General features: G+C 41.0%; 48 protein-coding genes (2 of these 48 cut by a window edge). 25 read left to right on the top strand and 23 right to left on the bottom strand.

What is annotated here, in order from left to right; genetic code table 11:
• Positions 1 to 341: the 5' portion of a hypothetical protein gene (locus tag DUT71_RS07490; protein WP_113661914.1), read on the bottom strand. 163 nt of this gene lie to the left of the window's left edge; the window shows 341 of its 504 coding nt (coding positions 1–341); its start codon is at positions 339 to 341; the stop codon falls past the left edge of the window.
• Between the two features lie 331 nt (positions 342 to 672).
• On the opposite strand from DUT71_RS07490, the gene DUT71_RS07485 reads away from it, so the two are divergent.
• On the top strand, positions 673 to 1,071 hold the full coding sequence (locus DUT71_RS07485; protein ID WP_113661913.1) for a hypothetical protein: 399 nt from the start codon (positions 673 to 675) through the stop codon (positions 1,069 to 1,071).
• Here the strand turns inward: DUT71_RS07485 and DUT71_RS07480 are convergent.
• Both DUT71_RS07480 and DUT71_RS07475 read right to left on the bottom strand, forming a co-directional pair.
• Entirely contained in the window at positions 1,068 to 2,876 is a 1,809-nt protein-coding gene (locus tag DUT71_RS07480) for a DNA polymerase III subunit gamma/tau (RefSeq protein WP_113662134.1), read from the bottom strand. The genes DUT71_RS07485 and DUT71_RS07480 overlap by 4 nt on opposite strands.
• Before the next feature lie 260 nt (positions 2,877 to 3,136).
• Entirely contained in the window at positions 3,137 to 4,006 is an 870-nt protein-coding gene (locus tag DUT71_RS07475; RefSeq protein ID WP_113661912.1) for an AraC family transcriptional regulator, read from the bottom strand.
• 174 nt (positions 4,007 to 4,180) lie between these two features.
• Between DUT71_RS07475 and DUT71_RS07470 the strand changes: the two genes are divergently transcribed.
• From DUT71_RS07470 to DUT71_RS07430, 9 genes are all read left to right on the top strand, one after another.
• Complete coding sequence (locus DUT71_RS07470) at positions 4,181 to 4,771, top strand: hypothetical protein (protein WP_113661911.1); 591 nt, start codon at positions 4,181 to 4,183, stop codon at positions 4,769 to 4,771.
• Between the two features lie 295 nt (positions 4,772 to 5,066).
• Positions 5,067 to 6,311 carry a hypothetical protein gene (locus DUT71_RS07465; protein ID WP_162795972.1) on the top strand — a complete coding sequence of 415 codons (1,245 nt, stop codon included), beginning with the start codon at positions 5,067 to 5,069 and terminating at the stop codon, positions 6,309 to 6,311.
• A gap of 185 nt (positions 6,312 to 6,496) precedes the next feature.
• Complete coding sequence (gene rpsF, locus DUT71_RS07460; RefSeq protein ID WP_113661909.1) at positions 6,497 to 6,856, top strand: 30S ribosomal protein S6; 360 nt, start codon at positions 6,497 to 6,499, stop codon at positions 6,854 to 6,856.
• Complete coding sequence (gene rpsR, locus DUT71_RS07455) at positions 6,856 to 7,119, top strand: 30S ribosomal protein S18 (RefSeq protein ID WP_113661908.1); 264 nt, start codon at positions 6,856 to 6,858, stop codon at positions 7,117 to 7,119. The genes rpsF and rpsR overlap by 1 nt, the downstream gene beginning before the upstream one ends.
• Before the next feature lie 10 nt (positions 7,120 to 7,129).
• Positions 7,130 to 7,573 carry a 50S ribosomal protein L9 gene (rplI, locus tag DUT71_RS07450; RefSeq protein ID WP_113661907.1) on the top strand — a complete coding sequence of 148 codons (444 nt, stop codon included), beginning with the start codon at positions 7,130 to 7,132 and terminating at the stop codon, positions 7,571 to 7,573.
• Between the two features lie 143 nt (positions 7,574 to 7,716).
• Positions 7,717 to 8,106, top strand: a complete 390-nt coding sequence (locus DUT71_RS07445; protein WP_113661906.1) for a septal ring lytic transglycosylase RlpA family protein — start codon at positions 7,717 to 7,719, stop codon at positions 8,104 to 8,106.
• Positions 8,107 to 8,481: 375 nt separating this feature from the next.
• Positions 8,482 to 9,453 carry a ribonucleoside-diphosphate reductase small subunit gene (locus DUT71_RS07440; RefSeq protein WP_113662133.1) on the top strand — a complete coding sequence of 324 codons (972 nt, stop codon included), beginning with the start codon at positions 8,482 to 8,484 and terminating at the stop codon, positions 9,451 to 9,453.
• 145 nt (positions 9,454 to 9,598) lie between these two features.
• Positions 9,599 to 11,977, top strand: coding sequence for a ribonucleoside-diphosphate reductase subunit alpha (locus tag DUT71_RS07435; protein ID WP_113661905.1), 2,379 nt, complete (start codon positions 9,599 to 9,601; stop codon positions 11,975 to 11,977).
• A 181-nt stretch (positions 11,978 to 12,158) separates the two neighbouring features.
• Positions 12,159 to 12,377, top strand: coding sequence for a cysteine-rich CWC family protein (locus DUT71_RS07430; RefSeq protein WP_113661904.1), 219 nt, complete (start codon positions 12,159 to 12,161; stop codon positions 12,375 to 12,377).
• An 11-nt stretch (positions 12,378 to 12,388) separates the two neighbouring features.
• Here DUT71_RS07430 and DUT71_RS07425 read toward each other — a convergent pair whose 3' ends face one another.
• The gene (locus tag DUT71_RS07425; RefSeq protein WP_240186875.1) at positions 12,389 to 13,858 is read right to left on the bottom strand and encodes an ABC transporter substrate-binding protein; all 1,470 of its coding nucleotides are present in this window, start codon (positions 13,856 to 13,858) and stop codon (positions 12,389 to 12,391) included.
• Positions 13,859 to 14,164: 306 nt separating this feature from the next.
• Here DUT71_RS07425 and DUT71_RS07420 point away from each other — a divergent pair, with 306 nt between their 5' ends.
• Entirely contained in the window at positions 14,165 to 14,617 is a 453-nt protein-coding gene (locus DUT71_RS07420) for a hypothetical protein (RefSeq protein ID WP_113661902.1), read from the top strand.
• Positions 14,618 to 14,770: 153 nt separating this feature from the next.
• Here DUT71_RS07420 and DUT71_RS07415 read toward each other — a convergent pair whose 3' ends face one another.
• Positions 14,771 to 15,292 (bottom strand): NADPH-dependent FMN reductase, encoded by a 522-nt coding sequence (locus tag DUT71_RS07415; protein ID WP_113661901.1) that lies wholly within the window; start codon positions 15,290 to 15,292, stop codon positions 14,771 to 14,773.
• 177 nt (positions 15,293 to 15,469) lie between these two features.
• Here DUT71_RS07415 and DUT71_RS07410 point away from each other — a divergent pair, with 177 nt between their 5' ends.
• The 6 genes from DUT71_RS07410 (at position 15,470) to DUT71_RS07385 (ending at position 22,264) form a co-directional block, all read left to right on the top strand.
• A complete protein-coding gene (locus DUT71_RS07410; protein ID WP_113661900.1) occupies positions 15,470 to 16,273 on the top strand; it encodes a ParA family protein in 804 nt (267 codons plus the stop codon).
• Positions 16,274 to 16,282: 9 nt separating this feature from the next.
• On the top strand, positions 16,283 to 17,182 hold the full coding sequence (locus tag DUT71_RS07405; protein ID WP_113661899.1) for a ParB/RepB/Spo0J family partition protein: 900 nt from the start codon (positions 16,283 to 16,285) through the stop codon (positions 17,180 to 17,182).
• Positions 17,182 to 17,853 (top strand): DUF5683 domain-containing protein, encoded by a 672-nt coding sequence (locus DUT71_RS07400; protein WP_113661898.1) that lies wholly within the window; start codon positions 17,182 to 17,184, stop codon positions 17,851 to 17,853. Before DUT71_RS07405 ends, DUT71_RS07400 begins: the two co-directional genes overlap by 1 nt.
• The gene (gene dapB / locus DUT71_RS07395; RefSeq protein ID WP_113661897.1) at positions 17,850 to 18,593 is read left to right on the top strand and encodes a 4-hydroxy-tetrahydrodipicolinate reductase; all 744 of its coding nucleotides are present in this window, start codon (positions 17,850 to 17,852) and stop codon (positions 18,591 to 18,593) included. Before DUT71_RS07400 ends, dapB begins: the two co-directional genes overlap by 4 nt.
• A gap of 3 nt (positions 18,594 to 18,596) precedes the next feature.
• A complete protein-coding gene (lepB, locus tag DUT71_RS07390) occupies positions 18,597 to 19,790 on the top strand; it encodes a signal peptidase I (protein ID WP_113661896.1) in 1,194 nt (397 codons plus the stop codon).
• Positions 19,791 to 20,386: 596 nt separating this feature from the next.
• On the top strand, positions 20,387 to 22,264 hold the full coding sequence (locus DUT71_RS07385) for a mucoidy inhibitor MuiA family protein (RefSeq protein ID WP_162795971.1): 1,878 nt from the start codon (positions 20,387 to 20,389) through the stop codon (positions 22,262 to 22,264).
• Positions 22,265 to 22,327: 63 nt separating this feature from the next.
• On the opposite strand, the gene DUT71_RS07380 is transcribed toward DUT71_RS07385, so the two are convergent.
• Positions 22,328 to 22,699 (bottom strand): DoxX family membrane protein, encoded by a 372-nt coding sequence (locus DUT71_RS07380; protein ID WP_113661894.1) that lies wholly within the window; start codon positions 22,697 to 22,699, stop codon positions 22,328 to 22,330.
• Positions 22,700 to 23,419: 720 nt separating this feature from the next.
• Between DUT71_RS07380 and DUT71_RS07375 the strand changes: the two genes are divergently transcribed.
• The 4 genes from DUT71_RS07375 to DUT71_RS07360 all read left to right on the top strand — a co-directional run bounded on the left by DUT71_RS07375 (position 23,420) and on the right by DUT71_RS07360 (position 26,984).
• A complete protein-coding gene (locus tag DUT71_RS07375) occupies positions 23,420 to 23,989 on the top strand; it encodes an RNA polymerase sigma factor (RefSeq protein WP_113661893.1) in 570 nt (189 codons plus the stop codon).
• The gene (locus DUT71_RS07370) at positions 23,964 to 24,731 is read left to right on the top strand and encodes a hypothetical protein (RefSeq protein ID WP_162795970.1); all 768 of its coding nucleotides are present in this window, start codon (positions 23,964 to 23,966) and stop codon (positions 24,729 to 24,731) included. Before DUT71_RS07375 ends, DUT71_RS07370 begins: the two co-directional genes overlap by 26 nt.
• Positions 24,732 to 24,817: 86 nt before the next feature.
• Entirely contained in the window at positions 24,818 to 25,621 is an 804-nt protein-coding gene (locus DUT71_RS07365; RefSeq protein WP_113661891.1) for an outer membrane beta-barrel protein, read from the top strand.
• 328 nt (positions 25,622 to 25,949) lie between these two features.
• On the top strand, positions 25,950 to 26,984 hold the full coding sequence (locus DUT71_RS07360) for an ABC transporter ATP-binding protein (RefSeq protein WP_240186874.1): 1,035 nt from the start codon (positions 25,950 to 25,952) through the stop codon (positions 26,982 to 26,984).
• A 123-nt stretch (positions 26,985 to 27,107) separates the two neighbouring features.
• On the opposite strand, the gene DUT71_RS07355 is transcribed toward DUT71_RS07360, so the two are convergent.
• From DUT71_RS07355 to DUT71_RS07275, 17 genes are all read right to left on the bottom strand, one after another.
• Positions 27,108 to 28,820, bottom strand: coding sequence for a RagB/SusD family nutrient uptake outer membrane protein (locus DUT71_RS07355; RefSeq protein ID WP_113662131.1), 1,713 nt, complete (start codon positions 28,818 to 28,820; stop codon positions 27,108 to 27,110).
• A gap of 10 nt (positions 28,821 to 28,830) precedes the next feature.
• Positions 28,831 to 31,950 carry a SusC/RagA family TonB-linked outer membrane protein gene (locus DUT71_RS07350; RefSeq protein WP_113661890.1) on the bottom strand — a complete coding sequence of 1,040 codons (3,120 nt, stop codon included), beginning with the start codon at positions 31,948 to 31,950 and terminating at the stop codon, positions 28,831 to 28,833.
• 640 nt (positions 31,951 to 32,590) lie between these two features.
• Positions 32,591 to 32,995 (bottom strand): YajG family lipoprotein, encoded by a 405-nt coding sequence (locus DUT71_RS07345; RefSeq protein ID WP_113661889.1) that lies wholly within the window; start codon positions 32,993 to 32,995, stop codon positions 32,591 to 32,593.
• 513 nt (positions 32,996 to 33,508) lie between these two features.
• The gene (ilvA, locus tag DUT71_RS07340) at positions 33,509 to 34,759 is read right to left on the bottom strand and encodes a threonine ammonia-lyase IlvA (RefSeq protein ID WP_113661888.1); all 1,251 of its coding nucleotides are present in this window, start codon (positions 34,757 to 34,759) and stop codon (positions 33,509 to 33,511) included.
• A 493-nt stretch (positions 34,760 to 35,252) separates the two neighbouring features.
• On the bottom strand, positions 35,253 to 36,425 hold the full coding sequence (locus DUT71_RS07335; protein WP_113661887.1) for a 2-isopropylmalate synthase: 1,173 nt from the start codon (positions 36,423 to 36,425) through the stop codon (positions 35,253 to 35,255).
• 17 nt (positions 36,426 to 36,442) lie between these two features.
• Positions 36,443 to 37,519, bottom strand: a complete 1,077-nt coding sequence (gene leuB, locus DUT71_RS07330; protein ID WP_113661886.1) for a 3-isopropylmalate dehydrogenase — start codon at positions 37,517 to 37,519, stop codon at positions 36,443 to 36,445.
• A 138-nt stretch (positions 37,520 to 37,657) separates the two neighbouring features.
• Entirely contained in the window at positions 37,658 to 39,136 is a 1,479-nt protein-coding gene (locus DUT71_RS07325) for an ATP-binding cassette domain-containing protein (RefSeq protein WP_205313878.1), read from the bottom strand.
• A 130-nt stretch (positions 39,137 to 39,266) separates the two neighbouring features.
• Positions 39,267 to 39,866: a 3-isopropylmalate dehydratase small subunit gene (leuD, locus tag DUT71_RS07320; RefSeq protein WP_113661884.1), complete on the bottom strand. Its 600-nt coding sequence runs from the start codon at positions 39,864 to 39,866 to the stop codon at positions 39,267 to 39,269.
• Positions 39,867 to 39,932: 66 nt separating this feature from the next.
• Positions 39,933 to 40,694: a class I SAM-dependent methyltransferase gene (locus DUT71_RS07315; RefSeq protein WP_113661883.1), complete on the bottom strand. Its 762-nt coding sequence runs from the start codon at positions 40,692 to 40,694 to the stop codon at positions 39,933 to 39,935.
• A 144-nt stretch (positions 40,695 to 40,838) separates the two neighbouring features.
• Positions 40,839 to 42,242 carry a 3-isopropylmalate dehydratase large subunit gene (leuC, locus tag DUT71_RS07310; protein WP_113661882.1) on the bottom strand — a complete coding sequence of 468 codons (1,404 nt, stop codon included), beginning with the start codon at positions 42,240 to 42,242 and terminating at the stop codon, positions 40,839 to 40,841.
• Positions 42,243 to 42,353: 111 nt separating this feature from the next.
• Positions 42,354 to 43,835 carry a ketol-acid reductoisomerase gene (ilvC, locus tag DUT71_RS07305; RefSeq protein WP_113661881.1) on the bottom strand — a complete coding sequence of 494 codons (1,482 nt, stop codon included), beginning with the start codon at positions 43,833 to 43,835 and terminating at the stop codon, positions 42,354 to 42,356.
• 444 nt (positions 43,836 to 44,279) lie between these two features.
• Entirely contained in the window at positions 44,280 to 44,915 is a 636-nt protein-coding gene (gene ilvN / locus DUT71_RS07300; RefSeq protein ID WP_113661880.1) for an acetolactate synthase small subunit, read from the bottom strand.
• 93 nt (positions 44,916 to 45,008) lie between these two features.
• Positions 45,009 to 46,751, bottom strand: coding sequence for a biosynthetic-type acetolactate synthase large subunit (gene ilvB, locus DUT71_RS07295; protein ID WP_113661879.1), 1,743 nt, complete (start codon positions 46,749 to 46,751; stop codon positions 45,009 to 45,011).
• Between the two features lie 44 nt (positions 46,752 to 46,795).
• Positions 46,796 to 48,475, bottom strand: coding sequence for a dihydroxy-acid dehydratase (gene ilvD, locus DUT71_RS07290; RefSeq protein ID WP_113661878.1), 1,680 nt, complete (start codon positions 48,473 to 48,475; stop codon positions 46,796 to 46,798).
• A 206-nt stretch (positions 48,476 to 48,681) separates the two neighbouring features.
• Positions 48,682 to 49,572, bottom strand: a complete 891-nt coding sequence (locus DUT71_RS07285; protein ID WP_113661877.1) for a branched-chain amino acid transaminase — start codon at positions 49,570 to 49,572, stop codon at positions 48,682 to 48,684.
• Positions 49,573 to 50,080: 508 nt separating this feature from the next.
• Complete coding sequence (locus DUT71_RS07280) at positions 50,081 to 50,725, bottom strand: hypothetical protein (RefSeq protein WP_162795969.1); 645 nt, start codon at positions 50,723 to 50,725, stop codon at positions 50,081 to 50,083.
• Positions 50,726 to 50,795: 70 nt separating this feature from the next.
• Positions 50,796 to 51,113 carry a GNAT family N-acetyltransferase gene (locus tag DUT71_RS07275; RefSeq protein ID WP_113661875.1) on the bottom strand — a complete coding sequence of 106 codons (318 nt, stop codon included), beginning with the start codon at positions 51,111 to 51,113 and terminating at the stop codon, positions 50,796 to 50,798.
• A 171-nt stretch (positions 51,114 to 51,284) separates the two neighbouring features.
• Between DUT71_RS07275 and DUT71_RS07270 the strand changes: the two genes are divergently transcribed.
• From DUT71_RS07270 to DUT71_RS07255, 4 genes are all read left to right on the top strand, one after another.
• Complete coding sequence (locus tag DUT71_RS07270; RefSeq protein ID WP_162795968.1) at positions 51,285 to 51,896, top strand: RNA polymerase sigma factor; 612 nt, start codon at positions 51,285 to 51,287, stop codon at positions 51,894 to 51,896.
• Between the two features lie 40 nt (positions 51,897 to 51,936).
• The gene (locus DUT71_RS07265) at positions 51,937 to 53,028 is read left to right on the top strand and encodes a FecR family protein (RefSeq protein ID WP_113661873.1); all 1,092 of its coding nucleotides are present in this window, start codon (positions 51,937 to 51,939) and stop codon (positions 53,026 to 53,028) included.
• A gap of 199 nt (positions 53,029 to 53,227) precedes the next feature.
• Complete coding sequence (locus tag DUT71_RS07260; RefSeq protein ID WP_162795967.1) at positions 53,228 to 56,557, top strand: SusC/RagA family TonB-linked outer membrane protein; 3,330 nt, start codon at positions 53,228 to 53,230, stop codon at positions 56,555 to 56,557.
• 15 nt (positions 56,558 to 56,572) lie between these two features.
• Positions 56,573 to 57,671 carry the 5' portion of a RagB/SusD family nutrient uptake outer membrane protein gene (locus tag DUT71_RS07255; RefSeq protein WP_162795966.1) on the top strand. The gene runs 317 nt beyond the window's last position, so only the first 1,099 of its 1,416 coding nucleotides appear in the window; it begins with the start codon at positions 56,573 to 56,575; its stop codon lies beyond the right edge, outside the window.

The following is a 57,671-nucleotide window of genomic DNA, read 5'->3' as shown; positions in this document are numbered from 1 at the left end:
ACAGGACGAACCTTAAGAATATCAGATTTCTTTATTTTAACCTTAATCTGGCCGGCGTATTTTAGTGATTTATGGACTCCCGTGAACAGGTTAAAGCCTTGATATACAGAGTCGACATTTAATTTAAGGATAAAGAACTTATTGCTCCCGTTTAGCATAAAGGTTAAATAGGCATATTCAATTTCTTTGTCATCCTTTTTTTCCTTCTTAGTAAATTGATGTGTTTTATATAATGTGCCTTTTAGTGCTATTAAATTATTTTCAGCAAATAAGATTTGTGTAAATATCACGTAGCTAAATAAACTTAATAATATAAGGATAATATATCTTGATTTGTTCATGATGAACTAAATTATTAGTTAAATATAGTGTGTCTTTTTCAATTAAACAATTGAGGTATTAAAATCTATGAAATTTAATGGCCAGAAAGTATATCGTTTTGTATGGAATGGCGTAATGTAGCGCCTGCCTGCGGTAGGCAGGGAAATACTGTCTGTTTATCCTTTGCTCTGGATTGAAAAAGGGGGGAACAAAAAAATGGAAGCATAAAGCAGGAAAATCGTTGCAGAGAAGTGACTGCTATTGCCCTTCTGTTTAAATAAGTGATTGGCATCATTTCGAAAACAAAATCGAAATGATTTGAGTTTATCTATTACTTAAAATAGATGTATTATGGACAATCAAAAGCCAGCCAAAGACAAGCTACATAATAGCAATTTGGGCGAAACCAAAGATTTCAACGAACTATCTTATAACAAGGATAAAAATAGTTTCGAATTTGATGTAAAAGGCGAAGAAGCCAATTATGACCATCCCCTGCCTTATGACACTTCGGCACCGAACGGAGAGGATAGTATTTCTACTTACGACGAATCAAACCCCTATGTTGGAAATGAATATGATCCACATGGCCAAGTTGATGAACAACTGGAGGATAACGGCATGCGGGTAGATGAAACGGGTGAGAGCGTGCTGCTTGATCCTGCGGATAAAATCCTGGCACAAACAGAAGAAGACTTTAGGGACGATTTGGACGAAGAGGGGTATCCTAAAAATGATTTGCCGAGCTAAGGCAGCAAATCCAGGTTAAAACGCTGGCGAAATTCCTCCAGCTGCGGGTTTTTTTCAACCAAATAAGCATACTTGTCCTTATTGGTATAAATGCGGTCGCTTTGTTTGGCCTCTACTCGTTTCGAGAATAACTGGATGTCAAAATTGCTCAGGTTTCCGCGAAGAAAGTTGAGCAGGTCAATCTTCTCGTCCTGTAGGGTGCTTTCAAGCGCAACGTTTTCTACCAAAACCGTTACATGTATGCCATCTAAAACCGGCTCGTTGCTGGTTAACAAAGTAAACAGGTGTATCTTGTCATCCTCTTTGGCCTTTTGCGCATATTGTTGCCAGCAGGCCATAAATTGTTCAGGGGTAAAAGCCTGTTTATCATTGCCTCGGATATATTGCGGCCCTTTGTCCTCGTTATCCAAATCAGCTCCGCTATTCAAATCCGTAAGCGACGGGATTAGGGAACCCGAAGTACTTTTGGACAGCGGTTTTATTTTAATGGAAGCCGTGGTAGGTGCTGTAGTTGCGGTAACGGCCGGAGCAGTTTCTGCTGGCTTTGCAGTAACCGGCGGTCCGTTTTTTCCTATTGGCGGAGCAGCAGGGGCTTGGGGCGTTGGGGCTGCCGCAAGGCTGTGGGCCGTTGCCGGGGCAGGAACTTCGTTTTTAACTAAAGTTTTTTTTTTATCCTGATCTGGATCAGTTGCTGTATTGGCGAGTTGTATTACCGAAGGAATGTGGCACATTTTAATCAGTGCCAGCTCTACCTGAAGCCGTTGGTTTTTGCTGTTCTTGTAGTTCAGGTCGCACTGGTTGGCCAAATTTAGGGCGGTTAAAATAAACCCCAAATTGGTGCTGTTGCTTTGCGCCAGATATTTCTGTTTGATATTTTCGCTAACCTCAAGCAATTTGATGGTTTGGTTATCCTTGCCTACCAATAAGTTTCTGAAGTGGCCCGCTAAACCATTAATAAAGTTGTTGCCATCAAAGCCATTGTTCAAAATCTCGTTAAATAACAATAAGGTATGGCTTACATCACCACTGGTAATATAATCTGTGAGTTTAAAATAATAATCGTAATCTAAAATATTCAGATTGTCAATGACCGCCTTATAGGTAACGTTCCTATTGGTGTAGCTCACAATTTGGTCAAACATCGAGAGCGCATCACGTAGGCCGCCATCTGCTTTTTGCGCAATAATGTGCAAACCGTCATTGTCAGTGGCAATGTTTTCCCGTTCGGCAATTTTGGCCAAATGGTTGGAAATATCCTCTACCTGAATCCTGTTGAAATCAAAAATTTGGCAACGGGACAAAATGGTAGGCAATATTTTATGTTTCTCCGTAGTTGCTAAAATAAAAATAGCATAGGGAGGGGGTTCTTCCAGGGTTTTCAAAAAGGCGTTGAACGCACTTGTTGACAGCATGTGAACCTCGTCAATGATGTAGATTTTATATTTCCCGGCCTGCGGTGGGATCCTTACCTGCTCAATTAAGCTTCTGATGTCGTCAACAGAGTTGTTAGAGGCCGCATCAAGCTCGTGGAAATTAAAGGAATGCCCCGATTGGAACGATTGACAACTTTCGCAAGTGCCGCAGGCTTCTTGCTCGGGCGTTAAACTGGTGCAATTAATCGTTTTTGCCAAAATACGGGCACAGGTAGTTTTGCCAACGCCCCTTGGCCCGCAAAACAAAAACGCTTGGGCCAATTGGTTGTTTTTAATGGCATTTTTCAAAGTTCCGGTAATATGCTGCTGACCAACCACGGTTTCAAACGTGGCGGGGCGGTACTTACGGGCCGAAACGATAAAATTTTCCATTGCCACGAAAATAGCAAAATTTTGATTGTTGCAGAGTTGAAAAGTTTGAATGTTGAAAAGTTGGTAAGCTAAACTGCTTTTTTGAAAATGAGCGGACAAAACATATCGGCAATTTTGGCCCCGCCTTTTGCTAAACCCAATTCCCTTCGATAAACTCAGGATAATTGGGTACCGCTGTCAGTCGGGTTTATTTAACAAAGCCACCGTATTTTGGCAACTGAAAACTGCCAACCGCCAATTGAAAACTGCCAACTATATACTTATATAATAGACTTCAGCTCCTTTCTATATTGCGAGGCACTCTTTCCTGTAAACTCCTTAAATATTTTATTGAAGTGGCTAAAGTTGTGGAAACCGCTTTCGTAACTGATGTTGGCAATGCTGGTGCGCTTTTCGGCCAAAAGTTTTGAAGCATGTACCACCCGGTACTCATTCACAAACTTAGTAAACGTTTTTTTGGTCATCTTTTTAAAATACCTACAAAAAGATGGTACGGTCATACTGGCCATTTCAGCAACCTGCTCCAGGCTGATCTCTTCGGTGAAGTGGTCTTTTACATAGTTGAAAATCATGCTGATGCGGTCGTTGTCCTGGGCCTGCATTTCCAACGAAAAGTTTTGGGCATTCAGTAATTTATAATCTGAGGCCTGCTCCAGCTCTCGCAGTACGCCCAATAAGGCCAGTAGTTTTTCAAAAGGCCACAAGCTGTTCATTTTTTCCAGGATAGGGCCAACCAGTTTTTTGGTATCTTCGCCAAAGGCAATGCCGTATTTGGCTTTTTCGAACAAGGTGGTAATGCCCTTGGTTTCTTTGAGGGCCAAAAAATCGGTGCCCAAAAAGTCGGGTTTCATCTGGATCACCACTTCATTGGTGTTGCCCGTGGTTTCGTCCGTAAATCCACAATGCGGCAAATTGCTGCCAATCAATATCAAGTCACCATCCGTATAGTAGGAAATGTGGCTGCCAATTTGCCTTTTTCCGGAGCCGCCGTTTACAAAAACCATTTCTACCTCTGGATGGTAATGCCAAACATGCGCTTTGTTATTGGTGTTCTGTAGGTATTTCGAATAATAAAAGGAACTCCCAAACGAGGGTTCAATAACTTCGAAACTTGGTTTGATCTTTTTCATATTTGTTGAGCCAAATTAACCAAAATATATGTGTTTTTGATTTTTTTGTGTATTTGTTTCAAATATAATGTTAAAATAGCATATATACTGGGAAATATGAAATATAATAAACGACTGATTGCTAACTAAATTTGCTCTTGTTAAATAAGTGTTAACAATTTAAATAAATCAGCAATGAAAAATTTATTCAGATTTAGTTTAGTAATCCTTTCGGTTTTAATGGTTAACGTAGCCAAAGCCGATGATATGGAGCTTTTAGTTAAAGTAGCGAAAGAAAACAACAAATGGGTGAGCTTTGCCACCAACGAATCACAGCATATCGACCTTACCTTATACTCGGAAAACAGCGAGGTGCTTTACGAGCAAAGGTTAAAAACGGTGGGCAACAAGTTCAAAACTTACGATCTAAGCGCTTTGCCAGTGGGACTTTACACCCTTAAAATGGAGTCGCCTTTAAAAACCATGACCTACCAAATCAACATTACCGCTGATAGCGCAATAGTGGCGGCCCCGGTAGTTAAAGTGGTTAAGAGACCAAGTTTGGCAAAAGAAGACCATATGGTAACGCTTGACCTAAACGGTGTGGCCGATGGTCAGGTGGAAGTAGATATCTACAATGAGTTTAATGAAAAACTTCATGAAGATGTTTATACTAGCGAAGCAAAAGTGATTAAGAAATACGATGTAAGCAAAACGCCTTCAAGACAGCTTACCTTTGTGGTGAGAACTGGCAATCAGGAGTTCTCAGAAACCATCAAGCTTTAAACAACTATATACTCTGATAAGTAAAGCACCGCCCCAAGGGGAGGTGCTTTTTTTTTTTGAATTTCTGGTGCGGTTTTGCAAAAAAATCTATATCTATGCAATTGTTTTTCATCTAAATGTTAACGTAATAAAATACTAATACTGGCTGTTTCTCGTCGGCCAGTTCTCGAGATTTTTGCGATGGATCAGTAATGATCCAAATCTAATGCTTTAATATTTTCAGATGGGCAACAGCCTTTAGAAGCGGTAGCTTCAGATGATGTAATAACTTGATAATATTAAATAATTAGATTAAATGAAAAAACTTCAGCTATTGTTGTTTTACGCGTTGGTCTCTATGCCTACGCTCTTATTGGCCCAAGTAAATTTTAAAAAAGGGTATGTGATGATTGGCCCCTCAAAAAAAATAAATGGATTTATTGATTTTAGGGAATGGCCTACCAACCCAACTGTAGTTGATTTTAAAGATGAAAATGGGGAACTTTCTCGCATTACGCCTTCTGACTGTTCTTTTTTCAAAATAGATGATCTGGAGCTTTATAAAAGCGCATCAGTGAAGATTAGTATGAGCCGTGTAAAAACGGCAGAGCTGTCCTATGGAATAAATTCTTCTTCCATTACTGATCAGGTATTTTTAAAGGCTATTTATGAAGGTGATAAAGTGAGCTTGTATTCATATTCAGATAAAATTAAGACACGGTTTTATATTCAAGAAGCTTCAGATAGGGTACCTTACGAGCTGGTAAGAGAGATTTACTTAAAACAGACTGAAAAAGGAGACGTTGTTTTCACCTTGAACAGGTTTAGAAACCAACTTTCTAGCTTGTTGGTTGGCAGCAATTTGCAGGAGAAAATCAATATAGAAGGTTTGGATTATTATGAGAAAGATTTGCTAAAGGTGGTGAAGTTGTTGAATGGCGCTGATATTAATGGGAACGAGGAAAAAGGAGCCTATAAAAAATCACGTATATTTTTTGGTATAGGTGCTACCGCCACTACCATTAGTTTTTCTTCTTCCACTAGCCGAGGCAATTCGATAAGTAACAAAGCTTCATATAAACCCCATTTTTTTGGAGGGATAGATTTTTATTTCAAACCTTCGATAGGCAAATTGGTTTTTAGGACAACATTATCGGCTTATATGAACAATAGCAGTGTGGCAGCTTATAAATCCGAAGACAAATATCCCTTGACGCATGAATTTAATCAGTTTTCAATAGAACTTGCTCCTCAAATTTTATACAACTATTATAGTAGGGGAGATGTAAAAATGTTTGCAGCAGCAGGAGTAGGAGCAAACTATTCGACTTACAAAAATGTACTTACTTACTATATAGATCAATCATTAAAGCCTGCGGTGAAAGAAGGTGGTGTAGCCCTTCAGGCATTTGGTGTTGCAATCCCAATTTCCTTGGGGATAACCTATAAAGATAAGTTTAGTGCAATATTAGGCTATTCTCTTCCTATGCCCAATGTTTATTTTTCGGCATATCGTATCTCTATCGAGAGATATAAATTTGGGCTAGGGTATTCTTTTTAATTAAGCAAAGGTTAGAAGCGTTGCTTTTTTAGTGTGCATTGGTTCCAAAGCGGGTTGCTTACAAGTTAAATGTTTTTAGCGTGCCCTTGTACTTTTAAAAACAACGCTTTGATTTATAGAAATATATTGTTACATTTGCAGCCCGTTTTAAGCGGAATAAATTAAAAAATAATTAAAATACAACAATGAATCAGTACGAAACTGTTATCGTTCTTACCCCGTTGTTGTCAGAAGATGCTGCAAAAGAGGCAATTGCTAAATTTAAAGGCATCATTACTGATGGCGGAGCCGAAATTATCGCAGAAGATAATTGGGGTTTGAGAAAATTAGCGTATCCGATCGAAAAGAAAGGAAACGGATTCTTTCACCTTACAGAATACAAATCTGGAGGTGAGTTAATAAGCAAGTTAGAGCTAGAGCTAAAACGCGATGAGCGTGTTTTGCGTTTCTTGACTGTAAGATTAGACCGTCATGCGGTTGCCTACAACGAGAAAAAACGTAGCGGAGCTTTTAACAAAACTAAGAAAGAGGAGGCTACAGCGTAATGGCAAGAGATCAAATTCAATATGTTACTGCTCCAAAAGTGGAGGATAACAGAAAAAAATACTGCCGTTTCAAGAAAAATGGTATTAAATATATCGATTACAAAGACGCAAACTTCTTGTTGAAATTCGTGAACGAGCAAGGTAAAATTTTACCTCGTCGTTTAACTGGTACTTCTTTGAAGTTCCAACGTAAAGTGTCGCAAGCGGTAAAACGTGCACGTCACATCGGTTTATTGCCTTTTGTTACTGACCAATTAAAATAGGAGCTGAGCAATGGAAGTTATTTTAAAGCAAGATATCAAATCACTAGGTGAAAAAGATGATATCGTAGTGGTAAAGCCTGGTTTTGGTCGTAATTACTTAATTCCGCAAGGTTTTGCAATTTTAGCAACCCCTTCGGCAAAAAAAGTATTGGCAGAAAACTTAAAGCAAGCTGCTTTTAAACAAGAGAAAATTAAGAAAGACGCTGAAGGTATTGCCGCTAAATTGGCTGATGTTAAATTAAGCATCGGTGCTAAAGCCGGCGAAACTGGAAAAATCTTTGGTGCGGTTAACACGATCCAAGTGGCCGACGCATTAAAAGCTAAAGGTTTTGAAGTTGACCGCCGTCGTATTACTTTCGAAACTGAGCCTAAAACTTTAGGTGAATATATCGCTAACTTGAACTTGCACAAAGAAGTTAAAGTTAAAGTTCCTTTCGAAGTAGTAGCTGAATAATTTTAGCTTACAAAAATATAAAGCCCCTTCACTAACCTGAAGGGGCTTTTGTTTTATAGAGCGCCTGTCTTTTTATAAATTAAGCGTTTTGCTATATTTGTTGCCCCCAATTTTGGAAAGGAAACAATCTAAATAGAGTATTAATGAGATATTGTAAACCTGTTAGATTATTACTATGCTTAAGCCTGTTGGTTTTTGTGGCCCAGGCGCAAGACATTGTATCTAAAGCACCCGATACCATTAAGAAAATCATCTTTACCACTTATTACGCCAAAAAGTTTGAAGGGCGTAAAACCACCAGCGGCGAGCGTTACCGAGCTAAGAAGTTTACGGCGGCACATCGTACCCTGCCTTTCGGGACCATTATTACCGTTCGCAACCTCCATACGGGTAAATCAGTACAGGTAAGGGTAAATGATAGGGGGCCTTTCAGCAAAAAATTTGCGCTGGACATTTCGCAGGCCGCCGCCAAGGAAATAGGAATTTATCGCTTGGGTTACGCCCGTGTGGAAATCTCCTATGTGCAGGAGTAAAAGCCAGTGAATTTAACCTCTTTTTAAAATTATTAACACTCATTTTGATTCCATAAGTGCTTAAAAAGAAATAATTAGCTTTTTTACTCCCTGTTTATGACAGAATTTTGATTGGAAATCCCCACAAAATCAGCGGCATGTTAACAACTTTGTAAGCTAAAAAATGCCCTAACTTTTATATTTGTTATACGAAGTTCTTTAATAGAAAGCACCCTAATTATTGTTATAACTGATTGCTATTTAGTTCGTTTGAAAAAGCAGATATTCTGAATTTTTTTAATATAAACTAAGTACGGTTCGTTAGGCGGCTTTACTGGCAAAGGATATCATGATATGCTGCAGCAGACATTTTCTAACAACGTAAAAAGAGAGTTTATGGAAGAAGAATTATTATTAAAGGAAAACAAAGACCGTTTTGTGTTATTGCCGATCAAATTTCCAGCTATTTGGGAAATGTACAAAAAAGCCGAAGCCAGCTTTTGGACGGCAGAGGAGATTGACTTATCAGACGATATTAAACATTGGGAGAACCTCAATAGCGGAGAGCGTCATTTCATTTCTCACATCTTGGCTTTCTTTGCGGCAAGCGATGGTATCGTGAACGAAAACCTGGCGGTTAATTTCATGAGCGAGGTACAAATTCCTGAGGCACGTTGTTACTACGGTTTCCAGATCATGATGGAGAATATCCATTCTGAAACCTATGCTTTATTGATTGATACCTACGTTAAAGACCCCGAAGAAAAAGATAGGCTTTTCCACGCCATTGAAACCGTTCCTGCGGTAAAGAAAAAAGCAGAATGGGCCTTGCGTTGGATTGAGAACGGAACTTTTGCTGAGCGGTTAGTCGCATTCGCCGCCGTAGAGGGTATTTTCTTTAGTGGTAGCTTTTGTTCTATCTTTTGGCTAAAGAAACGCGGTTTGATGCCGGGTTTAACCTTTAGTAACGAACTAATTTCTAGAGACGAAGGTTCACACTGCGAATTTGCGTGCCTGTTGTATAGCATGTTGCAAAACAAACTTAGTGAACAACAGGTCCATACCATCATCAAAGATGCGGTAGAAATTGAAAAAGATTTTATTAGCGATGCCTTGCCTGTTAAGCTAATTGGTATGAATGCAGATTTGATGAAACAATACATTGAATTTGTTGCCGATAGATGGTTGGGAGAATTAGGCTACGCCAAAATTTATAACGCTAGCAACCCTTTTGATTTCATGGAAATGATTTCATTGCAAGGGAAAACCAATTTCTTTGAGAAACGTGTAGGCGATTACCAAAAAAGTGGCGTATTAACTGCCTCGGAAGATAAAGCACAAGCTTTTTCGTTAGATGAAGATTTTTAGTGAATGATTAATTGAGTAAATTTTGAATGAATGAATATTGCAAACTATAGGTTCCATTCAATCATTCATCATTTTATCATTCAAAATTAAAATAATTTGAAACCAGGTGCCGCTATGTAGATATGCACCATAAAATTTAGTAAGGATGTTTGTAATAAAAAGAGATGGCCGCAGAGAAGCGGTGAAATTTGACAAAATTACAGCTAGGATAGAGAAGCTGTGCTATGGTTTTAATGCTGAGCTGGTAGATCCCATTGATGTAGCTAGAAAAGTGATTGAAGGTTTGTACGATGGGGTAACCACTTCCGAATTGGATAACTTAGCGGCCGAAACTGCAGCGTCTTTAACCACAAAACATCCTGACTATGCATTGTTAGCCTCACGTATTGCCGTTTCTAACTTGCACAAAAATACGTTGAAGTCGTTTTCTAAAACAATGGAACTATTGTATAAATACATAGACCCTAAAACTGGAAAAGATTCGGCCTTAATTGCTGATGACGTATGGCAAGTAATCCAAGACAATGCGGAAATTTTGGACAGCACCATTATTTACGACAGAGATTTTGGCTTTGATTATTTCGGTTTCAAAACATTAGAAAAATCTTACTTACTTAAAGTTAACGGTGCAATCGTAGAACGTCCACAGCATTTGTTTATGCGTGTGGCTATCGGTATCCACAAAGAGGATATTGAAAGCGCTATTGCTACCTATAACTTAATGAGTGAGCGTTGGTTTACACATGCTACACCAACGTTATTCAATGCGGCTACACCAAAGCCTCAAATGTCATCATGTTTCCTGTTAACCATGCAAGACGATAGCATTGAAGGTATTTACGATACCTTAAAGCAAACCGCTAAAATCTCTCAAAGCGCAGGTGGTATTGGTCTAAGCATCCACAATATCCGTGCAACAGGAGCTTATATTGGCGGCACTAACGGTACAAGCAATGGTATTGTGCCAATGTTACGGGTATTTAATGATACCGCTCGTTATGTAGACCAAGGCGGCGGTAAACGTAAAGGTGCCTTTGCCATTTATTTGGAACCTTGGCATGCGGATGTTTTTGAATTCTTGGATTTGCGTAAAAACCACGGTAAAGAGGAAATGCGTGCCCGCGACTTGTTCTATGCGCTTTGGATTTCTGACTTATTCATGCAGCGTGTAGAAGAAAACGGCGATTGGAGCTTGTTCTCTCCAGATGAGGCCCCAGGTTTAGCAGATTGCCATAGCGAAGAATTCAACAAGCTGTATGTTAAATATGAGCAGGAAGGCAGAGCTCGTAAAGTAGTAAAAGCACAAGAGCTTTGGTTTGCTATTTTAGATTCGCAAATTGAAACCGGTACCCCTTATTTGTTGTATAAAGATGCTGCAAACAGCAAATCAAACCAACAAAACTTGGGAACTATCAAGTCTTCTAACTTATGTACCGAGATTATCGAGTACACTTCTAAAGACGAAGTAGCGGTTTGTAATTTAGCTTCGTTGGCATTGCCTCGTTTCGTAATCAATGGTGAGTTTGATCATCAAAAATTGTATGAGGTAACTTATCAAGCTGCCTTGAACTTGAATAAAATCATTGATTATAACTACTACCCGGTAAAAGAGGCAGAAAATTCGAACTTCCGTCATCGTCCAATTGGTTTAGGGGTACAAGGTTTGGCTGATGCCTTTATCTTGATGCGCTATCCATTTGAAAGCGATGCGGCCAAACAATTGAACAAGGATATTTTTGAAACCATCTATTTTGCCGCAATGACCGCTTCGGCTGATTTGGCAGAGAAACATGGCCCATACAAAACTTTCAAAGGCTCTCCATTGTCAAAAGGTAAATTCCAGTTCGACTTGTGGAACGTTACCCCAGAGAGCAACCGTTGGGATTGGGATGCTTTACGCAAACGTGTGGTAAAAACAGGCGTGTACAATTCTTTATTGGTAGCACCAATGCCAACCGCTTCAACTTCTCAAATCTTAGGGAATAACGAGTGTTTTGAACCTTATACTTCAAATATTTACACCCGTCGTGTATTAAGTGGTGAGTTTATTGTGGTAAACAAACACTTGTTAAAAGACCTGGTGGCTTTAGGTTTGTGGAGCCCTCAAATGAAAGATAGAATCATCTTGGCTAACGGATCTATTCAAGACATTCCGGAAATCCCTGACTATATCAAAGAACTGTACAAAACCGTTTGGGAAATTAAGATGAAGAACATCATTGACATGTCTGCGGATAGAGGGGCGTATATTTGCCAGTCTCAATCATTAAACTTGTTTATCAATGCGCCAAATACTTCAAAACTAACTTCAATGCACTTTTATGCATGGAAAAAAGGATTGAAAACAGGAATGTACTACCTACGTACGCAAGCAGCTTCCCAAGCAGTTAAGTTTACGGTAGAAAACCAGGCAGGTAAGGCCATTGAGGCAGTTATTCCAGAAGTGATTGACAACCCAGCAGAAGAAATTATTTCTGGCCCGGTTTGTACCATGGAAGAAGGTTGCATTAGCTGCTCAGGTTAATCTTAAGCTTAAAGCCGAAATCGAAAAGCTTTAGGTAAACGCAATAATAAAGTAAGGTTTTGGACGAAAGTTCAGAACCTTATTTTTTGTCCGTACTTTTGCCTTTAGTTCATTGGTTCATTTGTCATTGGTTAAATAGTATTTTACGCCATATCAAATGAACTATTGAACCAATAAACTAATGAACAAATCAGTTAGCCATAGTAAACACGAAATTATTGCTTGCGAGCGATGCGGGACCGCTATTGAGTGCAAGGCCAATGCTTACACCAAGTGCCAATGTAGCGTGGTGCAGTTGAGCATCAACGAAGTACAATACGTGAGCGAACTATATGAGGGTTGTCTTTGCGCAAAATGCCTGCTGGAATTACAGCAGGAATATCGGGAAGAATTGGGATAACCAAAGGCCGTTTATTTCTTTTTCACACCTTTTAAAATCATTAAACTTAAGGGATTAATTACATATCCGCTAATGTTGTTTTGTAGCATCACTACCGATTGATCATATAAAATTGGCACTACCGAAGCATTTTCTAATACCATATTATCCATTTTATGGTAAAGCTCAAACCGTTTCTCCGGGTCGCTTTCATAATAGCTTTGCTCAAAAAGCCGATCAAATTCTTTATTGAAATAGCCAGTATAATTGGGGCCAAAAGGCACTTTGTTTTTGGAGTAAAATACCGAGAGGTAATTCTCACCATCTGGATAATCCGCAATCCACGAACCTCTGAAAAAGCCCACTTCATTTTTAGACATTAAATCTCTTAAACTTGTGCTGGGGCTCACATCTACTTTGGCCCTAATGCCGATATTGCCCAATTCGCCCTGTATGAATTCAATCAAGTCCTTATAGGTGGTAGAGGTACTCAGTTTGATCTCTGGCATTCCTTTTCCATTGGGAAAGCCCGCTTCAGCAAGTAGCTTTGCCGCTAATGCTGGGTTGTAGTCGTAGCCTTTTACCTGGGTACTGTCAAAGCCTGGCATCCCTTTGGGAATAAAACCAGAAGTGGCTGGCGTACCGATACCATTACGAAGATATTTGATCAGCTTTTTACGGTCAATAGCATAGTTGATAGCCTGCCTAACTTTTTTAAATCTTAGTGGCGAGTTTTTAACAATGCTTTTGCCGGTATCTACTAAAATGCCCACATATTCTGTGCACAAGTATGCGCCTTTGGTTAACTGGAACTCGCCTTTGTATTTCCTGGTCATTTGGCCACTCTTGGTTAAAATATCATCGCGATAGCTCCCATCAACGCTGTAAAAGAAATCCAATTCTTTTTTTAGAAAGTTCATAAAGGCACTTTGCTTATCGTTAATGAAAGTTACCTTTACGGCATCCAAAAAGGGCATACGGTTACCGGAACTGTCTTTCTCAAAATAATTTTCGTTTTTAAGCAGTACCAATACTTCATCCTCTTTCCAGTATTTAAATTTAAAGGGGCCCGTACCTACGGGATGGTTCCTGAAATCTTTTCCGTAATGTTCAACCACTTCTTTAGGTACAACTGAACAATATTGGGCGGTCAATAAGTTCATAAAAGCAGGGAAAGGCTTTACCAGCGTTACCTGAAATGTACTGTCGTTTAAAGCAGAGAAGCTGCTACGGTCCTTCACCTTGTCGCTAAAAATCCAGCCTCCAGAAGAAGCTACTTTTGGGTCGATCAGTCGGTAGAAACTATAAGCAAAATCAGCTGCTACCACCTTCCGGCCTTTGCCGTTTTCAAATAAAGGATCGTCCTGGAAAAATACATCGTTCCGCAGGTTAAAGGTATAAGTAAGCCCATCGTTACTGATTTGCCAAGATTTTGCAATGCAGGGAATGGTATTTAAATCTTTATCTACTTGCACCAGTCCGTTAAAAATTTGGTTGATCATCCAAACCGCATTTTGGTTGCGGGCAAAAGCGGGGTCTAGTGACGTGAGGTTTTGGTCGAGGTTTATATTGAATACTTTTTTGTCGCTATCCCTATTGCTTTTACACGAAAAAAGAATAATGATACAGCAAAAACAAAATATATTGAGCTTAATGGTATGCATCGAAAGGGGAAATACTATTTTTGTACAATTAGAAACATTAGGAAGTTAAGGTACATTAAGTTTTCGAGCTAACAAAACTACTTCTTCTTAATATTTACTAATGGCCTAGTGCTTAATTTTTTCGTGAACTAACAAGCTATACAGATGTCTTCTTTAAGTGAACTTATAAATGCCGAAAATAATCCCACCTTGCGGGAGGAATTGTTGGAACGTTTGGCCATTGTTGAACACAAGATCAAGTTCATGGACAAGGTACCGGTATGTTTTTTGGATGCCTTAGGGCAACCTCATGTTGAGCTGGCCCCTTTTGCAGCGCTGGGTGGGGCAGTGTTAACCACTTCGCCAATGGAAGCGGTGTACGTTATTTTCCACGAACAAGGAAAGGGATTGGGTGATTTAATGAGAACTGCTCCTGTATTGATGAGTGAGGAATGGCCTGCCGTGAAATTTAACAGGGTTTGCCTTTTGGCCGACGACTATAAAACCAACCAAGTGCTCGAAACAGTTTCCTTGGTAGAAGATATTGCCGAAATGATTCACCCGGGCCATTTTATTTTTGGTTATGAAGGGGATAAATGGATCAGGTTTACGGTTTAAATAGAGCAAAGATAAAGGAGCAAGGAATATTGATCTTTAAGGGAAATTATGGCGGCGGCCATTGGTTGGCTTCTTTTGCCGTTTATGCGTTGGCGCAGGAATAGTAGCTAGGTATTATTGGTTATTCACCTTCCGTGCTGCGGGCTTCCCATTTTAATAAGCAATAAACTTGTCCATTTGCTGGTTGGTAAATTCCACTGTATCCTCTTTAAAAAGCTCGTCGTTCTCATTAATTTCCTGTTTAATGTACGAAATATGCAGGCGCAACGGCATTACATGGAGGTGCAGGTATGCGCAAACACCATTGAAATGCTCAATTCCTCTGATATTGCCATATTTGCCAGAAGAAACTCCAACCAAACAAGCTTTCTTATCGTAAAAACTTTCGGGGAAAGCACAGGCATCAATCAGTGCTTTCAGCACCCCCGGGTAGCTGCCGTTATACTCAGGAATCACAAACAAAAACTTACTGGTATTGGTCATCAACTCCTGTATCTTTTCAAAGGCTTCAGATTTTTTTCCATATAAATCTTCTGCAATGAAATTTTGGGGAAGGTCTTTTAGATCGAACAGGGAGGTTTGTAAGCCCTTTTTAGCCAGTTCTTTTTGATAATATTTAGCAACTTTTAGCGTATTGCTATGGGGTCTGTTGGTGCCGGCTATGATGGTTACCATGTAAAAATTGTTAATAAGATGTGTAAAACACAAACAGCGCCGATACTAATATTTAGTTTTAGTTCGTATCTTAGCTAATTGTTAAAAAATGCCTAAACATTACAAAAATAGCATTTTTTAAAGATTTTTAGTTTAAAATTAAGCCATTACAAGTTGTGGCGTTTTCAAGGAGAATAAATGAGTAAGATAATTGCTTTAGCAAACCAAAAAGGAGGAGTTGGCAAAACCACTTCATCTATTAATTTAGCAGCTAGTTTGGCCGTTTTGGAATATAGAACGCTTTTGGTTGATGCAGACCCACAGGCTAACTCTACTTCGGGCATTGGCTTTGATCCAAGGAACATCAAGAATAGCATTTATGAGTGCATTATTAATGATGTTGAGCCTACTGAGGCCATCGTAAAAACGGAAACGCCAAATCTTGATTTGCTGCCAGCCCACATTGATTTGGTTGGTGCCGAAATCGAGATGATCAACCTAACCAACCGCGAATACAAAATGAAAGCGGTGCTGGACAAAGTGAGAGATCAATATGATTTTATCATCATCGATTGTTCTCCATCGCTGGGCTTGATTACCATCAACTCCCTAACCGCAGCCGACTCAGTAATTATTCCCGTACAATGCGAGTATTTCGCTTTGGAAGGTTTGGGCAAATTATTGAACACCATTAAAATTGTACAAAACAGGCTAAACCCAGCTTTGGAAATCGAAGGAATTCTTTTGACCATGTACGACGTAAGGTTGCGCTTGTCTAACCAAGTGGTTGAAGAAGTGAAAACACACTTCCAGGATTTGGTTTTTGAAACGATTATCCAACGTAACACACGCCTTAGCGAGGCCCCAAGCTACGGTATATCGGTGATTATGCATGATGCCAATAGCAAAGGCGCAATCAACTATTTAAATTTAGCCAGAGAAATTGTTCGCAAGAACGGACTGATCAGCGAAGAGCAGGAAGTAAAAACAGCAAGTATTTAACATATATAGATGACATCTTTTCAAAGAAAGACCGGATTAGGCAAAGGATTAAGTGCGCTTTTGGATGACAACGAAACGGTAAATGCCGTTAAGCCTGCCGTAGAAAATGTACCTGCAACACCGCAAGTAGGAAGTATTAGCCATATCAGCATTGCTGATATCGAAACAAACCCTTATCAGCCACGTACAGAGTTTGATCAGGTAGCACTTGATGAACTTTCCGAATCGATCAAAGTACAAGGTTTGATCCAACCCATTACCGTACGTAAAAACGGTGATAAATACCAATTGATTTCTGGTGAACGTAGGTTTAGAGCTTCTAAACTTGCCGGTTTAACAGAAATTCCGGCTTATATTCGTACTGCCGATAACCAACAGATGTTGGAAATGGCTTTAATCGAGAATATCCAGCGAGAAAACCTAAACGCCATTGAGGTGGCTTTAAGCTTTCAACAAATGATAGACGAGTGTAACCTTAAAGCTGAGCAACTGGGTGAGCGTGTGGGCAAAAACCGCACTACGGTGGCCAACTACCTGCGCTTGCTGAAACTGCCTCCGGCCATACAGGCTTCCATTCGCGACAATAAAATATCGATGGGACATGCCCGTGCACTCATTTCGGTAGAAGATGAAGCCAAGCAACTTTTTATCCACCAAGAAATCATTGATAAGGGACTTTCTGTACGCAAGGTTGAAGAATTGGTACGTGGTATCCATCATGTACAAATAAAAGCGCCCGTAAAAACGGAGGCGGTTTCTTTTGAATATCAAAAACTACAGAATGATTTGGCCTCAAAATTTGCTACCAATGTGAAGTTAAAGGTTAAAGACAATGGCAAAGGCGCCATTGAAATTCCCTTTGTAAACAACGACGATCTTAATCGAATTTTAGAACTGTTAGATTGGTAATGCGGGCATTCTTGCTTTCTGTTGTACTTTGTTTCGTGTTTGCCCTAGCCAATGCGCAAAACCCCGTGAACCCGGCAAAGCAGGATACTACAGCTAAATTGGATACCATTGCTCCCCCAAAATATGTTAACCAAGGTAAAATAGCCGGTAAAAAGGCGGTTTACCGATCGTTGATTTTTCCTGGACTCGGGCAGCTTTATAATTACGGCTTGGTGGTTGATGACGTGAAGAACGGCAGGACAGAAGGTAAGAAAATTGGCCAAAAAATTTACCTCCTTGGTAAAATTGGAGCTATTTATGCCGGTGGAACCATGTTGGTGATGTCGTACATCGATAACAACAACAACTATAAGAGATTTTTAAGGGAACTACAGTATAGGCAGGCCAACGGCGGTGCACCCGATCCTAATAACGGGTTAACACAATATCCAAATGTAGACGCCCTTACCACCGCCAAAAACATTTATAGACGTAACCGCGAAGTGGTAATCATTTCCTTGGTAGGCCTATACGGCTTAAACGTTTTGGATGCCTACGTAACCGCCCGGCTAAAATATTTCAACGTTGACGAAACTTTGTCCATCAAGGTATCGCCATCTATCATCAATACAAACACCATGTACGGCCTTAATAATATTGCGCCTGCATTAAAACTCACCCTTAGATTATGAAGATAGCGCTTTTAGGCTATGGCAAAATGGGCCAAATTATCGAACGCTTTTCTATAGAAAGAGGGCACGAAGTTGTGCTTAAAATAGGTATAGAAAACCTGGAAGACTTTACCGTAGAAAATTTGGAAAAAGCCGATGTGGCTATCGACTTTAGTGCGCCGCATGCTGCCGTTGACAATATTTATAAATGTTTTGAAGCCAATGTGCCAGTGGTAGTAGGTACTACCGGTTGGTATGGCGAACTGCAAAGAATTAAAAACGATTGTGAAGCCAGTAACAATACCTTGCTTTATGGCTCTAACTTTAGCATCGGGGTCAATATCTTTTTCCATTTAAATAAAGTGTTGGCAAAACTGATGAACAATTATCCAGCCTATGATGTACAGGTAGAAGAGATACACCACACCCAAAAACTGGATGCCCCAAGCGGCACGGCCATGACTATTGCCGAGGGAATAATTGACGCGATGGATAGTAAGAAAGAGTGGGTAAACGAATTGGAAGGAACGCCAATTTCAGAAAAACTGAAAAATGATCAACTCCTGATCGAGTCGCTCCGGATTGAAAATGTACCCGGAACACACACGGTACTATATAGTTCAGAGGTTGATGATATTGAGATTAAGCACACGGCACATAGTAGGGCAGGTTTTGCCCTGGGTGCAGTAGTAGCCGCAGAATGGCTGCAAAATAAAAAAGGTTTTTACAGCATAGCTGATATATTTAATTTTAAAGATTAAGCAATGAATTGGAAATTCTGGCAAAAAAGAAAAGATTCAGATAAGCCTAAAAAGAAAAAAACGAAAACCAGAGAATGGGTTGACGCCATTGTATTTGCAGTGGTAGCGGCAACGATTATCCGAGTGTTTTTTATTGAGGCCTATACCATTCCTTCGGGTTCCATGGAACGCTCACTTTTGGTAGGCGATTTCCTTTTTGTAAGCAAGGTAAACTATGGTGCCCGTGTACCGATGACCCCGGTTGCTTTTCCATTTGCGCATCATACCATGCCCATTTTTGGGACTAAGGCTTATTGGGATGGCGTACAATGGAAATATAGAAGACTGCCTGGTTTTCAGGAGATCAAGCGGAACGATGTAGTGGTTTTTAATTTCCCCGAGGGTGATACCGTAGTGTTGGAACGACAGGACGACAATTACTATCAAATGCAATTGCGGGGCGAAAGCAGGGAATCGATCTGGTCGCAATTTAGCGTGGTGAGCAGGCCGGTAGATAAACGTGAAAACTTTATCAAACGCTGTATCGCTATTGCGGGCGATACCATGGCGATGAAAAATGGTCTGGCCATTGTAAATGGTAAGCCATCGCCTTTAGTTGGTACTGGTGGTTTTGGTTATACTGTGGAGTTTAATACGTCGGAGGTTAATTTAAAGCTTTTTGAAGAAATGGGCTTTAAAGTTGGGCCTACGGCATTGCCCACAGTTTTCAGGTTTGAAGGTACGCCTGACCTGATCAAAGAATTGAAAAAATCTCCCTATGTAAAGTCCGTTAGCGAAGAATTGACCGCTCCAGAGGAATATGACCCGTTGATTTTCCCTCATGATAAAAACAGGAAATGGAATTTGGACAACTACGGACCATTTGTGGTGCCTAAAAAGGGATGGACCGTTACTTTAGACAGCTTAAACATGCCTTTGTACGAAAGAGCTATCCGTATTTATGAAGGAAATCAATTAGAAAAAGTAGGCAACGACTGGATGCTGAACGGCAAAAAGGCCACAACTTATACCTTTAAAATGAATTACTATTGGATGATGGGGGATAACCGTCATGCATCGGCAGATTCGCGCTACTGGGGTTTTGTACCCGAAGACCACATTGTGGGCAAGGCATTGTTTATTTGGCTGAGCGTCGATGGCGAAGGTTCCTTCTTTAACAAAATAAGATGGAGCCGGATTTTTAAAGGCATCCATTAGATAAAAACATCAGTGCGGGGTGCGAGACTTATTTCATATGCTATCGCATTAAGATTGCTTCGTATTGCGCAATAACGAGAATTTTAAAGCATCACTCTAAAAAGTGATGCTTTTTTTGTGCACTGGATCTAGGCTTGACTTATGAAGTAATTTCAATTGTTTTCAGCGGTAAGTAGTGGTGTCGTTGTTTCAAAACTTCGTAAGTCTTCAGTTCCTCTGATCGCCTGTCGTTTCAACCAGCGCAACGAGTAGTAGATCTGGCAATTTTTTCATTTATGAATATATTTTTTAGACCTCGAAGCGGTCAAATCTTTATAAAATCCACTAATATTTCATACGACTCCTACAGAGTCGCATTTGCCCATAATCTTTTCCTATAACTATTGAAATCCGTCGGATTTTAAATTGAACGCAGTTTAGTACTGGTGGATTATTATCTCCGCTGGAGAAGAAGATTGCTGCTCAATGAGATTGAGTTTTTGGAATATATTATGGTACGCGCAAAAAAAAGTATACTCTAAAAAGTGATGCTTTTTTTGTGGAATGTTATGCAAATAGAAATAGTCTTGCATCATGGTAGTATAAATTCATTAAATATGGGAAAGAAACTACTATCTGCATTGCTGCTCTTTATTCATTTCGCAGTTTTTGCGCAAGACAATCAAATCAATGTAAATTCAAAAATTGCTGGTGTTACCGTATTCATGAACGGTGCACAGGTACTACGCCAGTCAGATATGGTAGAGTTGCCCCAAGGGGTAAGTTTACTTGTTTTTTCGGGTCTTTCGTCAAGTATTGAAACCCAAAGTTTACAAGCCAAAGGTGAGGGGAATTTTACCATTTTATCAGTTACCCGTCAAAGTAATTTCTTGTTGGAAAAGAAGAAATCAGCGCAAAAAATGGCATTGGAAGCCAAGTTGGCAGAGATTGCTGATAAGATGGTTGCACTGAGAAATGAAATTGCCGTTTACAAAGCTGAAGAGGAAATGTTGATGAAAAACCAAACGGTAATGGGACCAAATGTAAATTATGATTTGGTTAAGCTTAAAGCGGCGTTGGATTTTCAGAAGCAGCGATTGAGCGAAGCAAAAACCAAGCAAATTTCGATAGAAAAAGAAATCAGTCAGCAGGAAGAACAGTTCAAGAAACTAAACAGGCAAATTGCAGAGGTAGATGGCAAGCCCATTGGTAATGCCAGCGATGTCGTGGTAAAAGTTTCTGCAAAAGCGGCTACTAAAGGTAAGTTTACATTGGCTTATTTAGTGAAAAATGCCAGTTGGTATCCAAGTTACGATATTAGGGCCATTGATGTGGCCAGCCCGATACAATTGGTTTATAAGGCCAATGTGAGCCAAAACTCAGGGGAAGACTGGAAAAATGTAAAATTAACTTTGTCTTCTGGAAATCCATCCAATAATAATGAAAAACCAAAATTGCCAACGTACTTATTGGGTTATTTAAGTGCTGGATATTCGTTTTTTAGTCCAACAGCAGCTACTTCAAATTTGGTACAAGGTAAAGTGGTAGATGATACTGATAATTCTGCCTTGCCAGGTGTTTCCATAAGGGTTAAAAATTCTTCAATTGCTACAGTGACTGATCCAGACGGTAATTATTCGATACAAATGCCTGTTGGCGCAAATAAGTTACAGTTTTCTTACATCGGTTATGATCCGCAGGAACTGACCGCTTCTTACGGACAGGTAAACGTGAGACTGAAGCCCGATACCAAACTTTTACAGGAAGTGGTGGTGATGGGATATGGAAGTGCTAAGTCAAACACAACGGCTAGCCCTTCGCCTCAACTTCGTATTAGAGGGGTAAATTCAATTTCGTCTGTCCCGTTGGAAGTGGCCAGCGTAGAAAAACAAACTAATGTTAGTTTCGAAATAAAAATGCCTTATACGATTTTGAGCGATGGCAAACAGGCTGCGGTAGACATTGGCAATTACGACTTTAAAGCAGCATACGAATATTACGCTGTTCCAAAAGCAGCAGCTGATGCTTTTTTAACGGCTAAAATTACCGACTTTAATGATATTAACTTGATTAGCGGCGAAGCCAATATTTTCTTTGAGGGAACTTACTTGGGCAAAACCTTATTAGATGTGCAGCAAGCAGATACGTTGACCATATCGTTAGGGGTAGATAAAAATGTATCGGTAAAACGCGAAAAGCAAAAAGGATATACGGAAAGACAATTTATTGGTTCGTCGCAAAAGGATAGCAGGCATTTTGTAATTGAGGTAAAAAACAGAAAAAGCCAAGCCATTAACTTAACCATAGAGGACCAAATTCCGGTAGCCACCAACAGCGACATTAGTGTAGAGAAGCAAGAACTTTCGAAAGCCAAGCTGGATGAAGCTACAGGCAAATTGATTTGGCAGTTTTTGTTACAGCCTAATGAACAAAAAAAGCTAGATCTGAAATATCAGGTAAAGTATCCGAAAAACAGGCCGGTTAATATTGAGTAAGGAGATTGATTTTGTTAGACTTACGAAGTTTCAAAAAACTTCGTAAGTCTTATTATATTCCAATTAGCTTACCATTGGCTTGTATTTGTTACAGTTATCAAAAATTATCCATAAATTGATGAGGAAGAATGGGGCGGCAAGTGGTAAACCTTGTGGTAAGTAAGTGGCGTGGTGTAGCATAATACCTACCATGATCGGAAAAATGACAATGGCCCCCAATGCCCTTGTTTTAGGGATCGCAAATAACAGACCGCCCAATATTTCAATAGTGGCCACTAAAGGCATCAGCCATTTTATGCTGGCCATAGCCATACCTACGGCTAAAACTTCACCTTCCATTTTTGGTATGGGCATGTAATGTAAAAACTTGTCGAGCCCAGCGTTAATGAACATCAGTCCGAATAGTACGCACAAAATTAGTTTTACAATTTTCATTAGTTTATGTTTTTAAATTTTGACTTGTAATTAAAGTTAAATAAAAATATTTACAAAGTTGCAAGTTTAACATGTTGTTTTTTAGAGCTTTAGGTTGTGTGTAGCCGGTTTTGTATGGGTGCCTTGGAAAGGGAAATGCTTTGATAGGAAACCATCAGGGAATCGAAAATCCGAAGGATTTCAATGCTTATAGATAAGTATGTGGGGGAAATTATGCGACTCCTGCGGAGTCGTACCCGGAGCGGTGGGGATGTTTTTATAAATATTTGACCTGTTCGAGGTCTTAGCTGCTCAAGTTATGGTTTGTTCTGTTTTTATACGGCTGCCTTGGAAAGGAAAATGCTTTGATAGGAGCTGTTTCACGCGCTTTTAGCAGTGGCGTCCTCTTGGCAAAAGGGCATAAAACGATCAAGATTAAACCCGATTGTAGTGGAAATACTTTTTGTTAGGGTAACGGAAATAAAGCGGTTATGCTGAGGAACGAAGCATTTGGAGGCGATGAAACAGAACCTTTGCTCACAGGTTGACAGGGGTTACAAAAAGATTGTAACGAAAGCGGGGCTGAAATAATCCAAGAACTACTATTTTTGCTTTTCGAAAAACAAAAAAGTGCTATGCCTAACAGCGGTATGGCCGCATCTCTCCTGAAAAGAAAATATTTTTTAACGTGCTTGCAACCTTTGGGCAGAAACCTACATCTACCCTTATGCAAGCGAACAAATGAAGGTGGCTAAAATATATACGTTAGATGAACTGATGAAAGGTTGTAAGGCCGGCAACAGGCAGATGCAGGAAATGCTGTATAAGCAAACTGCGTCGAAAATGTTGGCGGTTTGCATGCGCTATGCCAAGGATAGGATGGAGGCTGAGGATGTTTTGCAGATAGGGTACGTAAAGATTTTTCAAAAGGTTGGAGAGTTTAAGGGCGAAGGTTCTTTTGAAGGATGGATGCGCCGCATTATGGTAAATACCGCTATTGAAAGTTACCGCAAAAATTTACGGTCTTTAAATGTAGTACCTATTGAGGATGCTTATGAACAACCTTCGAATGGTTTTGACTTTGGCAGTTTGGGTATGCAGGATTTGATGAAAGTGATACAGAAACTGGCCGATGGCTACAGAATGGTGTTCAATATGTACGCAATTGAGGGCTATTCGCATAAGGAAATTGCGGAAACCTTGGGAATTACCGAAGGAGCAAGCAAATCGCAGCTTTCGAGAGCTAGGGCGATTTTACAACAGGAAATTTTAAAATTGGAGGGCTTTGGTTATGCAACACATGCCGGATAATGATTTTGACAATTTGTTTAGAGACAAATTGATGAATGCAGAGGTTGAACCCTCAGCAAATTTATGGGCCAATATTGAAGGGCAATTGGCGGTTAAGCCTAAACGCAGGTTTCCTTTGATGTGGGTGGCAGCCGCCAGTGTGGTTGCCGTAACCTCGGCAATATGGTTTAGCCAAGGCGGAGAGAAAATTTACCTGCAAAGTGCCGCAACGGAGGTTGCAGTGGCCCAGCCAGTGGTAGAGCAGCCTGTATTGGTTGTGGAAGCGCCTCAAACGGAGCAAAATGAACCTGCACCGGTAAATGTGCATAGGGTGGCTAACCGTAACCTGGCCAAAAGGGAAGTACCGGCTGCCGTAGTAGCGCAATTGGTAGATGAATCAAAAAATAATATTGCGGTCGTGCAACCATCTGTACAAAATGAACATCTACCTATTAAACGAGCAGAAGTTAGGGCACTGGATGTAGTGAATACGGGAAATGTTGTGCCGGTAAATACTGTAGCGCAAAGCGATGCCAGCATGATTGCAAGTTTGGGAAATTTAACTGATGACGATAATGCTACAGCACAAACGGCTGAAACCAATAAAAAGGGAATACGTAACATGGGCGATTTGATCAACTATGTGGTTGAAAAAGTAGATAAAAGAGAGAAAAAACTTATCAAATTCAATACGGATGATGATGATAACTCTTCGATTATTGGACTGAACATTGGCTTTGTTAGGTTGAATAAGAAAAAATAGGAGCAGGATTTTGGGCTTGGAGGATGAACAGGATGATTTTATAACCTTCCAACATGCCAACTTTACAACAATATAAACACACACAAATGAAACATCTAATTTTAAAAGCAGTATTGGTAAGTGGACTTACTTTTATAGCAGCGGGAAGCTTAAAAGCACAAGAGGTTAAAGATAGCGTTAAGCGCAAAAAGTTTGAAATTAACTACGGCGTTGGTATTACCATAGGGGAGAAGAAAGATAGCACTGGCAAAGTCGATCAAAATAAAGGTCGTTTTGTAGGCGGCATTACCTTTACACGTTTGGATATTGGCCTGGCCAAATTGATTGACAATGGAAGTTTTACCTTATCGGGCGCTAATGATTTCCTTGATTACAAACCTTGGAAAACGAGCACGCTTTCTTTTGATGTTTTACAGTTTGGCTATAGGTTTAACAACCACTTTAAAATTTATTTAGCGGGTGGTTTTGATTGGACACATATCCGTTTGGATAGGGATATTACCATTCAAAAAAACAAACCAACTTTGGAGTACAAGGAAGAGGACGTAATTTTCAGCAAAAACCGTTTTTCGAGCAGCTATGTTCACGTACCATTAAACTTTGAGTTTAGAACCAAAGAGAACAACCATGGCAAACGCTTTAGGTTTGTAATTGGGCCAGAGATTGGATTTTTATTGGGCGGAAAGGTTAAACAAATCAGCGATGAATTTGGTAAAGTGAAAATAAAAGACGACTACCATTTTGCTCCTTTCCGCTACGGCGGTACCCTGAGAATTGGTTACGGTGGCTTAGGATTGTTTGCTAAATACAATGCCAACGATATGTTTGATACCGATGCCCAAAAAGGATTAAAAAGCATGTCGTTTGGTTTAACATTTGGCTTGAACTAAACATTAAGGCATTAGGAAACCTTAAGCCTCAACTATACTTAATGTTTTGCATAAAAATACACGCACACAGCAATGAAATCAATCCCGTTTCTGATATAGAGACGGGATTTTTTTTATTGTTGGAAATTGTTTAGGTATTTGGCAGTAAAACTACATGGGCGTAGAGAGGGGAGGAGATGATATTAAAGCAAACAGTTGGTTTGAAGATATTTATTGATGTGTAACATTGCGCTAGCGAGGTCTTCGGAAGGCGTAAGTTGGTCTTTGGAAGATCGGAATGGTTTTATCGGATACAATGTTATTCTTTGGTTAAGTTACTGCCAAGGAAATGGACGATAAACAAAGGTTCTTTTTAACTATCTTTACCCACGTGAACGAAATCATCATTAGTGTTCAAAACTTAACTAAACAGCACCAGGCAGAGCAGTTATCGGGTATTTCTGGAGTTAGTTTTGATATTCAAGCGGGCGAAATTGTAGCCATTATCGGCGAAAGTGGTAGTGGAAAATCGACCTTGTTAAAATCTATCTACGGTTTGTTGAAAGTAGACGAGGGCGAGGTGCTGTTTAACGGAAAGCGGGTGAAGGGCCCTGATGAACAGCTTATTCCGGGGCATGCGGATATGAAAATGGTTACCCAGGATTTTTCGTTGAACATTTATGCCAAGGTGTACGATAATATCGCCGCTATGCTGTCTAATACCAATGTGGCGCTAAAGCAGCAGAAAACCATGGAGGTGATGGAGCACCTGCGCATTACTGCGCTTAAAAACAAAAAGATTATTGAACTGAGCGGGGGCGAGCAGCAACGGGTGGCCATTGCCAAAGCTTTGGTGAGTGACACCAAGGTGCTGCTGCTGGATGAGCCTTTTTCGCAAGTGGATGCTATTCTGAAAAATCAATTGCGTGCCGATATCAAACGTTTATCCAAAGAAACCGGGCTTACCATTATCATGGTTTCGCATGATGCTACCGATGGCTTGTTTATGGCAGATCGTTTGGTGATTTTAAGGGAAGGTAAACTGCAGCAACAAGGCAGTCCAAGGGAAGTTTATGGCCAGCCAACCAATACCTATACCGCCAAAATGTTGGGGAATGCCGTAGTGCTTTCTAAGCAGCAGGCCCAACAACTGGAACTTAAGGTAACTAAAGAGCAGGTTTGCTTTTATCCCGAATGGGTAGAGCTAAAGGCAAGCTGGTCGGCCAAGAAGTTTAACGTACGGGATATTTACTATAAAGGTTTTTATGATGAACTGCTTTTGGAAAGAAACGGCGTGCATATCAGGGCCCTACAGTTAAACAGCGGCGAGCATAAAAAAAACGACCAAGTGTATGTAAACATTGGCCGTTTTCTGGAATTTTAATTATTAATTAACCACAGATACACCGGTTTTCTAAACCTTTTATCTGTGCATCTGTGGCCTACAAATGTTTAAACATTTGCTTTAGCACTTTTATACCAATTTGAAATTGTTTCTCGCCATCCTTTACTGCGTAGGATTTTGCGTTAATTTTCCTGGGTACGAGTTAATGGCATCTTGAGGGATGTAGTAAATTACCCTAAAGTCGGTAGCTGCAATGTTTGCCGTTTGGTTATGGGGGCCAGGGTATTGGCGGTTAAGGGGCTTTCCGTTCCTGAAAACATCAAAACTGCGCTCTGCCTGGTAGGCCAGCTCCAACTGTCTTTCTTTATCGATCCTATCACCTGCATTGCTGGCATTTAGCGAAGTATAGCCGCCGTTAACGATAGAGCGGTTTCTGATGGTATTCAAATCGTTAAGCGCCAGGCCATAGTTTTGCAGTTTGGCGTAGGCTTCGGCCCTGTTTAAATAAACTTCTCCCAACCTGCTGATTACTGGAGAATGCAATTGCGAATCTTCGCCCTCTCTAGAGCATTTCACAATATAAAATTGAGGATAAACACGGTTTAAGGTAATGAAATAGTCGATATACCCGGTGTAGGTTTTGCCATCCTTATAGGTGATGGTATAAATACCCTGTGCGGCATCAACAGCGGTAAGGGTATAAGTAGCCGCCCCTTCAGCACAGGTAATGGTACTGCCGTTGCGGGTAGTATTTAACTGCACATAATTTAAGGTATTGTTTACATCATCTTTGATAAACCTAAATACTTCGGTGTAGGCTCCTGCAGCATTTTTGGCATAGGTAGGTTCAATAAAGGCAGCCCTGGCATCTACGATTTTATAGCTGTCAGGCCTCCAATCGTTTCTTCCGGTTTCGTTAAGCAAACCGATGTATTTTGCACTGGCATACATTTCGCCCCAACCCATACCGCCAATGTTGGAGTACATGCCACCTACCCCATAATAGTGGTCGAAACCAGAAAATTCTGAGGCCACACGTTTGATTGCGAAAATGGTTTCCTTGTTGTTTTCTGGGGTAAGGGTATTGTATTTCATAAACTGCGCTCTTGGCAACAGGCTGTAGGTTCCCGAAGCATCTATCACCTTGGTTGCATAATCCACGGCAAGCTGGGCATAATTTTGGTTGGGGTTTTCATAAGTTCCACTCATGTAAAGATAAACTCTCGAAAGCATGGCCTGTGCGGCAGCCTTAGAGGCAAAAATTGGCCCTTTATTTACCGAGATCAGTTCTTCGGCCTTTTTCAGGTCGGCAATTACCTGCTCATAAGTGGCCTTAACGCTTGATCTATCGGGCAGGGTTACATTTTTAATGTCGGCAGGAGTTCCGTTTACAATTGGAACGCCCAGGTTAGTTTCCGGATTTTGATAATATGGTCGGCCAAACGCACGAACCAAATAGAAATACATCATTCCACGGATATAATAGCACTCGCCCAATTTACTGTCAATAGCTGCGCTTTTACCTTGCGGGATCATGTTAATGATATTGGAAGCCTGTGCAATGGCTTTGTAGCCGCTGTCCCAAAAGGTAGATAATCTACCGTTGTTTGGTGTTCTGGCAAAGGATATAAATTCGTAAAAGGCATCTGTAGACGATCCCCTGATCATGATATTGTCGCCGGCGTATTCACCTAAACGGTGCATGGGGTCAGACCAGGCTTTAAGCTGCGCATACGTTCCGTTTAACAGGGCATCTATGGAGTTTTCCGGGTTTTTGGCTATGTTTTCGGCTTTGGCATAGCCGTATGGTTCTCTATCAATTTCGCAAGATGATAGAGCTATCGTAGTTAAAATTATCGTTAATATCTTTTTCATTTTATTTTTTTTAGAATGAAACATTAAGTCCTAACATGAATTTTCTGGTCATTGGATACACCGCTGGTCCGGTTGAGAACAGCACCGTTCCACCGTCGCTGGTAGGGATCTCTGGATCAACACCCGAGTATTTGGTGATGACAAACAGATTTTCTCCCGTTAGGAAAACCCTAAGGTTTTTGATCTTGTATTTTTTCAGGTTAACATGATATCCCAGGGCCAGAGAACGTAGCCTAAAGAAGTCGTTGCTTTCAATAAAACGAGATGATACTAGATTTCCCTTGTCCTGGTTGTTATATCGTGCAACAGGGTGTGTGGCTACATCGCCAGGTTTTTGCCATCTGCTCCAGCCATCCATTAATTTCATTTGGTTCCTATCGGTATAGGTTCCGTCCGAATCGTATTCCTGACGCGAATAGTTATAAACTTTACCGCCAATGGAATAGCCGAAAACGGCATTCATGTCAAAATTTTTCCAAGATAGCGAGGTGGTTATGCCCCCAAAAATATCTGGCGAAGCTTTATCTAATATTTCGAAGGTTGCTTTACTGTAATCGGAGGTAGTTGTTCTTGCGGTTTCCTTGCCACTTGCATCTCTGGTTACGATGTACCACATCGGTTTCCCGTCAGCAGGGTTTACTCCAGCCCATTCTTTCAGGTAATATGTATCAACAGGGATGCCTATTTTTAACAAGCGGCTAGCTGAACCGGCCACACCTAGTTTATCGTCCTGGATGATATCCTTGGCCGTATAAGTGCCATCTGCGTTCCTGGTTTTATAGATATCGGTAAGTTTGTTTTTATTATGGCCAAGGTTGATGTCCAAACTCCACTTGAAATCAGAAGTACGTATAATATCGCCTCCAAGATTTACTTCTATCCCCTTGTTTTTCATTTCACCTACGTTTTGGTCCATGAGGTTTACGCCGGTTAAACCCGAGATTCGCACACCAGTGATGATGTTGTCGGTATTTTTAACATAATAGTCTAAGTTCAATCTTAATCTGTTGTTAAAAGCGGCGAGGTCCAAACCTACCCCGGTAGTATAGGTTTGCTCCCAGGTAAGGTCTTTGTTGCCCGGAAAAGCGATTAACAAACCTGGTATTCCGTTGTAACTGGCCGAGGTATTCACCGCATATAGATCAAACTGTGGATATAGCGAAGTTGGCCGATTACCTACGGTACCGTAAGCAGCACGAAGTTTTAGGTTGTTGATTTGGCTTAGCTTAAACCAGTTTTCGCGATGAATGTTCCAGCCAGCGCCTACAGAAAAAAAGTTGCCGTATTTTACACCAAAGTTAGAAGCCCCATCCCTGCGCACTGAAAATTGTAAAAGATACTTGCCATCATAAGCATAGTTTGAATTAAAGAACAAAGATTGCATGGCCCATTCGCTTATTGCCCCTTTGGTTCTTTCTGGTTTAGCGGTTACGTCAAGCACTTCAAAACCGGGTACAATGCCGGTGCCATAAGCATCTAATGTTTTGGCACTATAATCGTTAAATTCATAGCCGGCCAAAGCATTAAAATCATGCTTGCCCCATAAATTTTGGTAGCGTAAAATTTGGTTGGTATAGCGTCTGGTATATTCCGATCGGTAATCGGTAATACGTCCGTTTACACTTTGTCCGCCGTTTGACCTGGGATCAGTATAGCTGCTGCCTGCATAAGCGTTGTATCTGTAGTTGTTAACCGAAGAAAAGGTAAAGTTTTTATTGATTTTGATGTCGAAATCAAAATTGCCCATAAATTCGTAATTGGTATTGGCAGACTTGTTCCACTGCAGGTCATACAGGTAATTGGTACTTGCACTGTTTACCCACAAACTTGAGCGGTGTCCTACCAAGTTGCCATTGGCATCATACGGACTATCCCATGGCAGGTTGGAATACATGGAGGTTACAGAGTACTGTTTGTCATCAACCGCACGGCGGGAACCTACAATGGAAGGCTTAATGGTTAACCATTCAAAAGGCTTATAAACAGTGTTCAACCTAAAATTGTAACGTTCGTAATCATATCCTCTTACGGCACCCGATTCATCATAGTATCCTACGGATAGGAACGATTGTAGTTTTTCGGTGCCTCCTTGTATCGAGATATTATGGTTTTGGTTAAAGCCCTGTTTGGTGGCTAAATCCCACCAATCAAAATTGCTGTTGCGCAGCTCGGGTTTCCAACGTGGAAAGGCAATGGAGCTGGCATTGGCAAATGATGCGTAATAATCATAAAGCTCTGCGCCGTTCATTACCTCTAGGTTACCATTGGTAAGGGTTGTTAAACCGGCTCTGGAGGAGACATCTATGCTCATTTGTCCAGATTTTGCCCTTTTGGTGGTAACTACTACTACGCCATTGGCTCCTTGCGAACCATAAATTGCAGTTGAAGCAGCATCCTTTAACACGGTAAGGTTTTCGATATCCTCTGGATTGATCTCGCCGGGGCTTGAGCCTACAATTACCCCATCAATTACCCAAAGTGGACTGGTTGTGCCGTTTAAAGTAGCTTGTCCACGGATAATCACTGCACCTACGCTTCCTGGTCTTCCCGAGCCTGGGGCTACAAATAAGCCAGGTGCTTTACCCGCAAGCAGATTTTGTACATTGGGTGAGGTTACATTTTTTAGCTTATCTCCGCTAATGGTACTTAACGAACCAGTTAGGCTTTCTTTTTTCTGTACCGAGTAACCTACTACCACTAACTCGCCTAGCGTTTCCGAAGATTCGCTAAGGGTGATGTTTCCTAGAGAAGCCCCAGTTACGGTAACTTCCTTTGTGGTATAACCTATAAAGTTGATGACTAATACATCGCCTGTTTTGGCCTGGATGCTAAAATTACCCGAATTATCGGTAGAGGTAACTTTGGTGGTGCCTTTTACGGTTACGGTTACGCCTGGTATGCCAAGTCCATTAGCATCTTTTACGGTGCCCGAAACGGCTTGTTGAGCTGCCATTTCCTCGGTGTTACTTGGATTTTTGTAGATGGCGATGTCTTTTGCGCTCGCGAAAGTGGAGATCCCCACGGTAAGCAGCGTGGCAACCTTCATGGTGGCAAAAAAGAGATTTAAAGGTTTTTCGCCTTTTAATCGCTGAGGTGGGTTGTTTTTTGTCTGGTTAGTTTTTTGTTTCATTGGAACTGAAGTTTTGTTCTTAATGCACTTAGTTAGTTTGGTGAAGTGTAATGCTTCAAAGTCGATCAGTGTTTTGGGTTAGGGTTTGTTTCAAGTCTGTTTTTTGTATTAGTAATGGTTGTATGGGTAATGGTGTTGTTTACTTTGCGTATTGTTTTTCACTGATAGGCGAAAGCGTTGGAGAGCGTTGGAGAACGTTGGAGAGCGTATAGGCAAATGATTTATTCACTCCCAAGATGTATGAATTTTCAGGTCATAGGTTTATGAAAGTTTGGTTTTGGCTAATAGTTTGGTTAGTAAGTATTAGCAAATCTAAAACTTGAAAGAGTAAGGTTTTAGTTAAAACTTAGCGCAAACGCTTGCGCAATGGGGCATGTTTTTCAGATGACAAATGATAGGATAGATGCTTTTAGCATACATATAAGGTACTACAGATAGGTATGTAACTTTTCCGTGTGTTTTTGAACGCAAACGTTTGATTTTTGTACTGCTTAGGAGGCATTTATCGATGAACTGTTTGCGAGTTATTACAGCCTTTGACGGAATATGGGGAGCTGTAAAAGTTTGGGAGGAGAAAGGCACAAAAAAACGGCCAATGTTTGTACACATTGACCGTTTTTTGAATTATCATCAGATTGTTTTACTCCGATGCAATAAGTATAATTTTTACTCGAACAGTTGAAGTTGGTTTAATTGGAGCTCTGTCTTGATAATCTGAACTTTGGATATCTATTGACAGTCCGCCATTGTAAACCTCATAACTGTAAGCATCTACATTATAAACAAATGGGAGCTGTATATAGCTTTGGCCACTATTATAGGAGATATAAACTAATGTTCCTTCATTATCAACATGGTATTTGTCAATTAATTTATCGATAACTGTAGCACTGAATGTTAATCCATCATTACTTGGGACCCATTGAGAAGGAGCAATATCTCTTACAATAGTAATATTAGGAGCTTGGTTAATAATGGTGTCTTTCTTGCATGAAGCCAAACCTAGTGTGGCAACGCAGAGTAGGAGTAGGGTTAGTTTTTTCATTTTGTGTGTGGTTTGTTTTTGGTTTAGAAACTCCTATGTGTGTGCAGTAGGATATTTCAAATTCAAGTTTCATTTGTGTGTGGTTAAGCTTATAACAAAACTATTGCCAAAATATTTGTAAGGCTTGTGCCAAAACACAAAGTTTAATAAACAAAAATCAATAAGCTTTGTTTTTAGTTGTTTTTAGGCCTTTTTTTAAACTTTTGTAATCAAAAAAATGTGCAGTTATTTTTTTAACTATTCTTTATGGTTGTTAAAATGGATATTTTTTGGAGCTTTTTTAAAGAAGAATAGGAGACAATATTTGCCTCCTATTTACTTAATATAAAAAAATAATGGAAAAGCTTTGCTATTACACTCGTCATTGCGAGGCACGAAGCAATCTTACAACATTGTGTCATTCCGACGTTAGGAGGAATCTTTTATTTAGTGCTACTCGTATACAGATTCTTCGCTTCGCTCAGAATGACAGAAAGAAAGATTGCTTCGTGCTTCGCAATGACGAAATTTGTGTTAAACCAAATACTCAAACAAAGTTGCGTCTTGGTTCAATTCAATTACATCAAACTTAAATTCCTTTAAGCGTTGTAAAATGCCTGCATAATCTTCTTTTTTGGCCAATTCAATGCCTACTAAAGCAGGCCCGTTTTCGCGGTTGGTTTTTTTAATGAACTCGAAACGGGTAATATCATCCTGTGGGCCTAAAACCTCGTTCACAAAAAGTTTTAAAGCTCCTGGGCGCTGCGGAAAACGTACAATAAAGTAATGCTTCAATCCCTCGAAAAGCAACGACTTCTCTTTGATTTCCTGCATGCGCTCAATATCGTTGTTTCCGCCGCTCACAATACAAACTACCGTTTTGCCAACAATCTGATCTTTTACCTGCTCCAATGCGGCTACCGATAAAGCTCCCGCAGGTTCTACCACAATGGCGTCTTCGTTGTATAGTTTTAAAATGGTGGTACAAATCTGTCCCTCTGGGATCAAATAAGTAGAACTCAATAAATCGCTGCAATATTTGTAGGTAATCCAGCCCATTCTTTTCACGGCGGCACCGTCAACAAAACGCTCTATGTTTTCTACGGTTACTGGCCCGCCATGTTTTAAGGCTTCACTTAATGAGGGTGCACCTAAGGGCTCTACCCCAAAAACCTTCACATTGGGTTTTACGGTTTGCAGGTAAGCGGTTACGCCAGAGGCCAGGCCGCCACCGCCAATGGGCACCACAATGGCATCCAGTTCGGGCAAGTCCTGATAAACCTCCATCATTACCGTAGCTTGTCCTTCAATCACTTTCTCATCGTCAAACGGAGGGATGAATGTGGCGGATTTTTCTTCGCTGTAAGCTAAGGCTTCTTTCAAGCAATCGTCAAAAGTATCGCCTATTAAAATCACTTCAACGTTATCGCCGCCAAACATATTTACCTGGGTAATTTTTTGTTTGGGTGTAATTTCGGGCATAAAGATAACGCCTTTGATGCCTAGCTTTTTGCAGGAATAAGCTACTCCCTGCGCATGGTTGCCCGCACTGGCGCATACTACGCCATTTTTTAATTGATCGGCAGTTAAACCACTGATTTTGTTATAGGCACCGCGTAATTTGTAAGAACGTACAATTTGCAGATCCTCCCGCTTCAAATAAATATTGGCATTGTACTTTAAAGAAAGTCCTGCATTATACTCCAAAGGAGTTCTTTTTACCACCCCTTTTAAGGTGGCAAAAGCTTTGTCGAAGTCGAAAGTATGTGTTGTCGTTGTATCCATATGCTTAATCCCGTATCTACGGGACTTTTAATTTTTATTTTTTTGAAAAGCAGTTTGGCTTTTCATTGGTTGCGGTAGTCCTGCTATTCGTTGCAAGTTTTTGTTGGTGCTGTCATGCTGGGCTTGCCGAAGGATTTTCATCGCTTACAGATGCTTCGACAAGCTCAGCATGACATTCAACGGTTGGTTGTGCTAACAAAAAGCTTTCCACTACTATCAGGTTTAGTTAACTTTATGCAATGCTTGTAAATCCTCCCCCAACCCCCTCCAAAGGGGGACACATGGCGGTTAGGCAATTTGTATGTCCCCCTCTCCGAGGGGGTAAGGGGGAGGAAATGAAATTCTACCGCCCTTAATTTAGTTTTTTACTTTCTATCGCTTTAAGATTGCTTTCCCGAAATGTCGGGATAAGCTCTCATTCCTCTCCGACAATTCGGAGTAAACTCTCGCAATAACGAAAATGGCTACGGAACTACGTTATTCAAAGAAAAGCTTAGCTCAATTTAGTTGCTAAATGCAAAGCCACCAGCTCGTTTAAATCCCCATCTTCAATACCTTGTTTTTTATCTGCTAAGTCTAAGAATGCGGTATAAACCACCGCCAATTGCTCTTTATCCAAAGCATGGCCTAATCGGTCTAAGTGGTGTTTCAAAGCATGTCGGCCACTTCTGGCGGTAAGTACAATGGTGGCATCAGGAAAACCCACATCCTCTGGTCTGATGATTTCGTAGTTTTCACGATTTTTCAAGAAACCATCTTGGTGAATGCCCGAACTATGTGCAAAGGCATTGGCGCCAACAATGGCTTTGTTAGGTTGTACCGGCATATTCATTAGGCTACGCACTTGGTGGCTGATTTCGTAAAAGCCCTGTGTATTGATGTTGGTATGTAGTCCCAAGGTTTTGTGCGTTTTTAAAATCATCACCACTTCCTCCATCGAAGTGTTGCCGGCACGCTCACCGATCCCGTTAACGGTACATTCCACCTGGCGGGCACCATTTTGTAAACCAGCAATAGAGTTGGCCGTAGCTAAACCTAAATCGTTATGGCAGTGGCAAGAAATGATGGCCTTGTCAATATTTTTTACGTTCTCTTTTAAGTATAAGATTTTTGAACCGTATTGATCTGGCAAGCAGTAACCATTGGTATCTGGAATGTTTACCACGGTAGCACCAGCGGCAATTACCGCTTCAATCATCTTTGCTAAATACTCAATATCTGCACGACCAGCATCTTCCGCATAAAACTCTACATCTTCAACATATTTCTTGGCATACTTTACGGCTTCAATGGCACGCTCTAAAATTTCTTCCCTAGTGCTGTTGAACTTGGTTTTAATATGCATATCAGAAGAACCGATACCCGTGTGGATACGAGGTCTTTTGGCATAACGTAGCGCATCGGCCGCCACATCAATATCATTTTTATTGGCTCTGGTTAAGGCACAAATAATAGGGTCGTTCACTGCTTTCGATAGCTCAATTACGCTATTAAAATCGCCAGGGCTAGAAACAGGGAAGCCTGCCTCAATTACATCTACACCTAGTAGTTCCAACGATTTCGCAATTTCAATTTTTTGAGGGGTGCTCAACTGGCAACCTGGCACCTGCTCGCCGTCACGCAAGGTGGTGTCAAAAATGTGTACTTTATTTGGGTCGTGTAACATAAGTTTTTAGGTTTAGGTTATTGTGCTAAATATTTTAATACTAATTGTCCCATTTCTTGGGTGCCTAATATTTTGCTGGCTTCGGTATTTTGGTCGGCAATGTCGCCAGTTCGGTAACCATCTTTTAAGGCTTGGTCCACAGCGCTCACCAGGGCTTTTGCTTCTTCTGGTAGGCCGAAACTAATTTCTAACATCAGCGCTGCCGATAGGATAGAAGCCAATGGATTAGCCAGGTTTTTGCCTGCAATATCATGGGCCGAACCGTGGATAGGTTCGTAAAAGCCTACCCCATCACCTACAGAGGCAGAAGCTAGCATACCCATTGAACCCGCAATTTGCGAAGCTTCATCAGTGAGGATATCGCCAAAAAGGTTGGCGGTTAGTACCACGTCAAATTTCTTCGGATTTTTAATCAACTGCATGGCCGCATTGTCGATAAACATGTGCTCGGTTTCTACATCAGGGTATTGTTTGGCAATTTCCTGCACCGTTTCGCGCCATAAACGAGAAGACTCCAGTACGTTCGCTTTATCTACCGAACACAATCTTTTGCTGCGTTGTTGTGCGGCCTGGAAAGCTTTGTGTGCAATGCGTTCTACTTCATATCTGTGGTAAATCATCAAATCTGAAGCGGTGTTTCTGTCTTCCGAACGTTTCTTTTCCCCGAAGTAAACATCACCTGTTAATTCTCTGAAAAATAAAATATCGGTGCCTTTTAAGATGTGCGCTTTGATGCTGGATGCTTCCAGTAATTCGTCGAATAAGAGGATAGGGCGAAGGTTCGCATATAAGCCCAGTTCTTTTCTGATTTTTAGTAAGCCTTGTTCTGGTCTAACCTTTAAAGAAGGATCATTGTCGTACATCGCATGACCAATGGCCCCGAATAAAATCGCATCGCTTTTACGTGCTTTTTCTAAAGTTTCCTCAGGGAGTGGATTGCCCGTTACTTCAATGGCTGCGTGGCCCATCAAGGCCTCGTCGAAAGTAAATTCGTGGCCGTAGTTTTTTGCGATTTGCGCTAGCGCTGCTTTTCCCCATTGGGTTACTTCTTGGCCAATGCCATCACCAGGTATTACTAATATGTTTTTTTTCATTGTATGTGATATGTTTTCGTGCGACAATTATCACGCTTAATTCTTGGAGATTGCTTCGTCGTTCCTCCTCGCAAAGACGACAATAGTTCCGTCATTGCGAGGTACGAAGCAATCTCATCGGTTTAAGGGTTAAGCTTTCTAAATCACGCTTTCTAATTCTTCTCTCTTTTTATAAATCTTGTTATGTATCACTTCGCCTTTGCTGAGTAATAATTGGTGCGTTAGGTTTTTCGGTAGTTGGTCATCGCTGTGCGATACATAAATCAAGGTTCTGTTGGTGGTGCACAAACCATCAATTAAGGTGTTAAATTGAAGGGTTTGGTGCGCATCTAAACCTTGGCAAGGTTCATCCAGTACCAACAACTCTGGATTTTTAATGACCGTTCTGGCCAATAAAACCAAGCGCTGTTTCCCCAAGGGCAGTTGCGCCAATAAATCATTTTTATTAGCAGTTAGTCCAAAGTACTCAATGAGTTCATCTACCTGTGTGCGTTTGTGCCAGCCAATTTCTTTGTACAGTCCAATGCTGTCGAAAAAGCCAGAGGCGATGCTTTGCCAAACGGTGGCATTAAAATCAAAATACCAATGTAATTCAGGGGAGATTAAACCAATGTGCTCTTTAATGTCCCAAATACTTTCGCCCGAGCCACGTTTGTTGCCGAAAAGATAAATCTCGTTGGCATAGGCCTGAGGATGGTCGCCATTGATCAAGCTTAACAAAGTTGATTTTCCTGATCCGTTATGACCTTGTAGCAGCCATTTTTCGCCTGCTTTAATTTCCCAGTCTACGTTTTTAAGCACCTGCTTTTCGCCATAGTTGATGTTTACACCTACCATTTTGATCAAGGTTTCACTGCTCGAAGGTGGCGCTTGATGTAAAAACTCAGGAATAGGTCGATCTTCAATGACAATTTCCTTTCTGCTACAGAAGGTGAAATGTTCCTCCAGTTGTCCGTCAACGATTTCAGCATACCTATTGATACAGGCTGGGATTTCGGTTTCATTGCTGATCAAGATCGTTTGTACACCATTGCTGGTGACTTCATCTAATAAGTTGTTCAGATTTTGACGGGATTGGATGTCTAAACCAGTGTAAGGTTGGTCTAGTAACAGCAACTGTGGTTTTAACCATAGGGCTTTTACCAGTTGCAGTTTTTTGTGTTCGCCACTCGATAGCTCGATCAATTGGGCGTTTTTAAGAGGTGCAAAACCAAGTGCTTCTAAAATAGGTTCTGCTTGGGGCAAGTTCAAATGATTTTCCTTAGCGTAATGGGCCAACTCGGCATTCACGGTTAAGGTATCTTGAACTTGTTGTGCGTTGTAGCGTTGTTGGTAGTAGAAATTGGCTACGCCTTCTACATTTTTAAATTGATACCATTGGGCAATGTACTGGCAGACGGGCCTGGCACTGCTTTGTTTATCAAAACTGACGACAATCTCGTCGGTGCTTTTTTCAATACCCGCAATGGCTTTCAATAGGGCTGTTTTACCACTGCCGCTAAGGCCAGTCAACAACCAGTTTTCTCCCGCCTGGATAGTCCATTCCAAATCCCTTAACACCGCTTTGTTGCCGTATTTTAAATTGAGGTTGGAGATTTGAACTATTGAAGTACTCATTATGTTTACTTTATAATCATTGATGCAAAGAGCTTGTGTAACAGGCCCTGAAATAAATTCAGGGTGACGCTAGGGGCTCGTCATGCTGAATTTATTTCAGCATCAGCTTTATCTAAGTATATTATAGCAGTTAATAAAATTTAAAAACTTTGTTTTTCTCAAATTCTTCAATCAAATCTGTTTGACTGCGAACAAAATCAATATCATCGTAACCGTTAATCAAGCATGATTTTTTGTAGGGATTGATCTCAAAACTTTCTTGAGCACCAGTAGCCTCGATGGTTACCGTTTGTTCTTCTAAGTTTACCGTCAACGTAGCTTTTGGATCTTTAGCTACTTGCGCAAAAATGGCCGCTAAAAATTCGTCACTCACTTGGATTGGTAATAAGCCGTTGTTTAGGGCATTTCCTTTGAAAATATCTGCAAAGAAACTGCTAATCACTACATCAAAGCCAGCATCTTGAATGGCCCAAGCCGCATGCTCACGGCTACTGCCACAACCGAAGTTTTTGCCAGCTACCAATATCTTGCCGCTGTAAGTAGGATCGTTTAGCACGAAATCTGCTTTAGGGGTATTATCACCATTATAACGCCAATCGCGGAAAAGGTTTTCCCCAAAGCCTTCACGGGTAGTGGCTTTTAAAAACCTTGCCGGGATGATCTGGTCGGTATCAATGTTCTCAATCGATAAGGGCACTACCGATGAGCTTAATGTTTCAAATTTTTTCATTTATATAGTTTTCTCGTTTTTTGGTTGGTTTGTTGTTTGGATTTACAACTTATCACCTAAAACTTATTACTTTTTAATCGCTTTTATCCTTAATCTTTTATAGTCTGCGGTCCACTCGCCATCTTTAAAATAGTTAGGCTTTAGGATGCTTACCGCTAAATCTGTTACTGCTTTGGCTTCTTCCTCGTTCAGGTTTACAAAGGCATGCTGTGCAAACTGATTGATCCACTTTAACATGCCGTCTTCACCAACTAATGCGGTTGGTCTATCAAACAACCACATTTGTTCTGTTTCGAAACCTGCGGATTCTAACAGCGTTGCGTAATGGCTAATGGAAGGGAAAAACCAGAAGTTTGAAATGATCCTGTGCTCCAATTGCAGTTGTTTGGCGGCAGTGTCAATGGCATCAACAATAGATTTAATATTCCCCTTACCTCCAAATTCGGCCACTAAACGCCCACCATGTTTTAAACTTTTATAAATGCCGCGCAATAGTCCTCTTTGGTTTTCTATCCAGTGGAAGGTGGCATTGCTAAATACGGCATCAAACTCTCTACTATAATCCAGTTGAGCGGCATCTTTTTGCTCAAATGAAATGCTAGGATAGGTCTGCTTGGCCAGCTCAACCATTTCTGCAGAAGCATCAACTCCTAAAACAGTTGCTCCAGCCTCCTGAATTTTAGCGGCTAAATCACCAGTACCGCAACCCACGTCTAAAATATTTTCTCCCTCTTTTGCGTCAAGCCATTGCAAAACATCCGCCCCGTAATCAGATACGAAACGATGTTGCTCGTTGTAAAGCTTGCTGTCCCAATGTATTTCTGGCATAATGCTCGTTTTTTTTGTTTAATTGTTTCGTTATTGCGAGGCACGAAAGCAATCTTACAATGTTGGTAATTAAAAGGCATTTGCTTTAAGATTGCTTTGTCGTTCCTCCTCGCAATGACCGACCAACCTTAAACCTTCTTGCCTTTAAGCCTCCAATAACTCCCTTACATCTGTAATTTTACCTGTAACCGCCGCTGCTGCTGCTGTTAACGGGCTAGCCAGCATGGTTCTGGCATTTGGTCCCTGGCGGCCTTCAAAGTTTCTGTTCGAGGTAGAGACGCAATATTTCCCTGCTGGAATTTTATCTTCGTTCATTCCCAAACAAGCCGAGCAACCTGGTTCACGTAATTGAAAACCAGAGGCTTCAAAAACTTTGTCCAAACCTTCGGCAATGGCTTGAGCTTCTACTTGCTTTGAGCCTGGAACAATCCAAACTTCTACGTTATCGGCTTTCTGTTTGCCTTTCACAAACTCGGCCACGGCACGTAAATCCTCAATACGAGAATTGGTGCAACTACCAATGAAAACATAATCTACAGGTTTGCCCAATAAACTTTCGTCATCGGCAAAGCCCATATAATCCAAAGCTTTCTTATAAGATGCCTGTTCTGTTTCTGGTTGTGCAGCAGTTGCAGGAATATGATCGGCAATGCCAATACCCATTCCAGGGTTGGTGCCGTAGGTAATCATTGGTGCAATGTCAGCCGCATCATAAGTTAATACCGCATCAAATTTTGCATCCTCATCACTGTACAAGGTTTTCCAATAAGCTAGTGCTTTGTCCCATTCTTCGCCAGCAGGAGCAAATTTTCTGCCTTTTACATATTCAAAAGTAGTTTCATCTGGTGCAATTAAACCGCCACGGGCACCCATTTCGATACTCATGTTGCAAACGGTCATGCGGGCTTCCATACTTAATGAACGAATGGCCGAGCCTGCAAATTCTACAAAATAACCGGTACCACCAGCGGCAGAAATTTTAGAGATGATGTAAAGGATGATGTCTTTTGCGCCAACGCCTTTTCTCAGTTCACCATTTACCTCAATTTTCATGGTTTTAGGTTTCGATTGTTGCAAGCATTGCGTGGCAAAAACCTGCTCCACTTGTGAGGTGCCAATACCAAAAGCAATGGCCCCAAAAGCACCGTGGGTTGACGTATGGCTGTCGCCACAAACCATGGTTTTACCTGGTAGGGTAATGCCCAATTCAGGGCCAATTACGTGTACAATCCCTTGAAAAGGATGGCCCAAGCCATAAAGCTCTACGCCAAACTCTGCACAGTTTTTGGTCAGCATATCTACCTGATATCTGGAAAGCTCTTCCTTGATGGGTAAATGCTGGTTTAAAGTAGGCACGTTATGGTCGGCTGTAGCTACAGTTTGTTTCGGACGGAAAAGCCCGATGCCACGTTTTCTCAAGCCATCAAAGGCCTGAGGCGAAGTAACCTCGTGAATTAAATGCGTATCAATGTATAAAATATCAGGAAAGCCTTCTTCACGTTTCACTACGTGAGCGTCCCATATTTTTTCTACTAATGTTTTCGCCATCTTTTTATAAATTATTTTTAGTTAGTTTGTCAGTCTGAGCCCGTCGAAGACTTTTCCGTAAAATTAGAAAAGAATTCCTTCGACAAGCTCAGGACGACATTCTTTTTAATATTAAGCGGTCTTGATCGACTTCATGGCAGTCATTGCTTTACGCAATTTTCTACCTACAACCTCCACTTGGTGGTCGCGTAAAATCTCATTAATGGCTACCAGTTCAGCATTATCCACCGAACCATCTTTGCCCTCGTTAAAGTTTTTACCTACTAAATCAGTATCAACCGTTTTCATGAAATCAGCCAATAAAGGTTTACAAGCTTGGTCAAATAAGTAACAGCCGTACTCCGCAGTATCAGAAATTACACGGTTCATTTCAAACAATTTCTTGCGAGCAATGGTGTTTGCAATTAGTGGAGTTTCGTGCAACGATTCGTAATAAGCACTTTCTGGTTTAATACCCGCTTCCACCATGGTTTCAAAAGCCAATTCAACGCCCGCTCTTACAAAAGCCACCATCAAAGTATAGTTGTCAAAGTACTCTTGCTCGCCAATTTTAACGTCACCAGCAGGTGTTTTTTCGAAAGCAGTTTCACCCGTTTCAGCTCTCCATTTCAATAGGTTAGCATCGCCATTAGCCCAGTCGGCCATCATGGTGCTGCTAAATTCGCCGCTCATAATGTCATCTTGGTGCTTTTGGAACAACGGACGCATAATATCTTTCAGCTCCTCCGAAATTTTAAAGGCTTTGATTTTAGCTACATTGCTCAAACGGTCCATCATACCACTTACACCACCATGTTTCAAGGCTTCGGTAATCACCTCAACACCGTATTGTACCAGTTTAGAAGCATAACCAGCGTCAATTCCTTTTTCCACCATTTTATCGAAAGAAAGGATAGAACCAGTTTGCAATAAACCACACAAAATCGTTTGCTCGCCCATCAAGTCAGATTTAACCTCGGCCACAAAAGATGATTTCAACACACCCGCTCTATGACCACCCGTGCCTACGCAGTAAGCCTTAGCTTGTGCCAAACCTTTACCTTCAGGATCGTTTTCAGGGTGAACGGCAATTAAGGTAGGAACACCAAAACCTCTTAAATACTCGGCTCTAACCTCAGAACCTGGGCATTTAGGAGCCACCATAATTACGGTGAGGTCTTTACGGATTTGCATTCCTTCCTCTACAATGTTAAAACCATGAGAGTAAGATAGGGTAGCACCCTGTTTCATCAACGGCATTACAGCACTTACTACAGCAGTGTGTTGTTTATCCGGGGTAAGGTTAATCACCACATCAGCAGTTGGGATCAATTCCTCATAAGTACCTACCTTGAAATTGTTATCCGTTGCATTTTTCCAGCTATCTCTTTTTTGCTCGATAGCTTCCTTGCGCAACGCATAAGATACATCCAAACCGCTGTCTCTTAGGTTTAAACCTTGGTTTAAGCCCTGAGCGCCACAACCTACAACTACCAGCTTTTTACCTTTTAATGCATTTACGCCATCCAAAAACTCGTCGTTTTCCATGAAATCGCATACGCCCAATTGGTTCAATTTTTCTCTAAGTGGTAATGTGTTAAAATAATTTGCCATTGTTCTATTTAGTTTTTTAGTGATTACACAGATTTTGTGATTATCTGCGATGAGCTCGCAAGCTCGGTTACACTGATTTATTGTTTACGTTTTAATTTTTTTCCTTCGGTTTGATTACACAGATTTTGTGATTTCACCGATAATTATACTATTGGTCTTTATTCTTTGCTCTTTAATCCTTGCGCTATTTTCTTGTAAAGCATGGTTCTGTGCGCTTCGGTTAAGGTAGTCCCGCTTTTCGCTCTAATCTTTTTGGCTTTCTGTCATTCGCTCCTTTTTCGTCATTGCGAGGAGGAACCACGTGGCAATCTTTTCTCGCTAGATCACCAAAAAGTATTTCCGCTTCAATCGGGTTTAGTTAACTTCAGTCCGTAAGCCCGAAAAGTCCGCAAGATATGGTACTCAATCGTCCTAACTTTCGGTCTTTTCCAACTTCCCGACGATTTACATCGTAAAAATCTTATCGCCCTTATCCAGAAACTCGTTTTCTACACGCTCTTCCCCGGGTTCCTCAGCCTCAAACTCTTTCAGTTTTTCGTGGAAACCAGCGCTATCTTTAATGATGGCCACCCTTGCCGAGCGAACAAATTCAATCAGTTCATAAGGCTCAAGGGCTTTTACCAAAGCATCCGTTTCTTCCTTATGGCCAGTTACCGAGAAAACGGTATAATCTTTTCTAATCACTACCGCAGTAGCGCCATATTGTCTCAACAAACGCTCTACCGTTACTTTCTCGGTAATCTCTTCGGTGGATACCTTGTAAAGTGCCAGTTCCTGCCAAATCACTTCGCTATCCGTATTGAAGTACACTTTCAGCACCTCAACCTGTTTCTCAATCTGGCGTGCCAACTTTCTTACCACTTCATAACTTTCGTTAATTAAAATGGTAAAACGGTGTATGCCCGCAATCTCCGACGGAGACGTGTTTAAACTGTCGATGTTGATCTTTCTTTTCGAAAATATAATCGAGATACGGTTCAGTAAACCAACCCTGTCTTCGGCGTAAACAGTGATGGTGAAGTCCTGCTTACCTTCGTAATTGGCATCGCCAGGAATGTATTTTATGGTGTCGTTACTCATTGTTTCTGTGGATTAAGGATAAAGGAACAAGGATCAAAGACATGATGTCTATACTTTTAATCGTTGCTCTTTGATCCTTGTTCTTTGCTCTAATTATTTCAATCTAATTTCACTTACACTGCAACCTTGCGGTACCATCGGGAAAACGTTGTTTTCCTTGCCAACCATTACCTCTAAAAGGTATGAACCTTGGTGATTAATCATCGTCTCCAAAGCCTTTTTAAGTTCAGCTCTTTGGTCTACTTTACTCGCTTCGATGTAGTATGATTTAGCTAAAGCCACAAAATCAGGGCTGGTAATATTCACAAACGAATAGCGCTTATCGTGGAACAATTGCTGCCACTGGCGCACCATTCCCAAGAACTGGTTGTTTAAAATCAGGATTTTTACGGCTGCACCAAACTGCATAATGGTACCTAGTTCCTGTGGCGTCATTTGGAAACCACCATCACCGATAATGGCCACTACCGTACGCTCTGGAGCACCATATTTGGCACCAATAGCGGCAGGTAAACCAAAGCCCATGGTCCCTAAACCACCAGAAGTAACATTGCTACGTGTTTTGTTAAATTTAGCATAACGGCAAGCCACCATTTGGTGCTGACCAACATCCGTAACAATGACTGCATCGCCACCGGTAAGCTCGTTTAAGGTTCGTAAAACTTCGCCCATGGTCATTTCCTCACCCGCAGGGTATAATTCAGGTGTAATGACCTGGTCTATTTCCTGTTGATTATAATCTCTAAATTGTGCAACCCAAGCCTCATGTCTGTTTTGTTTAACCAGGTTGGTTAAAATTGGAAGTGTCTCTTTGCAGTCGCCCCAAACACCCACTTCGGCTTTAACGTTTTTATCAATTTCCGCAGGGTCAATATCCAAGTGAACAATTTTTGCCTGTTTCGCATATTTATCCAAACGGCCAGTTACACGGTCATCAAAACGCATTCCGATAGCGATAATGACATCCGCTTCGTTCGTTAAAACATTTGGCCCGTAATTGCCATGCATCCCCAACATCCCTACATTTAGCGGGTGGTCGGTTGGAATGGCGCCTTCGCCCATAATGGTCCAGGCCGCAGGAATCCCAGTTTTTTCGATAAATGCTTTAAATTCTTTTTCGGCATTGCCCAAAATCACCCCTTGCCCAAACAATACAAAAGGCTTTTGAGCGCTGTTAATTAATTTGGCGGCCTCCTCAATAAACTCAACCCTCACTTTTGGTTTAGGTCGGTAACTGCGGATATGGTTACATTTTACGTAAGCTTCAAACTCTTCAATTTGTAGCTGCGCATTTTTGGTAATGTCAATCAATACGGGACCTGGCCTGCCGCTTTTAGCAATGTAAAAAGCTTTCGCCAATACTTCAGGGATTTCCTTTGCATCGGTAATTTGGTAGTTCCATTTGGTTACCGGTGTAGTAATGTTAATCACATCAGTTTCCTGGAAAGCATCCGTTCCCAATAGGTGGGCAAATACCTGTCCAGTGATACAAACAATAGGCGTGCTATCAATTTGTGCATCAGCTAAACCAGTAACCAAGTTGGTTGCACCTGGGCCACTTGTGGCAAAAGCAACACCTACTTTGCCACTGGTGCGGGCATAACCCTGGGCAGCGTGAATACCACCTTGCTCATGGCGTACCAAAATATGTTCTAGCTTGTCTGCATAATCGTAAAGCGCATCGTAAATAGGCATAATTGCACCACCTGGATAGCCAAAAATGGTACTTACGCCTTCCTCAATAAGGGCATTCAACAACATTTGCGAACCCGAACCTTTAAAGGTAGGGGAGCTTGTGGTTGTCTTTTTCGTCTCTGTATCTTGTAAGGTTTCCATAATTCTATATTTTATGAATGGAAGTTTTCGGTTTAGGTTAATTGTTAGGCTTCGTCGGTTACACAACCTCCGGCAGCATCTGAAACGGTACGGGCATATTTAAATAATACGCCCTTGCTGACTTTCAGTTTAGGCTGCTGCCATTTCGCTCGGCGTTCAGCGATGACTTCGTCGCTAACCTGTAGCGTAATTTTATTATTTACCGCATCAATCACAATGATGTCATCGTCTTCTACTAGGCCAATTAAACCACCTTTGTAAGCTTCTGGTGTAATGTGGCCCACTACAAAACCATGCGTGCCCCCAGAGAAACGGCCATCGGTAATTAGGGCAACGCTTTTGCCTAAGCCGGCACCAATAATTAGCGAAGTGGGTTTTAACATTTCTGGCATACCTGGTGCACCCACAGGGCCTTCGTTTTTTATCACCACTACGTCACCTGGCTTAATTCGACCAGAGGCGATCCCAGCCACTAAATCTTGCTCACCATCGAAAACTCTTGCAGGGCCCTCGAATTTCTCGCCTTCCTTTCCAGAGATTTTGGCTACCGAACCTTTTTCTGCCAGGTTTCCGTACAAAATCTGTAAGTGACCAGTCGCTTTAACCGGGTTATCTAATTTTTGTATAATCGGTTGGTTATAGTCGATAATTGATTTTACATCTTTCAGGTTTTCTGCCACGGTTTTTCCAGTAACCGTTAAGCAATCGCCATGTAGCATGCCCTCATCCAGCATATATTTCATCACCGCAGGTGTTCCACCAAACTGATGTAAATCTTGCATTAGGAATTTACCACTAGGTTTAAAATCTGCCAATACAGGAGTGATGTCGCTCATGCGTTGGAAATCATCCTGTGAAACTTCAACGCCAATAGCCTTACCTATTGCGATAAAATGTAATACCGCATTCGTACTTCCGCCTAAAACGATAATGGTGCGGATGGCATTTTCAAAAGCCTTCCGGGTCATGATATCCGAAGGTTTGATGTCTTTTTCCAAAAGGATGCGGATATATTTACCTGCATCTAAACATTCGTTTTTCTTTTCTTCACTAATGGCTGGGTTAGAGGCCGAATAAGGTAAGCTCATCCCTAGTGCCTCAATGGCAGAAGCCATGGTATTAGCCGTGTACATTCCGCCGCAGGCACCAGCACCAGGGCAGGTATGTTTAATAATGCCTTGATAGTCTTCGTCTGATAAATTGCCACAGATTTTTTGGCCTAAAGCTTCAAAAGCAGAAACGATGTTTAATTCTTCACCTTTGTAATGGCCTGGTGCGATAGTTCCGCCGTATACCATAATAGAAGGGCGATCTAAACGAGCCATGGCCATAATGGCACCTGGCATATTCTTGTCACAACCCGGGATGGCAATTACACCATCATAGTATTGGCCACCACAAATGGTTTCGATACTGTCGGCAATGACATCGCGGCTTACCAACGAGTAGCGCATGCCTTCGGTGCCATTGCTCATGCCATCACTTACGCCAATGGTATTAAAAGTAAGACCCACTAAATCGTTGTTCCAGACCCCTTTTTTAACCACAGCGGCTAAGTCATTTAAGTGCATGTTACAAGTGTTGCCATCATAACCCATACTTGCAATGCCCACTTGAGCTTTGGCCATATCGGCATCAGTTAAACCAATTCCATAAAGCATCGCTTGTGCTGCGGGTTGTGTTGGATCTTGCGTAAAAGTCTTACTGTATTTATTTAATTCCATTTATATTGTTGTTTGTTCTGTTCAATTCAAAAAAAAACCGCCTCTTTTTGGGAGGCGGTTTCGCTATAGTATCTTTTTCATTATATACAACGATTGCCTTCCCTCTGGTGAGGAATAATGATAATGTTGTTAATAATGACTGTATTTAAACGCATGTGTGGTTTTTGTTTCAGCCAAACATACTAACAAATTATCAAGAAGAGAAATTAAATGATCACTTCGTAGTTCACTTTCTCCAGTACCAGGTTTTTATATGCTCTTTGCAAGGTAGCACCAATGCTATCCCTCCATCTTTGTCTATATACGACATCATCAACGGTGTGAATGCCTACTACTTCTACTGCGGTTCCGCAAAAAAAGGCGCCATCTGCTTCTCTTAAGAAATCCACTGTGATCTCTTTTTCAATCACTTCGATGTCTAACACCCGGCAAAGTTCCATCATGGTTGCTCTAGTGATGCCAGGTAAAATGTTTCCTTTGGCGGGCGTATAAAGTTTTCCTCCTTTTTCAATAAAGATATTTGCCCCGGGAGCCTCGGCTACATGGCCGCTGGCATCTAACAACAGGGCTTCGTCAAAACCTTTGTTTTTGGCATCTGAGGTAGCTAAAATGGAATTGACATAGTTGCCGCTGATTTTTGCTTCAATTTTTATGGATTTTGGATTTGGGCGCTCAAAAGGCGAGATGCACACTTTCAACTGTCTGTCGCCCAAGTAAGCTCCCCATTCCCATGCGCAAAGCATGATAGAGGTACGCACCGGGGCAACCAATGTCATTTGCGGCTCGCTAAAAACCAGCGGACGGATGTAGGCGTCTTTTAAATTATTCAGTTCGAGTAGGCGGTAAGTTTGTCTAATCAAGTCATTAATGTCCCAATTAAATGGAATGCCTGTTAGTTCGCAGGAGCGTTTTAGCCGCTCGAAATGCTCTCTGGCCTTGAAAATACGGGTGGCATTATGGGTTTTATAGGCCCTAATGCCCTCAAATGCTGCAAAGCCGTAGTGAAGCGATTGTCCATATAAATCGGTCTTGGCTTCGTTGGCCTTTACAAACTGGCCATTTAAATAAATTACCGTGTTCGAATTGTAATAATTCATTTTGCTATGTTTAAAAAAAGCGTCCCATTTTTTGAAGAAGGGGACGCTTTTTAGATGTTATATCAATATCTTATAAGAAACCCTTACTCTGGTATGAAAGTACCACATTAAGCAGCAGCACCTCGGTAATACCGCTGAGGAGGACAAGGCTATTTAAGCTGGTGAATTTCATTTTTTACTGGGCTAATTATTTTGTGCTTTTTTTATAAATACCAATTTAGTATTTGGTTCAAAAAATAGCAATAGACAAAATGAAAATATTTAATTTGAAATAAAATTCTATTTTTTTATTGTTTTGCAAATTTAAATTTTAAGAAATAAGCTTTTGTTCTCCTAAAACACTATAGAAAGTAGACCAAATATGGAATTGGTATTCGGTATAGATATTATGCTTGCATTGTAAATTTTAAGATTTTCTGCCTAAAAGTGAGAAATGTCAGAAAATGCTTGCAAATTTTGGCTGTGGATATTGATCAAATGGATGTTGTGTTTGAAGCAGTGTTAAAGCTTAGCTTTCATCTCCAGTTTTGCCCATTTGTTTCTTGATTTGTTTTACAGCTTTCCAAACGCTATCCTTGGCGTATTCTCCAAAATGACTAAGGTAATCGCCATTTGGAGCAATCACTACAAAGCTTCCACAAGGATAGTGCTGCTTAAAGAAAGTTTTTTCTACGATATGTTCAGGATCGTTAATCCAGGGCAATACAGACGAACCTGTGCTATCCATGTCATTGATGTTCTTGGTGACGTACAAAGGCTTTGTTTCGCATAATTTCCAAACACCTTTTTGTAGTTCCTCATGCCAAGCCCTTTTTGATGCGGGTGTAGCAGCACCGGAAGTGTTGCATGGATCTTTACCTGGATAGTAAATAAATACAGTAGGCGAAATTTCCGAAAGCTTTTTTCTAGTTTGCGACTCTATTGCTTTTTTAAATGCGGCATAGTCTGCAAGTTTTCCTTTTTCTTCTCTAAGAATGAGCTTTGTGTGGTTGATGGAGTCACCAGGCATTCGTAGAAATTTTCCTGTTTCTAATGTCTCATCAAATTTTTCCTTTGAAATTTCGTTATTGTCCGAACCAAAATATCTTAACGACTGGGCTTTTGTGTAAAAGCTTCCCATCATGATTAAGAGACTAAGCCATAGTTTTTTCATGAGCGTAATTATTCTGAACATGAAGATAATTATTCTTAATCAGAACGGGAAATGCTTATAAAATATCTATCTATCTATCAAAAAGCCTTAGATATTTAGCGGGTACCAACCTTTTCCACTCCGGATGTCTTTTCACGTAAGCAAAAACTAAAGGACATAAAGGAACCAGTGCATAAGCATTTTCTTCCAAATAGTTTAGCGTTTTTTCAATCAATGCGGTTGCTACTCCTCTTCCAGCTAGTGCTTCGGGGCTTTCGGTGTGGATGAGCTTGATGATTTTCTCGCTTTCTTCGTAATCGATAAATGCCGTGTGGCCATCTACGGTGAGCTCGAAACGTTGTTTCTCTTCATTTTTGAACAGAGGCAGGTGGATAAATTCTTCTTTCATGATCTTGGATTTTTAATGATATCAACGAAGTTAGAAAGAAATCACTACTTGAATATTGATATATGGTAATTAACACCAAAGCTGCCTGTGTATTTGCGCTTAAAGCTAAGTTTGTTGTTTAAAATGGCATATTTGTTTAACTTAGAGGTAAACAAACTAATCTTTATAGCTATGTATGACGGGCTAGATTCGACATTTACATTTTTTAATGAAGATTTATCTGTCGAAGAAAATAAGATCTTTAGCCATTTATATAACACCCATTCCAAGCAACTTAAAAGGTTTGTGCAGCGTTATGTACATAGCGAAACTATTGCCGAAGACATTGTTCAAGACCTATTTGTAAAAATTTGGAACAATAGAGCTCAATTGAGCCATATTGAGGCGCTTGAAGCCTATTTGTTCCGTATGGCTAAAAATGCTTCATTAGATTGCCTGAAAAAAATAAAACGGATAGAGCTGATGCCGGATGAAATGATCCGAGAATTTAAGAACTATCACCAGGGGATAGAGGCCTTGGCTCACGAAAAAGAGTATTTTGTGTTTTTGAAACAGCAGCTGGCAAAGCTCCCAGAAACTTCGCAGAAAGTATTTTATATGTGCAGGCAAGAGGGAAAAAGCTATGAAGAGGTGTCCAAGGAACTAAATATCTCTAAAAACACGGTTAAACACCACATGGTAGCCACCGTAAAGAAACTCAAAAAAAACGTTCTGGAAAAACTAAGGATACACAATAATCTCAAAATAGTACTCTTCATTTTTATGGATAGATTTTTACCCTAACAGGGCTTCATATCGTTATAGATAAATAGGTTTACATTTTATGCAATCTCAATTTTATACAAGACTGGTTAAGGGGTATGTTGATAAAACGCTAACAAAGGAAGAATTGGCGGTTTTTTTTGACTTGTTATCCAAGGGCGAACTCGAATCTTATCTAAATGAAGATATGGATAGGGCCATTAAGGAGAAAGTTGCGTTAAAAAAAACTGGCAGCAATTGGAGCCTTTTGAAATATGCGGCGATATTGTTGTTGTTGGGTTTTGCCGGATACTATTTTATACCTGGCGGCGTAAAAACGAATGAAGGGACGTTGGCAGTATTGCCGGGATATAAACATGCTGTACTGCGTATGGCTGATGGGGCGGAGATTTTATTGGACACCAATCATCGCGAAGAAATTTTAACCCAAAGTGGCATTGTGCTATCAGCCAAAAGTGGGGAAGGATTGGTTTACGATTTGACCAAGCTGAACATCGCACAAAAGGAAAATTTAACCAACCAGTACAGCACTTTAGAAACTCCAAAAGGCGGAACGTATCAGTTAATGCTTTCTGATGGGACAAAGGTATGGCTCAATTCGGCTTCTAAGTTGAAATTTCCCTTATTGTTTAGCGGCAATACCAGATCAGTTGAAATTGAGGGCGAAGTATATTTTGAAGTTGCACATCGTAAAATGACACCTTTTGTGGTGAAATCAAGAGACCAAGAGATTAAAGTATTGGGAACGGTATTCAATATCAATGCTTATGCCAATGAAAGCCTTGTTAAAACCACTTTGGTTGAAGGTTCCATAGCTATCAGTACAGGTGCGGTTAGCAAGGTGATTTTGCCAGGGCAGGAGGCCCAGGTGGGTAAGCATACCATTAATGTTAAGCAGGTGGATGTTGCGCAGGCGGTAGCCTGGAAAAATGGCTATTTCAAATTCGATAAACTGACGGTAAGTGAGATCATGCGACAGGTGGAACGTTGGTACGATGTAGAAGTGGTTTACGACAGTGCCTTCAGGGATGAGCTGTTTGTAGGTAAGATACAGCGATCTGCCGGTATCGCAGAACTGATCTCTATTTTTAACGAAGGCGGTTTAAAAGTTACCTTGAAAGACAGGAAACTACGCGTTACCAATGGTAAATAACTAAAATTTAAAAAACTGTTACCCTATTTAATGCTATAGTCGTCATTTAGATACATAGCCTTATTGGTGCCTAGGCCACTTAAGGAGGTGAGTTAATCAACTTTCAAACTATTATCTAAAACAACCAAACACTATGCATTTAAATTTAGATGTAGGATGCTTTTTTGTGTCCGAACGGTATCGGAAAATCTTTTTATTGATGAAACTGGTCGTAGCGCTATTGATCTTTAGCTTTTTGCATGCCAGTGCAAAAACTTTTTCGCAAACCGTAACCTTATCCGCGAAAAATATCTCCATAGAGAAAGTCCTGGGCGAAGTGGAAAAGCAAACCGGCTATAATCTTTTTTACAAATATAGCGAGAAGCTGATGGGCAAAACCATAGATGTGGAATTCCACAAAACGGCGCTGCCCGCAGTACTTAACGAAGTTTTGTTAAAAAATGGCCTATCCTATAAATTAAAGAACAAGACCATTGTTATTATCTACGACAGGCAGCTGGGACAAGCTGCTCCCGCTGAAGTGATCCATCAAAATAACGAGGTGCCAGGTACGGTAGTAGACAGGACTACTAAGCTGCCCTTGATAGGCGCTTCTGTAAAGATCAAGGGAACTAACTTGGGAACCACCACAGACCAACAGGGGAAATTTCTCCTAAAAAATGTAAAACCTGAGGATGTTATCCAAGTATTCTTTATAGGCTATAAACAGCAAGAGCTGATGCTGGGAAATGCCACTAGGTTGGATATTGCGCTAGAGGAAGATATGGCCAATTTAGACGCAATAGTGGTGACAGGCTACACCGTACAGAAAAAGCGGGAAATTACGGGGTCCATTTCCTCTGTTAAGGCTTCGGATATTGCCGGGGCAATGTCCACCAGTATTGATGGCGCCATGCAGGGACGCATGGCCGGGGTAAACATCCAGTCCCGTGTGGGCATACCCGGTGCTGCAATCAAAGTTGAGATTAGGGGGCAGGGCTCTATCTCTGCCGGTACCGAACCCTTGTATATCGTTGACGGATTAATTGTGAACACTGAAAACTCCTCGAGCACCGTTTCCAGCAATCCATTGGCCAATATCAATCCAGAAGATATTCAATCTATCGAAGTTTTAAAAGATGCAGCAGCGGCTTCCGTTTATGGGGCACAGGCGGCAAACGGCGTAGTTTTAATTACCACAAAAAAAGGTAAGCAAGGAAAACCAAGTGTTGAATTAAGTTACAGGGGAGGCGGTGTAAAGCCCATCAATTTGCTGGATATGATGAATTCTCAGCAATATCTTAATGCCAGGTACGAAGCCATCAAAAATTACAATCCAACATTTACCGATGCACAGGTTTGGAATCAGGTGCTGACCCAATCTCAGCTACCTACTACCTACACCGCACAGGATATTGCCGCTTTAAAAACTTATGATTGGCAACGGGCAGCCTACACCGACGGAAAAACCGGAAAATATGATTTGGCCATATCCGGAGGGACCGAGAAAAGTAATTATCGGTTTTCTGGCAGCTGGGAAGATACCGAAGGAAGTATTATCGGTTCTGATTTTTCACGTGGTACAGTTAATTTGAATTATGCCAACAAGCTCACCAGCAGAATAGAGGTTTTGTCAAGCATCAATCTTTCTGCCATAAAGCAACATGGCCCCTTGGGCTCGGCCGGAACAACTACCCAGTTTTCGGCGCCCAGTTATGCAAATCCAATGATTTTGCCTTTTCTTCCCATCTATAATGAAGATGGCTCTTACAATATGAGCTATACCGGATTTCCGGGAACTTTTACCAGAAACACCCTGCACTCAACTGAATTAAACGAATCGTTAGAGAAAAACAATAGCTTGTTTGGAAATCTACAGGTGAAATACAGGATTTTAGACCACCTGTCTCTTAAAGGTTTAGTGGGCTTGGATTATCGGGACATATCCGCCCGTCAGTATTACGATCCGAGGAGTATTGACGGTTACCAAAGAAAAGGCATTTTAACCGAGTATCAGTTCAAGCCCATTACGTTTACTACTTCATACGTTTTACAGTTCGATCCGCAGTTAAAAGGCAAGCATCAATTAAATACACTTTTGGGGGTAGAATACAGGTCTTTCGAAAATCAGAGCAGTAATGTTACCGGTGAGGGATTTCCAAACCACCTGTTCCAGCAAATGGCCTCGGCGGCTACCATTACTTCTGCTTCCTCTTCTTGGACTGGTTTTAAAAGGTTGGGAAGCTTTTTTCAGGCCAACTACAACTATGATAGTAAATATATGGCATCAGGTATTATTCGCTACGATGGTTCTTCGAGGTTTGGCTCGGGCACTAAATTTGGTTGGTTCCCTGCAATTTCATTGGGCTGGGATATCTCCAGGGAAGATTTTATCGCCAATAAATCATTAATCAACCAATTGAAGCTGCGCATTGGCTATGGTGAAACCGGTAACGACCAAATAGGTAATTTCGATTCTCGATCGTTGTACGGTGGCGGAGTTTCTTACAATGGGCAAGCAGGTATCAGGGCTAATACACTGGGAAATTCTAAATTAAGATGGGAGCGTAACGTAACCTTAAACCTTGGCTTGGATTATACCCTGTTTAGGAACAAGGTATTTGGGGCTGTTGAAGCGTATAGCCGTAAAAGTACAGACCTCTTGTTGAGCAAACCGGTGGCCTGGGCCGGAGGTTATAATGACATTTACCAAAACCTGGGCGAAGTGGTTAACCAAGGTTTGGAGTTTGAGGTTGGAAGCAATTGGATCAGTTCCAAAAACTTCAAATGGACTTCCACCTTTAACATCTCTTTCCAGCGCAATGAAGTTAAAAAATTGTATGATCACTTAACAGAACTGCCAGGGGACAATACCGTTAGGGTAGGATATTCGCTGCGAACTTTTGTATTGCCGCAGTATGCAGGCGTAAATGCTGCTACGGGCCGTGCCGTTTGGTACGATAAAACAGGAAACTACACCTATAACCCAGGGGCAATGCAAACCTCGGACTATGCGCCTTATGGTTTCCCCAATGAACTGCCAGACTTTTTTGGAGGCCTAAACAATACGTTCGATTATAAAGGGTTTTCATTGGGCGTGTTTTTTCAATATGATTATGGCCGTACGGTTTACGATAACATGGGAAGAACAATGTCCAGAAAGGGCGACTCGCAAATCAATAGCATGCTCCTGTATTACAACAATCGTTGGACACACGAAGGCCAGATTACTTCAGTGCCGCGGCCTATAGACAATGCAGCGGAAAGAAACAGCGCCAGAGGCGATTTGGCCTCTACCAGATATTTGCAGGATGGTTCATACATCAGGCTAAAAAATATCAACCTCGCTTATACGGTTCCACAAAAATGGAGCTCTAAACTAAAAGTAAGAAGCGCAAAATTGTTTGTGCAGGGAAATAACCTCTACACATGGACAAAATTTACAGGTTACGATCCGGAGTTTTATGTAGTAGGCAGTAACACCAACTCCAACACAGGGGTAATACCCGTTACAAAATCCTATTACTTTGGCATTCAGTTGGGCTTTTAATTAAAAATGATAATCATGAAATTTAGATATTATATTGTTTTCATCGCATTGAGCTTGTTTTCCAGCGCCTGCGAAAAGTTATTGGAAATTGATCCAAAACAGTCGATAGATTCCTCTATGGCATTAACCTCAAAAGAAGGGATTGAGGCCGCCCTGGTATCGGTTTACTCACGACTTCAAAATTATACCCTTTACGGGAGAGACTACCTGGCGCTATCCGAAGCGCTTTCGGATAACGCCAAGCACACCGCAAATGCCTCCCACTTGGCCAACGAAAGTACCAATGGCAGAAACGCCCATTTTGCAAGCTGGCAAATAGCCTATTACGCCATTAACCAAACCAACCTGATACTTGATGCACTGAATGCCCAGAATTTTGAAACTAATTGGAAGGCAAATACACTGGGACAAGCCTACTTTTTAAGGGCTTTGTGCTATCATGATCTAATGCGTGCCTATGCTTATGATCCCACGGCAGTCATCAACCAATATAATTACGGTGGAGTACCTTTGATGTTGGTAGGTGTAGATGATGTCACCAAGATATCTTCATTGGCCAGGCCAAGTATTGATGCGGTTTACAATCAGATTTACGACGACTTGAACAAAGCGCATCAAAATCTATCGATATCAAATAGTACTACGATCCATCGGGTAACTAAGGCTGCGGTAAGTGCATTGTTTTCGAGGGTAGCTTTATACAAAGGTGATTATCCTAAGGCGGTAGAAATGTCCAACAGGACGATTTCCGAAACTACCGCCATATTTTCTACTACGGCTAATTTTTTGGCAGACTGGCGTAAGGACGTTCATCCCGAATCAATTTTTGAACTGAAGTTCAACGTTTCTGAAAACGTGGGCTCTGATAGGTCATTGAGATCTACCTACACTTCCAGAGCAACCTATGATGGGACGGTTTTTACCATTCAGGCGGTTTTGGCGGTTGATCCAACTTTTTATGCACTTTATCAAACGGCTGACGTTAGGAGAGGATTGATCAGGAATGGTGTGGGAAAAAATGCACCCTTTTTGGAAATGTATAAGTTCATCTCCAAAAATGGCACCTTGGGCCTGGATAATGTGCCTATCCTACGACTTTCCGAAGTTTACCTTA

Source organism: Pedobacter nanyangensis (assembly GCF_003313505.1).
GTDB lineage: Bacteria > Bacteroidota > Bacteroidia > Sphingobacteriales > Sphingobacteriaceae > Pedobacter > Pedobacter nanyangensis.
The sequence above is the reverse complement of the archived record's forward strand: the minus strand, read 5'-3'. Positions and strand labels throughout refer to the sequence as shown.

Bases quoted from the DNA above. Each gene is read 5' to 3' on its own strand.
- DUT71_RS07485 (WP_113661913.1), top strand. From the start codon at position 673: ATGGACAATCAAAAGCCAGCCAAAGACAAGCTACATAATAGCAATTTG.
- DUT71_RS07480 (WP_113662134.1), bottom strand. From the start codon at position 2,876: ATGGAAAATTTTATCGTTTCGGCCCGTAAGTACCGCCCCGCCACGTTT.
- DUT71_RS07475 (WP_113661912.1), bottom strand. From the start codon at position 4,006: ATGAAAAAGATCAAACCAAGTTTCGAAGTTATTGAACCCTCGTTTGGG.
- DUT71_RS07470 (WP_113661911.1), top strand. From the start codon at position 4,181: ATGAAAAATTTATTCAGATTTAGTTTAGTAATCCTTTCGGTTTTAATG.
- DUT71_RS07465 (WP_162795972.1), top strand. From the start codon at position 5,067: ATGAAAAAACTTCAGCTATTGTTGTTTTACGCGTTGGTCTCTATGCCT.
- rpsF (WP_113661909.1), top strand. From the start codon at position 6,497: ATGAATCAGTACGAAACTGTTATCGTTCTTACCCCGTTGTTGTCAGAA.
- rpsR (WP_113661908.1), top strand. From the start codon at position 6,856: ATGGCAAGAGATCAAATTCAATATGTTACTGCTCCAAAAGTGGAGGAT.
- rplI (WP_113661907.1), top strand. From the start codon at position 7,130: ATGGAAGTTATTTTAAAGCAAGATATCAAATCACTAGGTGAAAAAGAT.
- DUT71_RS07445 (WP_113661906.1), top strand. From the start codon at position 7,717: ATGAGATATTGTAAACCTGTTAGATTATTACTATGCTTAAGCCTGTTG.
- DUT71_RS07440 (WP_113662133.1), top strand. From the start codon at position 8,482: ATGGAAGAAGAATTATTATTAAAGGAAAACAAAGACCGTTTTGTGTTA.
- DUT71_RS07435 (WP_113661905.1), top strand. From the start codon at position 9,599: ATGTTTGTAATAAAAAGAGATGGCCGCAGAGAAGCGGTGAAATTTGAC.
- DUT71_RS07430 (WP_113661904.1), top strand. From the start codon at position 12,159: ATGAACAAATCAGTTAGCCATAGTAAACACGAAATTATTGCTTGCGAG.
- DUT71_RS07425 (WP_240186875.1), bottom strand. From the start codon at position 13,858: ATGATCAACCAAATTTTTAACGGACTGGTGCAAGTAGATAAAGATTTA.
- DUT71_RS07420 (WP_113661902.1), top strand. From the start codon at position 14,165: ATGTCTTCTTTAAGTGAACTTATAAATGCCGAAAATAATCCCACCTTG.
- DUT71_RS07415 (WP_113661901.1), bottom strand. From the start codon at position 15,292: ATGGTAACCATCATAGCCGGCACCAACAGACCCCATAGCAATACGCTA.
- DUT71_RS07410 (WP_113661900.1), top strand. From the start codon at position 15,470: ATGAGTAAGATAATTGCTTTAGCAAACCAAAAAGGAGGAGTTGGCAAA.
- DUT71_RS07405 (WP_113661899.1), top strand. From the start codon at position 16,283: ATGACATCTTTTCAAAGAAAGACCGGATTAGGCAAAGGATTAAGTGCG.
- DUT71_RS07400 (WP_113661898.1), top strand. From the start codon at position 17,182: ATGCGGGCATTCTTGCTTTCTGTTGTACTTTGTTTCGTGTTTGCCCTA.
- dapB (WP_113661897.1), top strand. From the start codon at position 17,850: ATGAAGATAGCGCTTTTAGGCTATGGCAAAATGGGCCAAATTATCGAA.
- lepB (WP_113661896.1), top strand. From the start codon at position 18,597: ATGAATTGGAAATTCTGGCAAAAAAGAAAAGATTCAGATAAGCCTAAA.
- DUT71_RS07385 (WP_162795971.1), top strand. From the start codon at position 20,387: ATGGGAAAGAAACTACTATCTGCATTGCTGCTCTTTATTCATTTCGCA.
- DUT71_RS07380 (WP_113661894.1), bottom strand. From the start codon at position 22,699: ATGAAAATTGTAAAACTAATTTTGTGCGTACTATTCGGACTGATGTTC.
- DUT71_RS07375 (WP_113661893.1), top strand. From the start codon at position 23,420: ATGAAGGTGGCTAAAATATATACGTTAGATGAACTGATGAAAGGTTGT.
- DUT71_RS07365 (WP_113661891.1), top strand. From the start codon at position 24,818: ATGAAACATCTAATTTTAAAAGCAGTATTGGTAAGTGGACTTACTTTT.
- DUT71_RS07360 (WP_240186874.1), top strand. From the start codon at position 25,950: ATGGACGATAAACAAAGGTTCTTTTTAACTATCTTTACCCACGTGAAC.
- DUT71_RS07355 (WP_113662131.1), bottom strand. From the start codon at position 28,820: ATGAAAAAGATATTAACGATAATTTTAACTACGATAGCTCTATCATCT.
- DUT71_RS07350 (WP_113661890.1), bottom strand. From the start codon at position 31,950: ATGAAACAAAAAACTAACCAGACAAAAAACAACCCACCTCAGCGATTA.
- DUT71_RS07345 (WP_113661889.1), bottom strand. From the start codon at position 32,995: ATGAAAAAACTAACCCTACTCCTACTCTGCGTTGCCACACTAGGTTTG.
- ilvA (WP_113661888.1), bottom strand. From the start codon at position 34,759: ATGGATACAACGACAACACATACTTTCGACTTCGACAAAGCTTTTGCC.
- DUT71_RS07335 (WP_113661887.1), bottom strand. From the start codon at position 36,425: ATGTTACACGACCCAAATAAAGTACACATTTTTGACACCACCTTGCGT.
- leuB (WP_113661886.1), bottom strand. From the start codon at position 37,519: ATGAAAAAAAACATATTAGTAATACCTGGTGATGGCATTGGCCAAGAA.
- DUT71_RS07325 (WP_205313878.1), bottom strand. From the start codon at position 39,136: ATGAGTACTTCAATAGTTCAAATCTCCAACCTCAATTTAAAATACGGC.
- leuD (WP_113661884.1), bottom strand. From the start codon at position 39,866: ATGAAAAAATTTGAAACATTAAGCTCATCGGTAGTGCCCTTATCGATT.
- DUT71_RS07315 (WP_113661883.1), bottom strand. From the start codon at position 40,694: ATGCCAGAAATACATTGGGACAGCAAGCTTTACAACGAGCAACATCGT.
- leuC (WP_113661882.1), bottom strand. From the start codon at position 42,242: ATGGCGAAAACATTAGTAGAAAAAATATGGGACGCTCACGTAGTGAAA.
- ilvC (WP_113661881.1), bottom strand. From the start codon at position 43,835: ATGGCAAATTATTTTAACACATTACCACTTAGAGAAAAATTGAACCAA.
- ilvN (WP_113661880.1), bottom strand. From the start codon at position 44,915: ATGAGTAACGACACCATAAAATACATTCCTGGCGATGCCAATTACGAA.
- ilvB (WP_113661879.1), bottom strand. From the start codon at position 46,751: ATGGAAACCTTACAAGATACAGAGACGAAAAAGACAACCACAAGCTCC.
- ilvD (WP_113661878.1), bottom strand. From the start codon at position 48,475: ATGGAATTAAATAAATACAGTAAGACTTTTACGCAAGATCCAACACAA.
- DUT71_RS07285 (WP_113661877.1), bottom strand. From the start codon at position 49,572: ATGAATTATTACAATTCGAACACGGTAATTTATTTAAATGGCCAGTTT.
- DUT71_RS07280 (WP_162795969.1), bottom strand. From the start codon at position 50,725: ATGAAAAAACTATGGCTTAGTCTCTTAATCATGATGGGAAGCTTTTAC.
- DUT71_RS07275 (WP_113661875.1), bottom strand. From the start codon at position 51,113: ATGAAAGAAGAATTTATCCACCTGCCTCTGTTCAAAAATGAAGAGAAA.
- DUT71_RS07270 (WP_162795968.1), top strand. From the start codon at position 51,285: ATGTATGACGGGCTAGATTCGACATTTACATTTTTTAATGAAGATTTA.
- DUT71_RS07265 (WP_113661873.1), top strand. From the start codon at position 51,937: ATGCAATCTCAATTTTATACAAGACTGGTTAAGGGGTATGTTGATAAA.
- DUT71_RS07260 (WP_162795967.1), top strand. From the start codon at position 53,228: ATGAAACTGGTCGTAGCGCTATTGATCTTTAGCTTTTTGCATGCCAGT.